Here is a 55,954-nt window from a genome sequence, read left to right on the forward strand (position 1 = left end):
CGCCGGGTCACCGAGTACTGCAACCAGCTGCCTGTCCACCCGCGCCACCCCTGGGGCGGAGAGCTGGTCTACACCGCCTTCTCCGGCTCCCACCAGGACGCCATCAAGAAGGGCCTGGAGCACATGGAGCGCGACGCCGCCGCGGGCGTGCCGGTGGACGACTTCACCTGGGCGGTGCCGTACCTGCCGATCGATCCCAAGGACATCGGCCGGACCTACGAGGCGGTCATCCGGGTCAACAGCCAGTCGGGCAAGGGCGGGGTCGCCTACATCATGAAGGCCGACCACCATCTGGACCTGCCGCGCCGCCTGCAGATCGAGTTCTCCCGCGTCGTGCAGGGCCGTACCGACGAGATGGGGGGAGAGGTGAGCCCGGTCCAGATGTGGGAGGTCTTCACCGACGAGTACCTCCCCAACCCGGCCAGCCCGTGGGGGCGCCTGGGCCTGCTGGCCCACCGTACGGTCTCCAGGGGGGACGACAAGGACGCCATCGGTGCCGACCTGCGCGTCGACGGTGAGATCCGTGAGGTCGAGGGCGTCGGCAACGGCCCCATCTCGGCCTTCTGCGACGCCCTGAGCGGGATCGGGGTCCAGGTCCGTGTCCTGGACTACGCCGAGCACGCGATGAGTGCGGGAACCGACGCCAAGGCGGCCTCCTACATCGAGTGCGAGGTCGAAGGGCAGGCCCTGTGGGGCGTCGGCATCGACGCCAACACCACGACCGCGTCCCTGAAGGCCATCATCTCCGCGGTCAACCGCGCCGGTCGTTAAGACCTGACCCGGGGGCCCGCCACAGCGAGGGTCCCGGGGTCTCCCGTTCGAAGAAGGACGTCCGCCCGGCGTGATCCGCCGGGCGGCGCACCCGGGAGGCCGCCGATCAGGCGGTCGCGCCCCCGTTGTTCCCGGTGTCCTCAACCTGGCCGCGTCCACGGCGAGATCCGCCCGTGGCGCGGCCGAGTCATGTCCGGTCCGTCTCCTCCCCGGCTCCGGGTTCCGGCCTCCGTTCGCAGCCCCTGTCGCCGGGCAGCCGTTCGATCTCCTGCTCCGCCCACAGGGCCCAGTCCCGCTGCATGGCGCTGAAGCGCATCCCCCATTCGAGCGCGAGCCTGCCGTACACCGACAGGCCGTCGTCCATCGCGCTGATCGTCTCCCGCAGGGAGGCCAGCTTGCCGATCCGCTCCTCGCCGAGTTCCGCCTGCCGTCGCAGGTAGGCGCCGGCCTGCCCGTAGGAGACCTCGCCGAGGAAGAAGACACGCAGAAGCATCTCGCTGCGCCTGGCCAGCGGGCCCGGGTCGGTCTCCGTCAGCCAGCGCCGCAACTCGGCGCGCCCCGCCTCGGTGACGGCGTACTCCTTGCGGCCCCGCGGGCCTTCCGAGGTCACCTCGACCAGGCCTGTGCTCGCGAGACGGCCGAGCTCGGCGTAGACCTGGCTCTGCGTGGCGGGCCACACGTTGGCGAGGGAGATGTCGAAGGTCTTCAGCAGGTCGTAGCCGCTCGCGGGTCCCTGACTCAGCAGGCCGAGCAGTGCGTGTCGGAGGCTCATGCCCCGATCCTACATTCCTGTGTTGACATGTCATTACAGGAAGTTCTACCTTTGACCTGTCTGCACAGGAACGTCGAGCGTGAAGAGAGCAAGTCATGGTCCGCAGTTTTCTTGGGTTCCTCCCGTGGATCGTCTACGCCGTGATCGCCACCGGTGACGAGTGGCGTTGGGGTGCCCTGGCCGGGCTGGTGATCGCGCTCGGACTCATCGTCGTGGACCGCCGTTCCGGCAAGGACTGGGACCAGATGGTGATCGAGACCAGCGCCGCGATCTTCTTCGTCCTGAGCGCGGCCATCTCCTTCGCCGCTCCCTCCTCTTCGCTCATCCCGTACGGCCCGGCCCTCGTCAACGCCTGGCTGGCGCTCACCGCCTGGGGGTCGCTGGCCGTCCGCAGGCCCTTCACCCTCGGCATCGCCAGGAGCATGGCTCCTGAGGAGATCTGGCGGACTCCCCAGTTCTACCGGGTCAACGCGGTCATCACCGCGGTGTGGGGTGTCGCCTTCGTCGTCGCCGCGGTGCTGCTGGCCGTACTGCTGAGCGTCGCTCCGCACGCCACCACCGCCGTCATCACCGTCAAGATCGTCACCTTCGTGGTGCCCATGGTCTTCACCGCCCGGTATCCCAAGATCGCCGCGGCCCGGTTCCGGGGCCAGGCGGCCTGACCGTCCTCGCGATTCCCACCGAGTCATCTGGAGCAGAACGTGACCACCACTCCCGGGATCTCCGGAACCCCCGCCTACCTCAGCGGTGACCTCGCCCCGGTCCCCGACGAGATCGGCGCCTTCGACCTGCCGGTCACCGGCACCCTGCCTCCCGAGCTGACGGGCCGTTACTTCCGCAACGGGCCCAACCCGCTGCCCGGCCAGGACTTGGGGCACTGGTTCGCCGGGCCGGGCATGATCCACGGCGTCAGGCTGCGCGACGGCCGCGCGGAGTGGTACCGCAACCGCTGGGTCCGCACCCGCTCCTTCACCGAGGGCGCCAGGCTCCTCGGCCCGGACGGCCTCGACAGGACCGCCGTCAGCGCCAACACCTCGATCATCCGGCACGCGGACAGGATCCTCGCGCTGGTCGAGAGCGGCTTCCCGTACGAGATGACGCCCGAGCTCGACACGGTCGGGCCGTGTGACTTCGGCGGGCGGCTGACCACGGGGATGACGGCTCACCCCAAGCTGGACCCGGTGACCGGCGAGCTGCACTTCTTCGGGTACGGCTTCATGCCGCCCTACCTGACCTACCACCGCCTGTCGGCGGCCGGGGAGCTGGTGGAGAGCCGTGAGGTGGAGGTGCCCGGGCCGACGATGATCCACGATTTCGCGATCACCGAGAACCACGTGATCTGGCTCGACCTGCCGGTCGTCTTCGACATGGAACTGGTCGGAAAGAGCCTGCCGTTCCAGTGGAGCGACTCCTACGGGGCCAGGATCGGCGTGATGGACCGCGCGGGGAAGGTGACCTGGTTCGACGTCGACCCGTGCTACGTCTTCCACGTGGGAAACGCCCGTGAGGACGCCTCGGGGCGGGTGGTGCTCGACGCGATCCGTTACACGCGTGAGTCCTTCACCTCCATCTGGGGCAGGATCGGCGGCGCCGGCAACCCCGCGGCCGAGACCGGGGGATCGGTGCTGTACCGCTGGGTGCTCGACCCGGCGACCGGCGGGGTGACCGAGGAGCAGCGCGACGACCGCGCGGTGGAGTTCCCCACGTTCAACGAGGACCTGCTGGGCCGTGACAGCCGCCTGCTGTACACCGTCTCCGACGGCGCGGTCGTGAAGTACGACACCGAGAGCGGCGCGACCCTGGTCAGGGACACCGAGGGGCGTCCCGACGAGGCGATCTTCGTGCCCGCGGCGGACGCGGCGGCCGAGGACGGCGGCTGGCTGATGTCGATCGTCACCGACCACTCGGGGGAGGGCTCCCGGCTGCTCGTCCTGGACGCGGCGGATCTGGAGTTCGTCGCCTCGGTCGGGCTTCCCCGCCGCGTCCCGGCGGGTTTCCACGGCTCCTGGCTGCCGGACCTGTAAGCCGGGACGGCGTTTCCAGGTTGATCCGGGAAGGGGCCTGCGGGGGCGGGTCCCTTCCCGCTTTGTAGGTGAAGCTCTGTTTACCGCCGGGGGTTATGAGGACCTCGCAGAAGCGGGAATTTGGCGGGTCCCCTGGTATTGCGTAGGAAACTTTCCTATCTAATACTTCGTCTAGATGCTCTGTCGTCGTCGCGAGTCCCGCTATCGGTGGCGGACTGTTGAGGTCGAATGGTCCTGCGGGAATCTCGGCACAGCCGGGAACGAAAAAGCCGAAGGCCTTTTCCCTATGGAGACAGTCATGCCTGGACGTGTCCTCACGTTGCTTTCCGGTGCCGTGCTGGCCGCCTCGGCGGCGCTCACGGTCGCCGCTCCTGCACAGGCCGCCGTCGTGGAACGCGGCGAGAGCCCGATCAGCACGGGTGAGTACTGCATCGCCAGAGTCGACTCCCGTTCCGTCATCGGTCTCTACGAGCGCGGCTCCCTCAACTGCTACGGCTACGTCGGAGGGCGGTTCGTCCACCTGGGGACGGGAAACGCCTACGACGCCTGCCGGTCGAGCAACCCGGGCCGTGTGATCGTCGGTGTCAAGGAGGGCCTGCCCGACCACTACCTGATCTGCCTGGTCGAGGTCTGAAGCCCTTTCCGTGGTCCTTCGGGATCAGCGGAGAACAGGAAACACCAGCCATTTCCTTCTTGATTGGAGACAGCTATGTCCCGACGTGTCGCCACTTTGCTCTCCGGTGCCGTGCTGGCCGCCTCGGCGGTGTTGTCGGTGGCCGCCCCCGCGCAGGCCGCCGTCGTCGAGCAGGGTCAGGGGCCGATGAACACCGGTGAGTACTGCGCCGCACAGGTCAGCTACGGCTCCGAACTGGGTTTCTACGAGTACGGCTCCATCAGGTGTTACTCCACCGACAGGACCGGGCGGCTCATCTACAAGGGGTCGGGTGACCCGGTCGCCGCCTGCCGGTACAGCCACCCCACCAGGGTGGTCGTCGGAGCCAAGGAGGGTCTGCCCGGCCACTACCTGATCTGCCTGATCCAGGAGTGACCTCGTAGTGAGGGCCGCCCGGACAGGTGTCCGGGCGGCCCTCACGGGCGGGGGTGCGCGCCCCCGCCCGTCGTGACCGCTAGCAGCTCAGCTTGTCACCCGGGTCGACCCCGAGGATCGCGGAGAAGCGCTTGTAGGCGTCGATGCGGCTCTGCACCTGCCTGGGGTTGCCGCCGTTGCACTCCAGGAAGCCGTTGATGCTGCGGATCGTCTCACCGAACCCGGCGCCGTTGACCATCGCGTTGTGCGGGGTCATCGTGCCGGGGCCGTTCTGGGTCATCCAGTACCAGATGCCGGTCATCCAGGCGACGGAGGCCTCGGTCTGCACCAGGTTGGGGTTGTTGAGCAGGTCGATGCCCAGGGCGTCGCCCGCCGCCTTGTAGTTGAAGTTCCAGCTCAGCTGGATCGGGCCCCGGCCGTAGTAGGAGGAGATGCCCGCGGGGCAGCCGAAGGGCTGGTCGGTGTCGCAGTAGTGGGGGTAGTTGGCGGTGTTCACCTCGACGATGTGGAACAGGCCGCCGGTCTCGTGGTTGATGTTGGCCAGGAAGGCCGCGGCCTCCTGCTTCTTGACCGTGTCACTGCCGGTGCCCGCGAAGGCGGGGTAGGCGCTCAGTGCCGTGACCAGGCCGTTGTAGGTATAGAAGGGGTTGCGCTTGGGGAACATCTCGTTGAACTGCGCCTCGGTGACGACGAAGTTGCCCTCGCTCGCCTCACAGGCGCCCTGGTCGGTCCAGATGCCAGACGGGCCGCCGGGGGTGTTGCCGCGCGTCCACCACTTCGCCCGCCAGTTGTGGCCCTGGTAGGAGGCGGTCAGGCCACCGGCGTAGGCCTTGGCGGAATCCCAATCACTCGCGCAGATGGGCGCGGCGGAGGCGGTGGAGGCCGAGGCGGGGGAGGCCAGGGGGACGGCGGCCAGCACGCCGGCGACCGCCATTGAGAAAAGGGATGACATGAGGCGGTTTCTCGGCATTCTTTCACTTCCTTGCATGACGGAAAAAACGAGCACGAAACGACAAGAGACCGGCCCCGGGGTGGACGGTGACACCGCGGACGGGCTCCACAGGAGGTCGCCGTCGCGGGATTGACGACAATTAACAGGAATTCGAATTCTTGCGTCAATAGGTAGGACGCAAAGTTCCGCATAGTGCGCACCCGCCGCCCTCCCCGGGGGTCGCGCGGGCCGTACCGCGGGGTCGGGAGGAGGGGCGTGCCCCCCTCTACGCCGAGTTGACCGGGGCGGTTGGTGGCCGATTCGGGATTCGGGGTAGCTGACCATAAGAGGGGCCGGAGGAGCCGGGGGAGGAGTGAGCCGTGGAGTACGAGGAGTTCATCGGCACCCTGAGGCGGTACGCCGGTCTGGGCGAGGACGAGGCCGAACGCGCGGTGCGCGCGACACTCGGGACGCTGGGTGAGCGGCTCTCGGTCGGCGAGGGGTTGCTCGGGCGGTTGCCGGAGCGGGTGCGGGCGTGGATGCGCACCGGCAGGGCTCCCGAGCCCTTCGACGTGGACGAGTTCCTGCGCCGGGTCGCCGAACGGGAGGGAGTCGACGTCGAGGTGGCGGCATGGCACGCGCGGGAGGTCTTCTGGCTGCTCGGCGAGGTGACCGCGCCCGGGGCGATCGACGGTGTTGCCGCCTGCCTGCCGGAGGACTTCGACTCCCTGGTGGCCGAGGCCCGGCGGCGCGGCGTCCGGGTGATGCCCGCGGAGGAGTTCCTCGCCAGGGTCGCGAGCCGCGCCGGGCTCGAGGCCGCGGACGCCCACCGCGCGACCGAGGCGGTGCTGGAGACGCTCGCCGAGTGCGTCGCCGAGGGCAGGGCGGAGAACCTGATCGGCGAACTGGCCGTGCCGCTGCACGAGCCGCTCAAGCGGGGGGCGGCGGAGGGGCGCGCGGAGAGCGTGCGGATGCCGCTTGAGGACTTCGTGCTGAGGGTGGCCGAGCGGCAGCGGGCGGACGGTCAGGACGTGCGGGGGCACGCCAGGGCCGTCTTCACCACGCTGCGCGAGGCCACCACGGAGCGGGGATTCCTCGACGTCATGGCGGGCCTGCCGGACGAGTACCGGACGTTGCTCACCGGCCGGTGACTCAGACGGGCAGTCCGAGCACGGCCGCGTGGCAGCGCATGGTGTGCTCGAAGGCCGTCGCGGGGTCCAGGACCGCGTTGTTGAACTGGCCGAAGATCTCGAAGCTGACCCAGCCGAACAGCCCGGTCCAGGCGAGCAGGGCGCGGGAGACGACGTCGTCGGGAACCTCGGGGATGACGGCCCGCACCCTGGCCGCGTCGTCGCCGAAGGACGCGGGAGGGGCGGGAAGGCCGCCCGGCGGGTTCAGGACCCCGGCGCCGTGGGCGTCGGAGACGATCCGCCCATAGACCACGGTGTCGCGGACCGCCGCGGCGACGGTGTCGACCGGCGCCTTGTAGCCGGGCACCGGCGAGCCGTACAGCAGCGCGTACTCGTGCGGATGGGCCAGCGCCCAGTCCCGTACGGCGTGGCAGACCGCCAGCCACCGGCCGGTGTGGTCCTCGCGTGGGACGGCGGCGTCCGCCTGCTCGACGGCCTCTCCGAGGGCGTTGTAGCCGTCGATGATCAAGGCCGTGAGCAGGTCGTCCCGAGACGGGAAGTAGCGGTAGATCGCGGAGGAGACCATCCCCATCTCCCGGGCGACGGCGCGCAGTGACAGGCCCGTCGCCCCCTCCGTGGCCAGCTGGCCTCGTGCGATGTCGGTGATCTCCCTGGTCAGTTCGGCGCGGACGCGTTCGCGCGCCGTACGGCTTGAGCTCATGTCCGGACCATATCAGAGCGATGCAAGAAAAAGAGAGCACTGCTCTTGACTGATGTCGCCGGTTTGGGAGAGCATTGCTCTCGAAACGGAATGGCAATCTGCAAGGAGCCCTCTGATGCTGTCCCTGGCCAAGAACGTCAACCTCCTCGTCATGTTCCTGCTGGAGCTGGGCGTTCTCGGTTCGACCGCCTACTGGGGCTTCACCGTGGGGCCGAACTGGCCGCTGCGGCTGCTGCTCGGACTCGGTGCGCCCGCCCTGTTCATCGTGGTCTGGGCGGTCTTCGGCGCCGCCAACGGCGCGATGATCCCGCTCACCGGGTTCGCCAGGGTGGCCCTTGAGGTCCTGTGGTTCGGTGGCGGCGCCGCGGCGCTGGTCATGGCGGGCCGCGTGGCCCCCGGCGTCGTCTTCGCCGCCGTCTACGTCGTCAACGCCGTGCTGCGGCTGGTGTGGAACCAGTGACCGCGCACAACGAGGGAAAGGGAACGGACATGGGCAAGCACGTCGTCGCGGGAGCCGGACAGGTCGGCTCACAGGTCGCCGCACTCCTGGCCGGGCAGGGACACGAGGTCGTCCTCGTCAGCCGCTCGGGATCGGGCCCCGACCTGCCGGGAGTCACCCGGGTCGCCGCCGACGCGGCCGACGGGAAGCGGATGGCAGGCCTGGCCAGGGGCGCCGACGCCCTCTACAACTGCGTCAACCCGCCTTACCACCGCTGGGCGCAGGACTGGCCGCCGCTGGCGGAGTCACTGCTCTCCGCGGCACGGGAGAGCGGAGCGGGATACGTCATCCTCGGCAACCTCTACGTCTACGCCGCCCCCGGACGGCCCATGCGGGAGGACGACCCGCTCACCCCGCCCAGCACCAAGGGGGAGATCAGGGCGCGGATGTGGCGGCAGGCGCTGGAGGCCCACCGGGCGGGCCAGGTCCGGGTGACCGAGGTGCGGGGGTCGGACTACTTCGGACCGGGCTGCCTCGACCAGTCACACCTGGGGGAGCGGCTGGTGCCCCGGCTGCTCGGCGGGAAGACGGTACGCATGATCGGCGACCCCGACCAGCCGCACAGCTGGACCTACGTGCCCGACGTGGCCGCCGCCCTGGTGGCGGCCGCCACCGACGACCGCTCCTGGGGTCGCGCCTGGCACGTCCCGACGACGGAGCCGATCACGGCGCGCCAGGTCGCCGAGCGGATGTGCGAGCTCGCGGGCGTCAGGAACCCCGGCGTCAAGTCCATGCCCCACTGGGTGATCCGCGCGGGAGGGCTCGTGTCCCCCATGCTCGCCGAGCTTGAGGAACTGCGCTACCAGTTCGTCCGGCCCTTCGTCATGGACTCGGCCGACTTCCAGACGACCTTCGGCGTGACGCCGACCCCGATGGACGAGGCGCTGGCCGCGACGATCGCCTGGTGGGGGGACCGGCTGGCCAGGGCGGCGTGAGCCGTACGCTCTGAGCATGAAGATCGCCATGATCGGGCTCGGGGACATCGCGCGCAAGGCGTACCTGCCGGTGCTGACCGCGCTCCCCGGCCTCGACCTGCACCTGTGCACCCGTGACCGCGCCACCCTCGACCGCCTCGGCGACGCCCACCGGATCGGAGGCCGACTCACCTCGGTCGGCGAGGTGATCGACGCCGGGGTCGAGGCGGCCTTCGTGCACGCGGCGACCGAGGCCCACGTGGAGATCGCGGAACCGCTGCTCGACGCCGGGGTGCACGTCTACCTGGACAAGCCGATCGCCTACACGCTGGCCGAGTCCGAGCGCCTGGTACGGCTCGCCCGCGACCGGGGGGTTTCGCTCTTCGTGGGGTTCAACCGCCGCTGGGCGCCGCCGTACACGGACCTGCTCGACCTGCCCCGCCATCTGGTCGTGATGCAGAAGAACCGGGCCGACCTCGCCGAGGACCCCCGGGTGGTCGTCCTCGACGACTTCATCCACGTCGTGGACACCCTCAGGTTCCTGGTGCCCGGACGGGTCGACCACACCGGGATCAGGACCAGGGTCAGGGACGGCCTGCTCGAACATGTGACGCTCGAACTGTCCGGGGACGGCTTCACGGCCTTCGGGATCATGAGCAGGGTGAGCGGCGCCGCGGAGGAGACGGTCGAGGTGATGGGCGGGGGAGTCAAACGGCGGGTGGTCAACCTCGCCGACGTGATCGACCACGCCGGCGCGGAGACCCTGACCCGCCGCGGCGACTGGACGCCCGTCTCCCGCCAGCGCGGCATCGAACGCTCCTGCCTGGAGTTCCTCGGCGCGGTCCGCGCCGGTACCCCGGTGGACGCGCGGGACGCCCTGGCCACCCACGCCCTGTGCGAGGAGATCGTGGCCGCCTGCGTGGGGTGAGTCGTCCCCCTGGGTGTGTCGATGCCGGTTTTCTGGCCGAAGGTGGGAGACGATGCCATGGGCGGTGAAAAGCCGTCTCATCCTGTCTGTGGCGGTTGCCGGGCATCCATGATCCCCCCGTGCGGAAACCGGACGTGACGTCACGGATTTCCAGCGAGGGGGAGAAGTGACTGAGCGGAGTGCTCGATCGGGCGCCGCGCTGACCGCGGTGTTCCTGGCGGTGATGTTGCTCGGCGGCTGCGGCACCGGAGCGCCCTCGGCCATGGCGCCTCTGGCGAGTACGGCTCCGGCGGCCGGGGCACCGGCGGCGGGCGGACAGGCCGGCGGGCCGGTCGGCGCGCAGGGGGCGGGGATCGCGCCGTCGCCGACGGTCTCCGGCGACAACTCGGCCTGCCCGACGACGGGCAACACCAAGCGGTTCGCCAAGACGCGCTTCGCCCTGCACGCCGGGCTCGCGCTGGGCGCCTTCCACCGCTACATCTACAAGCCGCTGCGGGCGGGCGGGTTCAAGGAGGGCGCGGACAAGCGCAAGCGCACCTTCGTGAAGGCCGCCGTAGCCGGACTGTTCGCCCTCCACGAGCTCAAGGTGGCCAAGAAGTTCGCCGAGGCCAACCCGGCGCTGTGCCACGCGGTGCAGAGCGTGACCAACAGCTTCGCCGCCCTGACCAGCAAGCTGAAGGGCGGGACGGCGACCGAGAAGGACCTCGACGCCAGCAAGAACGTCTTCGGTGAACTGCAGCGGCAGGCCACCGGCAGCGGCTTCGGCTTCAAGGAGAAGAACGTCGCGGTCCCCGGCGCGGGCTGAGCCGGGGCGGAACGACGACGGGGCCGGTCCTCTCGGAAATCCGAGAGGACCGGCCCCGTCGTCGTTCTCCGGCCCTTTTCCGGGAGGCCCCGCGCCCCGTACCCCGGCGGTACGCGGCGCGGGACGTCTCTTCCCCGCGGGCCCGCGCCGTCAGCGCTGGGCGAGGTACTGCCGGCCCAGGTCGCGCAGACGCTCGTGGGCCGACTCGTAGACACCGCTCCCGCCGAGGTAGGCCTTGGGGAGCTTGGCGACCATCGTGTAGTTGCTGTCGCAGACGTTGCCGACCGGAGCCTCGCCGATCTGGCTGACCAGCTGGTAGGCGTCCAGCGTCTCCAGGCCGGTGACCTCCGAGGTCCAGGTGACCAGGTCGTGCTGACTGATCCGGTAGGCGTCCTCAAGCGGACGGGCCGAACCGGTCGACATCAGGCTGTGGTCGTCCTCGAGGCGCGGCCACGGGGTGGTGACGCCCTTGATCAGCTCGACCGCGACCACGGTGTTCATCGCCGACTCGATGGCCGTGCCGCACACCTCGCCGTGACCCTGGCGGGCGTGCCCGTCGCCGACGGCGAACAGGCCACCCGGCACGTTGACGCCGAGGTAGACGGTCACCCCGGCGCGCAGCTCCGGGGTGTCCATGTTGCCGCCGTGGGCGTCCGGGGTGATGGTCATCCGGGCCTCGGACGCGCCGGGCGCGACGCCGACCGTGCCGTGCATCGGGTCGAGCGGCAGTTCCACCGTGAAGTCGCTGTTGCGGGCGTGGTAACGCGCCACACCCGCGGCCACGTCGATGTCGTACCGCCAGACGACCTCGTCGAGCGGCGGGGTCAGCATGGCGGTGGTGTGCGTGCCGGTCAGCGCCCCGAAGTGCGGGAACGTCGCCGACATCGCCCAGTCCCTGGCGGGCTCGATGGAGACGAAGTGCAGCGCCAGCGTGTCTCCGGGCTCGGCGCCCTCGACGTGGAAGGGGCCGGTCACCGGGTTCAGGTAGGGGAACTCGCAGACCTGTGAGGGCAGGTCGTCGACGGAGCGGACCCGGCCGCCGAAGCAGTCCTCGGTGTAGAGCTCGAGGAGCGTGCCGGGCTTGACCGTGCCGACGGCGGGCCTGCCGCCGAAGGTGTAGCTGAGTTCCTCGGGGGAGGGACGGTAGGAGACGACGTTCACCGCACACCCGCCTGGCTGAGGCGCGTCACCGAACCGGGGAGGGCACAGGTGGAACCCTCCTCCACCTCAAGAAAGATCTCGTGCATCTACTGTCCTTGTGTGAATCGGAAGGGGGCGTGACGCGGGGGGTGTGCGGCTACGTCGTCGCGGGGGACCTACTTCAGGGGGGCGTCGTGGGACTCGCCGAGGGCGGCCAGCAGGGGACGGCGGCCGTAGGCGAAGAAGGTGGCGAGCACCAGCAGGCCGATGGCGAGCCAGACGATGCCCACGAACTGTGCGGCGATGCTGGCGTTGATCACCACGTAGACCAGGATGCCGAAGCCGATCAGCGGGGCGAGCAGGTGCCGCCACAGGTCACGACTGCGCTTCTTGAAGAAGTAGTGCACGATCACCGACAGGTGCAGGGCCAGGAAGGCGGTCATCGCGCCGAAGTTGACCAGGCTGCTGATCAGCGCGATGCCGTCCTCACGGTTGGCCAGGAAGAGACCGACGCCCAGGGAGATGAGGGCGACCAGGATGGTGGCGTTGACCGGCACCTTGGTCTTGGGGTGGATCTTGGAGAGGAAGGCGGGCAGCTGGCGGTCACGGGCCATGGCGTACAGCAGACGCGAGGTGGCGGCCTGGGCGACCAGGGAGTTGGCGAAGCCCCAGGCGATGGCGGTGGAGACCGCGGTCAGGATGCTCAGCCAGTGGCCACCGGCGAACTCGGCCATGTCGTAGAAGGCGGTGCCGTTGGGGTCGCCACCGCTCAGCAGCTGGCTGCGGTTGGGGGTGAGCAGCGCGCCGATCCAGGTCTGCACGATGAACAGGGCGCCGGCCAGGCCCAGGGCGGCGATCATCGAGCGGCCGATCTTGGCGCTGTCGACCTTGCTCTCCTCGGCCAGCATGGAGATGCCGTCGAAGCCGAGGAAGGAGAGCACCGCGACGGAGACCGCACCGAAGGCCAGCGGCCAGGAGAAGGTGTCGGGGTTGAACAAGGGAGTCAACGCGCCGGTCTGCGCCTTGCCCTGAAGGAGCGCGAACAGACCGATGATGATGAAGATCGCGAGCACGACGAGCTCGGCGATCAGCATGTACCTCGTGATCCGCGCGGTCATCTGGATGCCGGTGTAGTTGACGACCGTGTTGAGGACGATGAACACCAGCAGCCAGGCCCATACCGGCAGCGGTATGAACGACGCCATCGCCAGGCTGGCGATGAGGTACAGCAGCGCGGGCACCAGCACGTAGTCGAGCAGCATCGCCCAGCCGGCGAGGAAGCCGACGGGACCGACGATTCCCCGGCCCGCGTAGGTGTAGACCGATCCGGCCATCGGGAAGGCCTTGGCCATCTGCGCGTAGGAGAACGCGGTGAAGGCCATGGCGACCATACCGATGATGTACGCGAGTGCGACCATGCCACCGGACGCCTGGAAGACGCTTCCGAAGATCCCGAAGGGCGCGATCGGGACCATGAAGATCAGTCCGTAGATCAGCAGGTCATTGAAGCTCAGCGTCCTTCGGAGCTCCTGCCGGTAACCGAACTGTTCCAGGGAGGGGTCAGTAGTCATGGAACTACTCCTAAAAGAGATGTTGCAAGCGTCACTTTAGGACGAATCCTTGAAAAGGAAAAGTTTGCAGAGGCAACTTTTTAACGAACGATGTCGAAATCGAGACCGTCCGCTCTGCCGATGTGGGCGCCACGCTGTACCCCGTGGTCCTGGAGGGTCAGGCGTCCCCGCGCGGTGACGATGGAGGTGCCGTCGGCGACCTCGTCAAGCGCGGGCACGTGGAGGGTTCCCGCGCGTCTCGCGAGTGCCGCGAGCATCAGCACCGCCTCATAGCAGCCCTGGCCGTGCCCGTTGAGCAACGGCGCATTTGATCCGAAACGGCGAGTGTAACGCTCTCCCAGACTCAAGCTGTCATCGGTGACGAGACTGGAGAAATACCCCATAGCGCCGTATAGCTCGCCGGTGTCGTCGCCGCCGATGCCGAGCAGGCCGTGCTCCTCCAGCGCCCCGCAGAGACGGGGGAAGCCCAGGCCCGCCGCGGTGAAGGCGCGGTTGAAGTCGACCAGGTCACTGCCGATCAGACTGAGAAGTACGGCATCCGGCCTGCTGGCCACCAGGTGGTCCAGAATCCTGCTCAGGTCGGGCTTGCCGTACGGGACGTAGCGTTCGCCGACCACCGACGCCCCGCGCGAGGCGAGGTAGCGCCGAGTGGCCCCGTGAACCAGGCGCGGCCAGATGTAGTCGTTGCCCAGCAGGAACCACCGCTTGGCCCGCCGCAGCTCGATCAGCCAGTCGAGCCCCGGCTTGAGCTGCCGTTCCGGTGTCTCCCCGAGGAAGTAGACGCCGGGGGAGTGGCCGCCTCCCTCGTAGGGCGGGGCGTACACGAACGGCAGGCGCCCGGCGAGCGCCCGCACGATCGAGATCCGGACATCACTGCCACAGGTGCCGACGACCGCGTCGATCACCTTGCCGCGCGCCAGTTCCCCGACCTCGGCGGCCACCTCCTCCGCGGGTCTCCCTCCGTCGATGAGGACCAGCTCGACCGGTCTGCCGAGAATGCCGCCTGTGAGGTTCACCTCGTCGGAGGCGAGGACGGCGCAGTTGATCGCGCATGGGCCTACAAGCCCGAGGACCCCGGAGATGGGGACCACGAGCCCGACACGTAGGGCGACCCCTTGGAGGAGCTGAGCTTCCAGGGGTTCGATCACGGGTGTGATGGCTTCTGCCACATTGCAGAGTATCCTCCTGAAAGGACGGGTATGGGAGGCCCGTTACTCACCCGGGATACAGACGGGAGCTTCACATGGTGACGACCGGGCTGGGATCCTCGCTGGCCTACCTGCTCAGCCGAGCCGAGCGTAGTGTCAACCGAGGTCTCGCCGCCGCGCTCACCGCTGAGGACGTCAGCGTCGAGCAGTGGCGCATACTTCGTGCCCTCGCCGACGATTGCGGCCACTCGATGGGGGATCTGGCCGAGACGGTTCTGATGCCGCATCCGACGCTCACCAAGGCGATCGACCGGCTCATCGACCGCGCGTTCGTCTATCGCGGCCACGACCCCGCCGACCGCCGCAGGGTCGCGGTGTTCCTCGCCGACCGTGGTGCCGAGCTGCTCAACCGCGTCGAGGGATCGATCGCGGAGCACCACAGGGAGATCGAGGCCGCCTACGGCACCGAACGCACCGAACAGCTCATGAGCGAGCTCGAACGGCTGGTCAGGGCGCTGAACGAGGCCCCTGCCGAGCGGCCGTCGGACCGGCTCACCGAGCGGCCTCCGGGCAGGCTCGCCGAGCGGGACGGCACCGCCGTTCCCGCGCTGCGTTCCTGAGCGTTCCCCCGCCGCCCCCAGGGCGGCGGGAGGTCTCACGGCCCGGCCCCCGAGGGGGGACCGGGCCTTCGTCCTGCCCCGGGGCAGGACGCGGAAGGCTTACGACAGGGGGCTTCGGAGCCGTGCCCCGTGTGCCCGGGCGACCCGTCCGACGGCGACGGCCCAGGCGGCCTGACGCAGCGTGATCCCGCGTTCGGCGGCCGTCGCCGCGACCGTGTCGAAGCACCGCCGGGCCAGGTCGGGACGGGTGGCGAGTACTCCGCCCGCACCCGTCAGGACGTCGGGGACCACGACGGTCCCCGCCTCGGCGAGGACCGCGTCGGCCTCGGGGGACAGCAGGCCGTCGGCCGCCTCGACCACGAGAGGGGCCCTGACGTCGCGGGCCAGCTCCGCGGTGACCGGGGCGGCCAGGACGAGCGCGTCCACCCCGAGTCCGAGAGGCTCACCGCCGGAGGGCGCGACCACCCGGAAACCCTCCCCGGCCAGGCGCAGCGCGGCCAGCCGGGCTGTCTCGCCGGGGCCGTGCACCGCGACCGTACGGACGCCCTCTCCCAGGACCCCCAGCACGGCCGCCGCCACGCCGGAGGCCGTCGCCGCGGTCTCGCCGGCCATCGTGCCGGCCACTGTGCCGGTCCTCGTGCCGGGCGCCGAACGGCCGTCGGCCATCCAGGCGGCGATCCGCTCGTCGGCGTCCGGGTCGGGCGTGGGGACCTCCCCGTCGGAACCGGCGATCGTCATGATCTCGTTGACGTATCGCCTGGTCACCCGCTCCAGCTCCCGGGCGTCCAGCCCCGCGGGGTCGACGCGGACACCTCCCCTGGCCCCGCCGTACGGCACGCCCGCGAGCGCGTGCTTCCAGGTCGTGACCATGGCCAGCGCGGTGACCTCCTGGAGGCCGGCCGAGGGGGCGAAGCGCGTGCCGCCCCTGGCCGGGCCGAGGACGGTGCTGTGCTGCACCCGGAAGCCCTGGACGACGTCCATCCGGCCGTCCTCACGGCGGACCGGCACCGATACGGTCAGCGAGCGGCGTGGGGAGGCGAGCATCGCGCGCAGGCCGTCGTCCAGCCCGAGCAGGAGGGTCGTCTCGTCGAGACGGTGGAGGGCGGCTTCGAGGGGATCGTGATCGGTGAGGGCGGTCGCCGGCGTCTTTGACGGCACCATGAGGGTCATGAGGGTCAGGCCTCCATGCGGTGAGCGGAGCGCCATTGCTCCACTCTTGATGGTTTGTGATGATCAGACTATTTATGGGTCCTTTGCCATGTCATGATGGATATGTTGCGGACTGATAGCCGTTTTTTGTGCGTTTCCCCAATGGGATGGGACAGTCGTTATCCGGACGGTCCGCCGGGCAGAGGCACACCTCGAAACGGCGGGAACCAACCGTTCCGCGATGGCCTGAGGGGATAGAACGTGCCGGAACTTGTGGTCGGTCCGCTGCTGCGTCACGTGGACGCGACGAGCGCCTCGATCTGGGTCGAGACCAGCGTGCCGTGCGAGGTGACCGTCGAGGCGGACGGGGCCGGGGCGAGCTCACCGACCTTCTCCGTCCACGGCCACCATTACGCCGTCGTGGACGTCGAGGGCGAGGGCGACTACCGGGTCCGCCTCGACGGGGAGGTCGTGTGGCCGCCGCCCGGCCGCCCGGCCGGTCACATCCGGTTCCTGGATCCGGGCGGCCCGAAAAAGGTGATGTTCGGCTCGTGCCGGACCAGCGTGCCGCACGACGCCCCGCACACCCTCTCCCACGGCGTGGACGTGCTGCGCGCCTACGCCCGCGTCCTGGCCGGCAGGCCCCCCGAGGAGTGGCCCGACCTGCTCCTGCTGCTCGGTGACCAGGTCTACGCCGACGAGCCGTCCGCCGAGATGCTCGAGTTCATCGCCGCGCGCAGGGACAGCGAGCCCAAGACCGAGATCGCCGACTTCGAGGAGTACGCCGAGCTGTACCGGATCGCCTGGACCGATCCGGAGATCCGCTGGATCCTCTCGTCCGTGCCCACCGCGATGATCTTCGACGACCACGACCTGCGGGACGACTTCAACACCTCCGCCGACTGGCGGGAGAAGATGGCCGGGGTCCCCTGGTGGCACAGGCGGGTGGTCTCCGGCCTCGGCGCCTACTGGATCTACCAGCACCTGGGCAACATGTCACCGGCCGAGCGCGCCGCCGACGGGTTGTTCCGTGAGCTGCGCGCGGCCGAGGGCGACGGGGGAAAGCTGCTCGACGCCTTCGCCGAGCACGCCTACGAGGTCCCGGTGGACAGCAGGTGGAGCTACTGCCGCGACCTCGGCGACACCCGTCTGATCATGCTCGACTCCCGCTGCGCCAGACAGCTCACCCCCGGCGACCGGCGCATGATCGACCCGGTCGAGTGGGAGTGGCTCGTCGAGCAGCTCGACCGGGACGGCGCGGAGCGCTTCGTGATCGGCACCTCGGTGCCGTTCCTGCTGCCCGCGGGCATCCACCACGTCCAGAACTGGAACGAGGCCCTCGCCCAGGGGGCCTGGGGCAGACTGGTCGCCCGCTGGTCGGAGGCCCTGCGCCAGGCCTTCGACCTCGAACACTGGGCGGCCTTCCGCCGTTCCTTCGAGGATCTGTCCCGGCTACTGGCGAAGGTCGGCAAACCGGTCATCCTGCTCTCCGGTGACGTGCACTACTCCTACGTGGCCAAGGCGGACGGGCTGCCCATTCACCAGCTCGTCTGCTCGCCGATCCGCAACCCGCTGAGCCGTACGCTCAGACTGGCCAACATCGTCGCGCAGTTCGGCCTGGCCACCCTGGTCGGCGGCTGGCTCGCGCGCCTGGCGCGCATTCCCCGGCCGCCGTTCGGCTGGCGGGTGACCAACGGTCCGTGGTTCTCCAACGCGCTGGCCACCCTGTCCCTGGACACCACGCCGCCCTCGGCCCGCTGGGACACCGCGACCATCTCCGGGGACGACGTCTCCGAGATCACCACCGTGCGCCTCACCTGATCGCTCACCTGACGGACACCGGCTCCCGTTCCGGTACGGCGGCCCGCCGTACCCCGGGCAGGGCGCGCACGCCCAGGGCACCGGCCAGGGCGAGCACGACGACGTACAGGATGACGGCGTCCGAGACCAGCGGGGCGATCCACGGCCGGTAGACCTCGGCGATCCACCGGGTCAGCGGCGTCGGCTGCAACCGCAGCAGGGCGGTCGCGCCCGGCAGGTAGATCAGCCCGGTGACGACGCCCCTGACGAGCAGCGGCCCGTCGAGCCGGGAGGCGGGCATCAGGGCGAGCAGCGGGAACAGCATCGCGTCGTACCAGGGATGCTGAACCGGCGAGGTGAGCAGCCAGCCCAGGCACCACGCCAGCGCGGGCCGTACGGCGGGCAGGCCGGACGGCCCCTGCGGCAGCCGCCAGCACAGCAGGAGCGCGGCGAGCAACGCCGCGCCCAGGGCGAGCCGCCCTTCGAGCTCCACGGCCTCGGGCCCCAGGTCCCTGACGAGCACCTGCCACGGGTCGGCCAGCGAACGGTCGCCGACCTTGCCCGCCACGTTCGCCAGCGCCTCGGGACCCTGCGTCGCGTACAGCGTGACCAGTGCGGTGAACGCGCCCATCCCCAGGGTCAGGAACGGTCCCGCCCGGTGGCGGGCGGCCCAGGCGAGCCCGGCCCCGGCCAGCACGAACGGCGCCTTGACGGCCGCCGCGGCGCCCAGCAGCGCCCCGGAGACCAGGCCGGAGCCCATCCCCGGCCTGCGCAGCGCGAACAGGGCGGCCACCAGCAGGAACGCGCCCAGACCGTCCATGTGGCCGCCGAGCACCACGTGCCACAGCATCAGCGGGTTGAGGCTCCACAGCAGGTGCGCCCTGACCCGCCGGTCGCGTTCCGGTCCGGCGAGCCGGTCGAGCATGACCGCCGACAGCAGGAACGCCAGGGCGAGGATGACCTTGAAGGCGAACACGGTCGCCGCCATGGAGTCGCCGCCGAGCCGTGAGGCCGCGAACTGCGCCCAGGTGGCCAGCGGGCCGTAAACCGAGGGGGTGTTCCGCCAGGCGAGCGGGGTCAGGTCGCCGACCGGGTCGCCGATCCCGTGCAGCCAGGCCGGGGGAGTCACGTACGGGTCGTGTCCCAGGGCGGCGATCCGCCCGTAGACCGCGTAGTTGAGCACGTCCGTCGACCCGGCGGGCGGCACGAGCGTCAGGAGGGCGACGACGAGCGGCGTGCCGACCGCGAACAGGCCCCGCACGGGGAGCCACCCGCGGCGCAGCGCGTACAGCGCGGCGCACGTCCCCAGCCCCCCGGCGAGCAGGGCCACCCAGCCGAGCTGGATCACCGGCGTCTGTGGCGGGTCCAGGCGCAGGGACCAGGGCGGCGCACCCGCGCCCAGCTCGGGAACCGCCGCGGACGGCCCGAGCAGGGAGACGGCGAGCATCGCCGCGACGGAGAGCGCGACCATGAGGAGCCCCGCGGGGCCGGTGAGCCGCGCGCGCAGGGGTGGTCTGGCGCCGGGACCCGGCCCGGTCAGGAAAGAACGCCGACCAAGCCCACCCGACGCCGCCACCTGCCGAACCCCCCCCGGAGCCACCGCCCGCGCCACGTCCGCCGGGGCGGCCAGGACGGCGGCTTCCACGGCGACGACGCGATGTCCACTCCAGCCTAGATCGCCTGGAACGTAACCGAGGCCGGTGATCTCCTACTTCGCGAACTCCGTCAGGGCCTCGGCGAGCCGGTCGACGGCCCACAGGAGGTCCTCCTCGGAGACGACGATGGGCGGGGCGAGACGGATCGTCGAACCGTGGGTGTCCTTGGCCAGTACCCCCAGGCGCATCAGCGCCTCGGAGACCTGCCTGCCGGTGGCCAGGGAGGGGTCGATGTCGACGCCCGCCCACAGGCCACGGCCGCGTACGGTGACCACGCCCCGGCCGACGAGGGCGCGCAGCCTCTCGTGCAGCACCGTGCCGAGTTCCCTGGCCCGCGCCTGGTACTCGCCGGTGCGGAGCATCTCGACGACCGCGTTCGCGACCGCGCAGGCCAGCGGGTTGCCGCCGAAGGTCGAGCCGTGCTGGCCGGGCTTGATGACGCCGAGCACGTCCTGGTCGGCGGTGATCGCCGAGACCGGGACGACACCGCCGCCCAGGGCCTTGCCCAGCACGTAGACGTCGGGCACGACGCCCTCGTGCTCACAGGCGAAGGTCTCACCGGTACGGCCGAGCCCCGACTGGATCTCGTCGGCGATCATCAGGATGTTCTCCGCCGAGCAGAGCTCGCGGACCTGGGTGAGGTAGCCGTCCGGCGGGACGAGCACGCCCGCCTCCCCCTGGATGGGTTCGAGCAGCACCGCGACCGTGTTGGGACCCACGGCCTCGCGGATCGCCTCGATCGAGCCGTACTTCACGATCCTGAAGCCGGGGGTGTACGGGCCGAAGCCGTCGTGGGCGTCGGGGTCGGTGGAGAAGCTGACGATCGTGGTGGTACGGCCGTGGAAGTTGTCCTCCATCACGATGATCTCGGCCTGGCCGTCCGGCACGCCCTTGACCTCGTAGCCCCACTTGCGGGCCACCTTGATCGCGGTCTCCACGGCCTCCGCGCCGGTGTTCATCGGCAGGACCATGTCCTTGCCGGTGAGGTCGCCGAGGCCGGCGGCGAAGGCGGCGAACTGGTCGTGGAAGAAGGCGCGGCTGGTCAGGGTGAGTCTGGCCAGTTGCTCCTGGGCCGCTTCGATGATCTTCGGGTTGCCGTGGCCGAAGTTCAGTGAGGAGTAGCCGGACAGGCAGTCCAGATAGCGCCTGCCCTCGACGTCGGTGACCCAGGCGCCCTGAGCCTCGTGGATCACGACGGGGAGAGGGTGGTAGTTGTGCGCGCTGCGGCGCTCGCTGAGCTCGATGAACTCTTCTGTGCTCGTCATCGGTCCGTTCGCCGTTCCTTGCCTTTTGTTGCGTTCTGTCTGCTTTATCCCCGGATTTCCAGGGTGCAGCACTTGGGTCCGCCCCCCGCCTTGCGCAGTTCGGCCAGCTCGACCGGCACGACCTCGAAGCCGCGCCGCTTGAGCTCCAGTTGCAGGCCGGTCGCCTCGGCGTTGATCACCACGTGGGTGCCGTCGCTGACCGCGTTGAGGCCGAGCACCACGGCGTCGTCCTCGGTGGCGACGACGGCGTCGGGGAACAGGTTCCTGAGCGCCTCCTGGCTCCCCGGGGAGAAGGCCTCGGGGAAGTACGCCACGTTGTGCCCGTTCAGCGGGAAGAGCGCGGTGTCGAGGTGGTAGAAGCGGGGATCGACCAGCCGCAGCGAGACCACCGGGCGGCCGAGGAACTCCTGCGCCTCCCCGTGCGCCGCCACGTCCGTGCGGAACCCGGTCCCCGCGAGCACCAGGTGGTCGAGGGTGAGGAAGTCGCCCTCGCCCTCGTTGGTGAACTCGGCCTCACGCGCGGCGGTGTAGCCGTTGGAGGTGAACCACTCCAGGTAGGCGGGGCCCTCCGCGGCCCGCTCGGGATGCGTGAAGCGCGCGCCGTACACCCTGCCGCCCACGACCAGGGCGCCGTTGGCGGCGAAGACCATGTCGGGCAGGCCCTCCACCGGGTCGATCAGGCTGACCCGGTGGCCGAGCTCCTCGTAGACGCCTTTGAGCCCCTCCCACTGACGGATCGCGACCTCACGGTCCGCGCCCGCCTCCGGGTCCATCCACGGGTTGATCGCGTACTCGACGGCGAAGTGGTCGGGCCGACACATGAGGTAGTGCCTCGTCATTGAGAACCCCGTAAAGGATGTTGTGGTGGGAGACGGCACCAGCCTAGAAACGGGGCATATTCGGGGCCAATAGCCTGATCTTGCGCGTTGCCGCAGGTCTCTTGCGTGATTCAGGCGAGGAACGGCGATTCGTTGCGTGATGTCAGCAGCGGGGCGTCGATCAGCCGGGAGAGCACGATGGAACTCTTCGTACGGACCACGAAGGGCTCGGCGGCGATGCGCTCGATCACCTGCTCCACATGGCGCACGTCGGTGGCCCTGATGTGCAGCAGCGCGTCCGCCTCACCGGTGATGGTGCACGCCGAGACGACCTCGGGATGCCGGGTGACGGCGACCCCGATCTCCGACGGCGAGGTCTTGCCCGCGCAGAACAGCTCGACGTAGGCCTCGGTGGTCCAGCCGAGCGCCGCTGGCTCGACCCTGGCGGTGAACCCGGTGATCGCCCCCACCTCGCGCAACCGGTCGACCCGGCGCTTCACCGCCGAGGCGGACAGGCCCACCCGCTGCCCGATCTCGGCATAGGTTGCGCGGGCGTCCTCGACGAGCGCCCCGATGATGTCACGATCCAACCGGTCCAGTTCCACGCTGCTTTCTAACACAGCACGAGGGCCGCGACGCGCGTCGCGGCCCTCGCTGGAGAAGCGGGATCAGGCGGGCTCGGCCTCGCCCGTCGTCTGCTCAAGGGCCTCCTCGGGGGAGGCCTCAAGGTCGTCGGAGGCCTGGGCCAGCGCGGAGGCCTTGTCCAGGCGCACCCAGCTCGTCACGCTCTCCACGGCGAACAGCACGCCGAGGTACAGCGTGAGCGCGGCGACGACCCAGGTGGCGGCGCCGAACGCGGCCCCCGCGCCGATCGCCAGCAGCCGCAGCTCCCAGCCGAGACCGGCCTTGAACACCCAGTCGGGCGGCCAGATGCTCTGCCGCGTCCGGTAGACCGTGTCGTAGGTGTGGTAGCCGACCACGTAGAGCAGCACGAACAGCAGCCACTTGGGTACGCCGGCGGCCAGACCGACGAGGATGATCGTCAGGAACTCGGCCGCCCTGATCAGCGGGGGAACCAGCCAGTCGAGCTTGCCCAGGTGGTCACGGGCGGCCGTCGGCAGCACCAGGACCAGCATGACCAGGGCGGGCAGGAGCAGGATCGGCCCCTGGGTCAGCACCCCGGCGACCGCGACCGCGACGATCACCACGAGCGCGGCGAGCGCCCCGGGCACCGGGGGCAGCCCGGGCCCGACCCGGCCGCGCAGCGCGGCGACGAGCGGGCCGTCGTCGCGGTAGGCGAGCAGCCGGGCGGTCTGGATGCGCAGCCGCTCCAGATAGGGGTCGGGAACGGGGGTTGTCTGCGGCTGGGTGATCATGCGAGCGACCTCATCAGGCGTCCGGTGAGCGTGTAGGCGGTGGCGACGCCGCCCCAGATGATCAGGGTGATGAAGGTGATCCTGGCGTCGAAGAAGGCGCTGACGAGCGCGATGGCGGCGAAGCGCTCGCCGATCGGGAAGACGACCATCTTGCGGGCCCAGTAGACGGCCCTGTTCCTGCCGGCCTTGCTCCACATCTTCAGCAGGCCGCGGATGCCGCCGCTACGGGCGATCTTGCGCTGCTCCAGCGCCGCGCGCAGCTCGGTGTCGGGGCTGACGGACAACGGCATCGAGGGCAGCGGGGCCGGAGGCCTGCGCCGGTTGGCCGCGCCGAAGGAGAAGTCGAGCAGGTGCTTGACGGACTGCAGGGCGATCGCGGTCAGCGCCAGCGTCCACACGTCGCCGACCCCGGAGACGGCCGCGCCGACCGCGAGCCCGGCGAAGACCACATACTCCTTGAACCGGTCGAAGGTGGCGTCGAGCCAGGCGCCGAGCACGCCGAACTTGCGGGCGTAACGCGCGACCTGACCGTCCACGCAGTCGAAGACGAACGCGAAGTAGATCAGGATGGCACCCGCGATCATGCCGGGCCGCGCGCCGGTCGCGAAGCACGCAGCGGACGCGACGCCGAGCGCGATCGAGATCAGTGTGACCTGGTTCGGGGTGAGCCCGCGCCTGGCCGCCCAACGGGCGATGAAGCGCGAGTAGGTGCTGACGAAGTAGGTGGTGAAGAAGCCGTCGGCGCCCTTGACCGCGTTGTTCAGGCGGGCCCTGTCCTCGTTGAACCCCGCCATCTCGGCGACCGCCTGCACGGCCTCCTCCGGGGTGTTCAACCGGCGGAAGAACAGGTCGCGCCTGCCCCGGATGCCGACCGAGACGCCCCGCCGTACCAGGCCGAGGACGAGGAGCTGGATCAGGTCGTCCTCGGGGCCGAACAGGTGGGCCATGTCGGCCAGCTCACGGGCCGCCTCGGCCAGCGTGGCCGCGTGCTTGTGGTGCAGGTGCAACGGGCCGAGCAGGACGGAGTTCGGACGGGTCACCGCGTGGAAGGCGGAGCCGACCGAGATCACCCGGGACTTGCTCGCCCGCACCCTGACCGGCAGGCCCTCCAGGCTCCGGTCGCCGATCTCCGGCAGCGCCTCGTCGATCGGGACGTCGGGGACGATGAAGTCGCCGTTCTCGTCCTCCTCACGGGGCTCCTTGGTGATCAGAGCGAGCGCGCCGCGTTTCGACTTGGTGATCTGGTAGATCAGCTCGTCGTGGATCAGCGAGTTCGCGGGGAGGATGAGCAGGTTCTCCGTCGCGTCCTCGACCGCGTCGGCGACGGCGCGCAGGTCGTCCGCGAGATTCGCGGTCTCGACGAGGCGGCCGGGAAGACCCCGGTGAACCGCGGCCTCGCCGGAACGGACGATCGTCACCGGCGCGGGATCAAGGGAGGCGATCTGTCCGTGCAGCTTGCCGATCACCGTGGGGGAGCCGGGGAGCGCGGGCAGGGTCAGCGCGGCGGGCGGCGTCGGCTGGCCGAAAGCGGTTGAGGTGCCGGGTGAAGAACCCAGCAGGACCACGCGGGGCATGGCACCCTTTCGTACAGGGATGGGGTGAAACATGGCATGGGGAACTCGCCAGGGGCCAAAGTTTAATGAGTTTTAGGTGAACAACACGCACTCGTGATCCTTCCGTTCCCGTTGATCATGGTTGGACCGGCATGCCGCCGTGCCATCTAGACTGATCCGGTGAGCCTGTACCGTGACGAGGGCATCGTGCTGCGCACGCACAAGCTGGGCGAGGCAGATCGCATCGTCACCGTCCTGACCAGGCGAACCGGAAAGATCCGGGGCGTCGCCAAGGGTGTGCGGCGGACCATGTCGCGCTTCGGCGCCCGCCTTGAGCCCTTCACCCACGTGGACCTCCAACTCCACACCGGCCGCACGCTCGACGTGATCACCCAGGCCGAGACCATCCGCCCGTACGGCGAGGCCTTCGTGGCCGACTATCCGCGCTACACGGCGGGCAGCGCGATGCTGGAGACCGCCGACCGGCTGATCATGGCGGAGAAGGAACCGGCCCTGCGGCACTTCCTGCTGCTGGTCGGAGGCCTGCGCACGCTGGGCTCCGGGGAGCACGAGGCCAGGCTCGTGCTCGACGCCTACTTCCTGCGCTCACTGGCCGTCGCGGGCTACGCTCCGGCCCTGGAGGAGTGCGCCCGGTGCAGGACGACCTCGGTCAGGGCCTTCGCCATCGTGGCCGGGGGAGTGGTGTGCGGGGCCTGCCGCCCGGCGGGCGCCGCCGTACCGGCCGGGGAGACCATCGCGCTGATGGTCGCCCTGCTCAAGGGCGACTGGCGGAGCGCGGACGCCTCGGAGAGCAGGCACCGCACCGAGTGCAGCGGCCTGGTCGCCGCCTACCTTCAATGGCACCTCGAACACGGCATACGCTCGCTCCGGCATGTGGAGCGGGAGCGCGCAGAAAGGGAACCCGCCACGTGAACGTCCGTCCCCCGGTGCCTCATCCGTCCGGAGCGACCCCGCCGCCCATCCCCCGCGACCTCGTGCCCCGGCACGTGGCGATCGTGATGGACGGCAACGGCAGGTGGGCCAAGCAGCGCGGCCTGCCGCGCACCGAGGGGCACAAGGCCGGCGAGTCGTCGCTGTTCGACGTGATCGAGGGCGCGATCGAGCTGGGCATCCCCTACCTGTCCGCCTACGCCTTCTCCACGGAGAACTGGAAGCGCTCGCCGGACGAGATCCGGTTCCTGATGGGCTTCAACCGCGACGTGATCCGCCGCCGCAGGGACGAGCTCAACGCGATGGGGGTGCGGGTGCGCTGGGCGGGCCGTCCGGGACGGCTCTGGAAGAGCGTCATCAAGGAGCTGCAGGACGCCGAGCGGATGACCGAGGGCAACTCGACACTGACCCTGCAGTTCTGCGTCAACTACGGCGGCCGGGCCGAGATCGTGGACGCGGCGCTGCGCCTGGCGGAGGACATCGCCGCGGGCAGGGTCAAGCCGGGCAAGGTCAAAGAAGAGACCTTCGCCAGATATCTCGACGAGCCGGACATCCCCGACGTCGACCTGTTCGTGCGTTCCTCCGGCGAACAGCGCACCTCCAACTACCTGATCTGGCAGATGGCCTACGCGGAGATGGTCTTCCTGAACCGCCTGTGGCCCGACTTCGACCGCCGCGACCTCTGGGAGGCCTGCGAGCTGTTCGCCAAGCGCGACAGAAGGTACGGCGGAGCCGTGCCGAACCCCGTGGCGCGGGTCCCACTCCCCTGAGACCGGCGTTCCGGGGCCGCCCCCTCCGGGTCAGGGGCGGGCGGGCGTACCCGGTCCTGTCAGGCCTTGACCTCGCGCAGCCGTCCCGTCTCGACCTCGTAGACGAAGCCGCGGACCGAGTCGGTGTGCGGGATGAACGGGTCGTTCTTGATCCGGTTGACGGACTGCAGGACGTCCTCCTCCAGGTCGGGGAAGGCCTCCGGCGCCCAGTCGGGTTTCGTTCCGACCTCGGCCTGGATCTGCCGCTTGAACTCGTCGTCGGTGAAGGTGAGCATGCCGCAGTCGGTGTGGTGGATGAGGATGATCTCCCGCGTGCCGAGCAGGCGCTGGCTGATGGCCAGGCTGCGCCGCTCGTCGGCGGTCACCACACCGCCCGCGTTGCGGATGACGTGCGCGTCGCCCTCGGTGAGACCCAGCAGGCCGTAGGGGTTCAGCCTGGCGTCCATACAGGCCAGCACGGCGACACGGCGCGCCGGAGGCAACGGCAGGTCTCCCTTGTCGAACGCCGCGGCATAACGCTCCGCGTTGGCGAGAAGCTCGTCGGTGACACTCATGAACTCTCCTGTCGGTTTTCACGGCAACGCCACACCCAAACTACCCCCATTGCCTACCTGGTCAATAGGTAATTACAGAGAGTGCCCCCCAAGAATTCCGCTCAGGTTCTCCTGATGCCGACCGTGAAGGGTTCGGGCTTGTGCCTTACCGGTGCCGTGTGTGAGGAGTGTCCGGCTTGGGCGCGTCGGTGCTTGGACTGAGGAGCGAAGGAGCGAAGCGGATGAGCGACGAGGGAAAGCGCCGACTCGAAAGCGCCCAAGCCCGCGACGCCGTAGGCGGAGCAAAGAGACACAGCGACGAGGGAAAGCGCCCAAGCCCGCGACGCCGAAGGCGTCGCAAAGAACTACGCCCGCCGGCGCGCCCGGTAAGCCGCCACATGCATCCGGTTCCCGCAGGTGCGGCTGTCGCAGTACACGCGGGAGCGGTTGCGCGACTCGTCCACGAAGACGTTGTCGCAGTCGGGCGCGGAGCAGGTGCGCAGCCGTTCCCACTCGCCTTCGACGAGCAGGTGGGCCAGCGCGACCCCCAGGTCGGCCGACAGGTGTTCGCCGACGGAGGCGCCGGGGGCGAAGTAGTGGACGTGCAGGGGGTGCCCGTCGTGCTCGGTCAGCCGCGGGGTGATGCGGGTACCGCTCAGCAGTGTGTTCAGCCGGATGACCGCCGTCGCCTGGTCCGGGGCGGTGAAGACCTTGTGGAAGGCCTCGCGTGCCGCGCGCACCTGGTTCAGGTCGGCGGAGCAGAGCTCACCGACACCGCTGACCTGGTGGCGCTCCACGAACTCACCGAGCTCCCGCAGATCGGTCAGCCTGTCGGGGCCTCCGGTCGCGGGGGAGGTGTTGATGAGGTCGACCACGGTCGCGAGTGAGTGCACCATGTCATGTCCGAATGGCATGTTGACTCCTGAAGAGGGCGGTTTCGGCGTGGGAGGGCGCGTCCGGCGACTCGCCGTCTCGGACGATTATCCCCCGTAACGCGGGCGTGAGGGGCTTTTCACGGTACGTCAGCCACGCCGTGGCCGGGGCGGTCGTCAGGAGTGACTCACCGCCGCGTGCGTCCTGGCGGCGGTCGAGCAGGAGGCGCAGGTGCCGAAGACCTCGACCGTGTGCGTGACGTCGGTGAAGCCGTGCTCGGCCCCGACCGTCTCGGCCCAGCGTTCGACCGCGGGCCCGGCGACCTCGACGGTCCTGCCGCAGCGGCGGCAGACGAGGTGGTGGTGATGGTCGCCGCTGGCGCAGGCGCGGTAGACGGACTCACCGTCGTCGGTCCTGAGCATGTCGACGTGGCCGCTGTCGGCCAGGGCCTGCAACGCCCGGTAGACGGTCGTCAGGCCTATCTTGGCGCCCTCGGCGCGCATCTCGGCGTAGACGTCCTGCGCGCTTCGGAAGCCCTCGCTGTGGCGGAGGACGTCATGGACGGCATCGCGTCTGCTGCTCATGGATTGGACTCCTGTGGTCGGCTTCGGCGTACGAATCTACCGAGCGCGAGGGCCAGGACGAACCCTCCGAGCGCTATGACAACAATGATGGCGCCCGATGGCACCTTGACATAAAAGGAGGAAGTCAGCCCGCTGACCGTGGAAACCATCCCGAAGACCATGGACAGCAGCATCGTGCTCCTGAAGCCCCGGGTGAGTTGCTGGCTGGTGGCGACCGGGACCACCATCAGCGCGCTGACCAGGAGCAGGCCGACCACGCGCATCGCGATGACCACGGTCAGCGCCGCGGTGACGGCGATCAGCAGGCTCAGGAAACGCACCGGCAGCCCCGACGTCCTGGCGACCTCCTCGTCCTGGCAGAGCACGTACAGCTCGCGGCCGAAGAAGACGACGACGCACAGGACGGCGACCGCGAGCAGGGCGATCACCCAGACGTCCTCGACGCTGACGCTGCTGATCGAGCCGAACAGGTAGTACAGCAGGCTGGAGTTGCTGCCTCCGGGGGCGAGCGAGATGAGCAGCACGCCTCCGGCGATGCCGCCGTAGAACAGCAGGGCGAGCGCCACGTCGCCGCCTGTCCTGCCGCGCTCGCGGACCAGTTCGATGGCCACCGCACCGAGCACCGACACCACGACGGCGGTCAGCACGGGGGCGGTGCCGGTCAGGAAGCCGAACGCGACACCGGTGAGCGCGACGTGCCCGATGCCGTCGCCGAGCAGGGCCAGCCTGCGCTGCACGATGAAGGTGCCGATGGCCGGGGCGGCGAGACCGACCAGCAGCGCGGCGATCAGTGCCCGCTGCATGAACTCGTACTGCAGAAGGTCCATCACGACGTCGGTCTCCAGTCGAGCGAGCTCAGCGGTTTGCCCGCCTCATGCGGGTGGACGTGGTCGTGGCCGGGCAGCGCGTGCGCGCCGACCGCGTGGGGCGGCGCGCCGTCGTGGCACACGAATCCGTTCCTGAGCACGACGGCCCGGGTGATGAGCGGTTCGAGCGGGCCGAGCTCGTGGGCGACCAGCAGGACCGTCTTGCCCTGGGCGACCAGGGAGGTCAGGGTGTCGGCCAGCAGCTGCTGGCTCTGGGCGTCGACGCCCGCCGTCGGCTCGTCCATGACGAAGGTGTCGGGTTCGCCCGCCAGGGCGCGGGCGATGAGCACCCGCTGCTGCTGTCCGCCGGACAGGGCCTGGACCGGGTCGCCCGCCCTGTCGGCCATGCCGACGGCCCGCAGAGCCATGGAGGTCGCCTCTTTGTCGGCGGCGCCGGTCAGGCGCAGGCGCCGCTGCCTGGCGATCCTGCCGGAGGCGACGACCTCGCGGATGGTGGTGGGCACGCCGCCGCCGACCGAGAGCCGCTGGGGCACGTACCCGATCCGCCACCACTGCCTGAACCGGGCGGGCGGCGTGCCGTACAGCAGGGTGGTGCCGCCGGACAGGGGGACGAGGCCGAGCAGGGCGCGGATGAGGGTGGACTTGCCCGAGCCGTTCGCGCCCAGCACGGCCACCACCTCACCGGCTCCGATGGTCAGGTCGACGCCCCGGAGCACCGGGCGGCGGTCCAGGCTGACCTGGCCGCCGCTCATGCTGAAAACCGTTTCGATGGATGTCACGTGTCGCCTTTACGAGCAGCCGAGCGCCGTCTGGAGCGCACTGAGGTTCTGGCGCATGGCGGACAGGTAGTCGCCGTTCGCCGGCTGGCTTTCGACCGGGTCCAGAACGGCGGTCCTGGCGCCGATCTCGGTGGAGAGGACCTCGGCGACCTTCGGGCTGACGAGGGCCTCACTGAAAATCGTAGTCACTTTCTCCTGCTTGGCCACTTTCGCCACCTCGGCGAGCCGGGCGGGGGAGGGCTCGGTCTCCGGGTCGATGCCGTTGATCCCGATCTGGCGGAGCTTGTAGCGGTCGGCGAGGTAGCCGAACGCGGCGTGACTGGTGACGATCGCCGTCGAGGAGCACCCGCTCAGGCCCCGTGACATCTCACCGTCCAGGGTGGTGAGGTCGGCGACGGTCGCGGCGGCCCGGTCCCGGTAGCCCTTGGCGTGGGCCGGGTCGGCCTCGGCGAGCCTGTCGCCGAGCTTGGTGGCGATCGTGGCCATCCGGGAGGGGTCGAGCCAGACGTGCGGGTCGTGGGCGGCGTCGCCCGTCTCGCCCCCGTCCTGTTCCCCGGCCGACGAGGGGGACGAGGGAGACGAGGGGATGGTCTTGACCAGGGAGGCGACGTCGAGGCCCCGGCCGGCCGCGTGCTGTTCGACGGCCTCGTCCACCGCGGGCTGCACGTCCTTGACGTAGACGACGAGACCGGTCTCCTCGATGCCGGCGACCTGGACGGGGGACAGTTCGAGGTCGTGCGGCTCGACTCCGGGTTTGGTCAGGGCGGTGACGGTGGCGTCGGGGCCGCCGATCCGCTCCGCCAGCCACTGCAGGGGGTACATGGCCGCGGTGATGTCGGTCTTACCTCCCTGTGCTCCGGCCGGTCCTGCCTGGCCGGAGCCGCAGGCGGTGGTGACGGTGAGGACGGCGGTGAGAGCGGCGAGCAGACTTGCTGTGCGCATGTGCATACGTCGGGAGGAGCCGGACATCATGCTCACCAGTATGCGCGTAAATGAAAATGGTTGTCAAAATCGTCTAGAACGCCCCGAATCTGTCGGCGACCAGCAGGAGCAGGAAGGTCAGCAGGGCGACGCGCAGGATGCGCCCCCTGACGCCGAGGGAGGGCCACGACATGTAGGCCAGCCAGCCGACGAACCCGATCACCGGCAGTACCGCGATCCCGCCGAGGAAGGACGGCACGGCGAACCCGGCCAGCAGCAACGCCACCAGGACCACCGGCAGGATCCAGCGGGGAAGCTGGAAGAGGAAGACGAGCGGGGCCGCGCTGCGCCGTTCGACCTCGCGCCGCAGCCCCGTGGCTCCGGGCGTGAAGAACTGCTCGCCGGGCGGCAGCGGACGGGGGCCTTTCGCCGCGCCCCGGGCGGGGCGGGGCCTGGCCATCGGGTGTGCGGGGCGCTCACGGCGTTTTTCGGCCACGGCCCGAGCCTAACGCCGTGACCCCTCCCGGCGGCAGCTCCCGCACCGATGCGCGGGGGCGGGAGGGGCTCTGGCATTCTGGGCGGATGCTCGCTCTCATCCGTTACTCGGTGCCCGCAGGCCGTACCGGGGAGTTCCTCGCCCAGGCGCACGACATCGTCGACACCCTGGCGGGGCAGCCGGGATACGTGCGCGGGCGCGTGGTCAGGTCGGTGGACGAGCCCGAGTTGTGGGCGCTGGTCAGCGAGTGGGAGGGGGCCGGGTTCTACCGGCGCGCGCTCGGCGCGGCCAGGATGGCGATGTACCCGCTGATGCCCCTGATGCTCAACGAGCCCAGCGCCTTCGAGGACGCCGAACGTCCGTAGGACCCGCCGCACGGGCGGCGTGAGGGGTAATGCGCGTCTGGCGCCGGTGCGGCTCCCCTAAGCTGGGGTCTCGACCAATTCCTCGCCGACCTCCAGCCGGATGGAGATTTTCCCTTATGGCACGCCGTACGGACATCATGGACACCATCGTCAGCCTCGCCAAGCGACGTGGGCTCGTCTACCCCTCCAGCGAGATCTACGGTGGCCTCCGGGCCTCCTGGGACTACGGACCACTGGGGGTGGAGCTCAAGAACAACGTGAAGCGGCAGTGGTGGAAGACCATGGTGCAGGGCCGCGACGACGTCGTCGGTCTTGACTCCTGCGTGATCCTCGCCCGCGAGGTGTGGCAGGCCAGCGGCCACGTGGAGACCTTCACCGACCCGCTGACCGAGTGCCAGTCGTGTCACAAGCGCTACCGGGCCGACCACCTTGAGGAGGCCTACGCCGAGAAGCACGGCAAGCAGCCCGCCGAGGGCCTGGCCGACATCACCTGCCCCAACTGCGGCAACAAGGGCGCCTTCACCCAGCCCAAGCAGTTCAGCGGCCTGCTGAAGACCTACCTCGGCGCCGTCGAGGACGAGTCCGGCCTGGCCTACCTGCGCCCGGAGACCGCGCAGGGCATCTTCATCAACTACCTCAACGTGCAGCAGTCGGCGCGCAGGAAGATCCCGTTCGGCATCGGCCAGGTCGGCAAGTCGTTCCGCAACGAGATCACCCCCGGCAACTTCATCTTCCGCACCCGCGAGTTCGAGCAGATGGAGATGGAGTTCTTCGTCAAGCCGGGCAGCGACGAGGAGTGGCACCAGTACTGGATCGACGAGCGTTTCCGCTGGTACACCGACCTGGGCATCACCCCGGAGAACCTGCGTCTGTACGAGCACCCCAAGGAGAAGCTCTCCCACTACTCCAAGCGGACCGTCGACATCGAGTACCGCTTCAACTTCACCGGTGGCGAGTGGGGTGAGCTGGAGGGCATCGCCAACCGCACCGACTTCGACCTGACGGCCCACGGCAAGGCCTCCGGCACCGACCTGAGCTTCTTCGAGCAGGAGACCGGCGAGCGCTACGTCCCCTACGTGATCGAGCCCGCCGCCGGTGTCGACCGCGCCACGCTCACCTTCCTGATCGACGCCTACACCGAGGACGAGGCGCCCAACGCCAAGGGCGTCATGGAGAAGCGCACGGTCATGCGGCTCGACCACCGCCTCGCGCCGGTCAAGGTCGCGGTGCTGCCGCTGTCGCGCAACGCCGACCTGTCGCCGAAGGCGAAGGACCTGGCCGCCCAGCTGCGCCGCCGGTGGAACGTCGAGTTCGACGACGCGGGCGCCATCGGCCGCCGCTACCGCCGTCAGGACGAGATCGGCACGCCGTTCTGCGTCACCGTCGACTTCGACACCCTTGAGGACCACGCGGTGACCATCCGCGAGCGCGACTCGATGACCCAGGAGCGCGTGGCCCTCGACAAGGTCGACGCCTACCTCCGGCAGCACCTCAACGACTGACCCATCCGGCCCCCGCCCCGGCGACCACGGGAGCGGGGGCCGTCTGTGTCCGCGGGGGGTCGGCGTCCTGAGGTCCGGAGCCGCCCGGGACGACCGGCCCGACCAGGGGCGCGACCCCCTGATGTACGGCGACGCAGACCACGAGCCGGTCTTCCGGCCACTCCTCCCGTAGCGGGACGAAGGCCAGCGTGGCCAGCCGGTCCCCGGCGGGACTGTTCTCGAAGAGCGGCTCAAGCCGTTCCCGGCATCCCCGCGCGGCCGTCTCCCGCACCTTCGCGTCGCCCGGCCAGATCCCGGGGGGTAACAGGAACCTGGCCAGCACCTCGCCATCGTGCGGGGCCGAACAGCTCACCAGGGGCAGGATTCCGCTGTTCTTGTCGGAGGTCGTGCTGTCGGAGACCTCGTTGACGCAGGTGCCGAGCCGTACGTCGTCGATGTAGGTGACGGCGCCGGGCTCCTGTGACCGTTCGGCGGAGGCCGGGCCTGAGGAGGCCAGGGCGCCCGGCCCGGGGCGTGACAGCAGACGAGGCACGAGGACGGCCAGACCGGCGAGCAGGGCGGCCAGGGCGAGCGTCCCCGTCAGAACCCAGGCGACGACCCTTCTCGTACGGCGCCCCGCCCGCGCGGCCCGCCTCGGGTCGGCCTGCTCCCCGGCAGGGGCCGCCCAGCCGGGCCGCCCCGCCTCCCACGGCGGCCTGGCCGTCTGTCGTTCCTCCTCGCGGCTGTCCGGCCTGGCCCAGGGATGGTCGTTCCTCGCTTCGCCACTACTCATCACAAAGGTGACAATCCCATGCGAAGCCGGGGTGAGCCAGGAGATCTTCGACAATCGGGACCCGGTCGTTTCCCGTGTGGCCTCGGGAACGTGTGTGACGCGCGTTACATCGGATGCGCGGGAAGGCCGTTCCGTACCCCATACCCCATGGGTTGAACCCTCCGTGAACGCGTTTGAATGCTGAGACAATTGGTTTATACCAATTGGTTTATACCAATTCTTGGGGTGGCCCATATCACTGCGGCTTTGCTGCTCATTTAAATTGGATTAGACCGCTACGTAGCCTTCTACCTGGGCAAACGCTCTTTCGTGGGGTGGGTGGCGTTTCGTCTTCTTCTGCGTCGGTAGAGTCCAACCAAGGCGGGACCACACGTCATTTGAAGTCGCAGAAGGAGCAACCGTGCCCAAGTACGTTTACGACTTCACCGAGGGCAACAAAGATCTCAAGGATCTGCTCGGCGGTAAGGGGGCCAACCTGGCCGAGATGACCAATCTCGGGTTGCCGGTGCCCCCCGGCTTCACCATCACCACCGACGCGTGCCGCCGTTTCCTTGAGGACGGCGGGCTCCCCGAGGGGCTGGACGAGGAGATCTCCCGGCACCTGACGGCGCTGGAGGGCCGGATGGGCAGGCGTCTCGGCCAGGCCGACGACCCCCTGCTGGTCAGCGTGCGCTCCGGGGCCAAGTTCTCCATGCCGGGCATGATGGAGACCGTCCTGAACATCGGGCTCAACGACCAGTCCGTGCACGGCCTGGTCAAGCAGGCCGGGGGCAACGAGCGCTTCGCCTGGGACTCCTACCGGCGCCTCATCCAGATGTTCGGCAAGACCGTCCAGGGCATCGACGGTGAGCTGTTCGACGAGGCCCTGGAGGAGCTCAAGAACGGCCGTGACGACCTGGAGCTCGAGGCCGCCGACTTCCAGCGCCTGGTCGAGATCTACAAGGGCATCGTCCGCGAGCGGACCGGCCAGGACTTCCCCGCGGACCCGCACGAGCAGATGCGCATGGCCGTGATGGCGGTCTTCGAGTCGTGGAACGCCCCGCGCGCCATCCTCTACCGCCGTCAGGAGCGCATCCCCGCCGACCTGGGCACGGCCGTCAACGTGTGCTCGATGGTGTTCGGCAACTGCGGCATGGACTCGGGCACCGGCGTCGCCTTCACCCGCGACCCCGGGAGCGGCCACCAGGGTGTCTACGGCGACTACCTGCAGAACGCCCAGGGTGAGGACGTGGTCGCGGGCATCCGCAACACCATGCCGCTGCAGGATCTGGAGCGCCTCGACAAGGCCGTCTACGACGAGCTCATGAAGATCATGGAGACGCTGGAGAACCACTACCGCGACCTGTGCGACATCGAGTTCACTGTCGAGCGCGGCAAGCTGTGGATGCTCCAGACCCGGGTGGGCAAGCGGACCGCGGGGGCGGCCTTCCGCATCGCCGTACAGCTGGTCGACCAGGGCCTGATCGACCTCGACGAAGCCGTGACCCGGGTGAACGGCGCCCAGCTGGCCCAGCTGATGTTCCCGCGCTTCGACGGCGACGCGAAGAGCGCCAGGATCACCACCGGGATGAACGCCTCGCCCGGCGCCGCCGTCGGCAAGGCCGTCTTCTCCTCCGCACGGGCCGTCGAGCTGGCCGCGGCGGGCGAGGCCGTCATCCTGGTCCGCCGCGAGACCAACCCCGACGACCTGGCGGGCATGATCGCCGCCCAGGGCGTGCTCACCAGCCGGGGCGGCAAGACCTCCCACGCCGCGGTCGTCGCCCGGGGCATGGGCAAGACCTGCGTGTGCGGCGCGGAGGAGCTTGAGGTCTCCACCAAGGAGCGCAGGTTCACCGCCCCCGGCGGCGTCGTGGTCTCCGAGGGGGACGTCATCTCCATCGACGGATCGAGCGGCGCGGTCTACCTCGGCGAGGTGCCCGTCGTCCCCTCCCCGGTCGTCGAGTACTTCGAGGGCGCGACCGACCAGGACGACGAGCTGGTCGCGGCCGTGCACCGCATCATGACCCACGCCGACGCCGCCAGGCGGCTGAAGGTGCGGGCCAACGCCGACAACGCCGAGGACGCCTCCCGCGCCCGCAGGTTCGGCGCCGAGGGCATCGGGCTGTGCCGTACCGAGCACATGTTCCTCGGGGACCGCAGGCAGCTGGTGGAGGACCTCGTCCTGGCCTCCTCCGAGGAGGAGCGCGACCGGGCGCTGGCCGCCCTCGAACCGCTGCAGAAGGCGGACTTCGTGGAGATCTTCCAGGCGATGGCGGGCCTGCCCGTCACGATCCGGCTGATCGACCCGCCGCTGCACGAGTTCCTGCCCGACTACACCGAGCTGTCGGTCAAGGTGGCCCTCGCCGGGGACCAGGCCGAGGAGAAGGACCGCAGGGTGCTGGCCGCGGTCAAGCGCCTGCACGAGCAGAACCCCATGCTCGGCCTGCGCGGTGTACGGCTCGGCCTGGTCATCCCCGGCCTGTTCGCCATGCAGGTCAGGGCGATCGCCGAGGCCGCCAAGGCCGTGGAGGGCGCCCGCGCCGAGATCATGATCCCGCTGGTCGGCGCGGTCCAGGAGCTGGAGCACGTCAGGGACGAGGCGCGGCGGATCCTGGCCGAGGTCGGCGTCGAGGCGCTGGTCGGCACGATGATCGAGGTGCCCAGGGCGGCGCTGACCGCGGCGCAGATCGCCGAGGCCGCGGAGTTCTTCTCCTTCGGCACCAACGACCTGACCCAGATGACCTGGGCCTTCTCCCGGGACGACGTGGAGGCGGCGTTCTTCTCCAAGTACCTGGAGCTCGGCGTCTTCGGTGTCTCGCCGTTCGAGTCGCTGGACCGCGACGGAGTCGGCAGGCTCGTGCGGATCGCCGCCGAGGAGGGACGCGCGACCAGGCCCGACCTCAAGCTCGGCATCTGCGGCGAGCACGGCGGCGACCCGGACTCCATCCACTTCTGCCACCAGGCCGGGCTCGACTACGTGTCCTGCTCGCCGTTCCGCATCCCCGTCGCCCGTCTTGAGGCGGGCCGTGCGGCCCTGGTGAGCACGGGTTCGGACACCCGCTGACGGATCGTGCGCCCCGGCCTCTTCCCTGGAGGGAGAGGCCGGGGTTTCCAGGAGTCACCAGGTGTTTCCACGACGTTTCGCATAGGTGGCACCTTTCCTGGATAAAATCACTGCACTTATGCACGCTTATGACGAGCATGACCAGGCCAGATGGGTGCCGGAACCGCCCGGCAACCCCGAACGAAGCCCGTTCGAACGCGATCGGGCGCGGGTGCTGCACAGCGCGGGGCTGCGCAGGCTCGCCGCCAAGACCCAGGTGGTCGGACCGGCGGAGACGCTCGGCAGCGGGCAGCACATTCCGCGCACCCGGCTGACCCACTCCCTGGAGTGCGCGCAGATCGGCAGGGAGATGGGCCAGGCCCTGCGCAGGGACCCCGACCTGGTCGAGACCGCGTGCCTGGCCCACGACCTGGGGCATCCGCCGTTCGGGCACAACGGGGAGACCGCGCTCAACGAACTGGCCGCCGGGTGCGGCGGGTTCGAGGGGAACGCGCAGAGCCTGCGCCTGCTGACCCGTCTTGAGGCCAAGGTCCTCACCGAGGACGGCCGCAGCGCCGGACTCAACCTCACCCGGGCCTGCCTGGACGCCGCGACCAAGTATCCCTGGACCAGGGAGCGAAGCCCCAAGTACTGCGCCTACCCGGAGGACATGGCGGTCTTCGAGTGGATCAGGCGGGGCGCCCCCGAGGGCAGCGTCAGCTTCGAGGCCCAGATCATGGACTGGGCCGACGACGTCGCCTACTCGGTGCACGACCTGGAGGACGCCCTGCACTCCGGCGCCGTCATGCCGCAGGTGCTGCGCGACCCGGCGGAGCGCGGGGGCGTCTGCGCGACGACCCGTGCCTGGTACGCCCCCGACGCCGCGCCCGCGGAGCTCGACGACGTCCTCGGCGGGCTGTTCGCCCTGCCGCTGTGGCCCCGCCACTTCGACGGCACGCTCGCCGACCTCGTCGCGACCAAGGCGCTCACCAGCTCCCTCATCGGTCACCTGTGCCGCTCCGCGCAGGAGGCGACCCGCGAGGCGTACGGCGAGGCCGCGGGACGCCACGGCGCCAACCTGGTCGTCCCCCGGCGCACCCGTCTCGAATGCGCCCTGCTGAAGGGGCTGACCGCGCACTACGTGATGACCAGCGACGCGCACAGCGCCAACCAGGCCAGGCAGCGTGAGATCGTCCGCGACCTCGCCCACCTGATCATGCTCGGCGCGCCGCTCACCCTGGAACCCGCGCTGCGTCCCGCCTTCACCAGGGCGGAGACCGACGCCGGGCGGCTGCGGGTGGTCGTCGACCAGATCGCCTCGCTCACCGACACCTCCGCGCTCACCTGGCACCGGCGCCTGTCGGGCGGCTGAGCCACGGCTCGTGGTTCAGTGGTGGAATCCTGGCCTGTGCTCCGCCCCGCCGCCCCGGTGGAGCCGGTCCAGGCAGCGCCGGATGTCCTCGGCGAGCAGGGAGACCTCGTCACGGCCGATGCCGTGCCTGATCAGCACCCGCTGGACGACCGTCTCCTGCCGGTCGGGCGGCAGCGGGTAGGAGGGAACCTGCCAGCCCCTGGTGCGCAGCTGTTCTGACAGGTCGTAGAGGGAGAAGCCGGGGTCGGGACCGGCCAGGGTGTAGGAGACCGCGGGCAGGGCGCCCCGGCCGTCGTAGAGCAGTTCGAACGGCCCCATCTTGGCGATCCGGTCCGCCAGGAACCGCGCGGTGTCCAGGCACGCCCGCTGGACCCTGCGGTAGCCCTCCCGGCCCAGCCGCAGCATCGTGTAGTACTGGGCGACGATCTCGCCGCCGGGACGGGAGAAGTTGAGGGCGAACGTCGGCATCTCACCGCCCAGGTAGCCGACGTCGAAGATCAGGTCCTTCGGCAGCAGGTCGGCCGAGCGCCACACGATCCACCCGACGCCGAGCGGCGCCAGGCCGTACTTGTGGCCGGAGGCGTTGATGGAGGCGACCCGTTCGAGCCGGAAGTCCCACGGCAGGTCGGGCTGGACGAACGGGGCGACGAACCCGCCGCTGGCGGCGTCCACGTGGATCGGCACGTCCAGGCCCGTCTCGGTGTGGATCGCGTCGAGTTCCCCGGCGATGCCGGCGACCGGTTCGAAGTCACAGGTGTAGGTGACGCCCAGGATCGCCACGACGCCGATCGTGTTCTCGTCGACGTAGTCGCGTAGCTGGTGCGGGCGGAGACCGGTCGCGTCGCGTTCGAGCGGCACCTGCCGCAGCTCGACGTCGAAGTAGCGGGCGAACTTCTCCCAGCAGACCTGCACCGGGCCGCAGACCAGGTTGGGGCGGTCGGTCGGCTTGCCGTCCTCCCGGCGGCGACGGCGCCATCTCCACTTGAGCGCCAGCCCCCCGAGCATCGCCGCCTCACTCGACCCGGTCGTCGAGCAGCCCATCGTGCCCACGCCGTCGGGGGAGTTCCACAGGTCGGCCAGGATGTGCACGCACCGGGACTCGATCTCGGCCGTCTGCGGGTACTCGTCCTTGTCGATCATGTTCTTGCCGAGGCAGAGATCCATCAGACGATGGGTCTCCTCGTCGCTCCAGGTGGTGCAGAACGTCGCCAGGTTCTGCGCGGAGTTCCCGTCGAGCAGGAGTTCCGAGCTGACGAGGTCGTAGACCGCGCGCGGTTCGGCGGGGGAGTCGGGAAGGCGGCGTTTCGGCAGCGGCCGTTCGCTCAGCGGCGAGGTGTACACGTCGTCCCAGGAGGTGACCTTGTGCAGGGGCATGTGGATCTCCTGTTCGCCGGGCCAGGCCCGGTCGGCGGTACGGTGCCGGGGTCCATCGGCTACCTACCCGACCGGCAAACGCCACAAAGTCCGACGAAATTCACGAATGGCCCAAGAGGATTGTGCGGTGCTTGTTCGCGGTCGGCGTTCCGGTATGTCGGGAAACCTGTGGTTTATGGCTGGATCAAGGATTGTCGGAGTTTCCCGGTCATGGTTACGTGAACCCATCGGGGACGGGCGCGCGTTCCGGTGACGCGCACGGGACGCGACGCCCTTCGACCAGTGAGGGGAACGCATGCGAGTCTTCAACGGGCTGCTCGTCGGTGTGCTCGTCGCCGCCGCCCTGGCCCTGTTACCCACCTCCGCCGCGCAGGCCCAGGTGTGTCAGCACCGTACGGGCGTCAGTCACGGCGGCGGGATCTTCCCGAACACGTTCACCGAGGACTCCGTCTGCGGCAACCAGACGGGAGCCCCGGTCCACGCGACTCCGGACGGCTCGTCGCCGCAGGTGGGGGTCATGGACACCGCCCAGAGCTGGTTCCTGTGCTGGACGCGCGGCCAGCAGCACGGCGGTGGCAACAACGTGTGGTACTACACCCAGGGCGACCGTGTGGTGAGCAACCCGGAGCGGCACGGCTACGGCTTCGTGCCCGCGCTCTACCTGAACACCTCACTGGACCCGGACGACGCCAGGCTCGCCCAGTGCCCGCCGCTGCCCGCCGAGCGCTCGACCGCCTACATGGTCTACGACCGTGTCACCGGCACGTCCGTGCGCAGCGAGGAGCACAAGAGGTTCCGCTCCGCCTCGCTGGTGAAGCTGCTCATCGCCCTCGACTACCTCGAAACCCTCGGCCCGGGTACGGCGGTGCCCACCGCCGACGCCCAGCTGCTGCAGAGCATGCTGCGTTCGAGTAAGGACAGCGCCGCGAGCACCCTGTGGGTGCGTGGCGGCTGGGAGACGATCGTGAGCCGGATGGTGACCAAGATCGGCCTGACCGACACGGCGCCGCCGGCCGACCGGGGGATGTGGGGCTACACCGAGATCAGCGCCGCCGACGTGGTGAAGATCTACCGCTACATCCTGGAGAGAGCCGACCCGTCCTTCAGGAACCTCATCATGGGGCACCTGCGCCAGGCCACCCGGTGCGCGGACGACGGCTGGGACCAGTACTTCGGCATCCCGCGCGCCGTCTCCGCCCCCTGGGCCGTCAAGCAGGGCTGGTCCGCCTTCGACGAGGACCCGCGGTGCCCGGTGGCGGCCGGTACGCGGAGCCCGTCCGCCCGTACGGCGAGTGTCGACCTGGCCAGCCCCGCGATGCACACCTCCGGGACCCTCTGTGCGAACGACCGGAAGATCATGGTGGTGCTGACCCTCAACCCCCTGGGCACCACCTGGGCCGACGCCGCCTCCCGCATCACCACCCAGGCGGGGACCCTCTACGCGGCGGCACCCTGCTGACAGGGCGAACGCGGAAACCCGGTCTGTAACCCGGTCTGTGGGCCGGAAACGGACCCACAGACCGGGAAGGCGCGTGCCCGGACCTCCACCGTCCGCCCCGAAGAGCACCGGACCCATCCGGACGAGATCGGTGGAGCGGACCTGGGAGCGGCGCTCGTCAGCCGGGGACGGGCTTCGAGGCGGGAGCCCTCCCCGGGACGGGTTGACCATACTTTGTAAAGGCGATTTCCGATGACCGCAGCCTGAACGGCGTGCCTGAGGCCGTCCCGCACGGGCCACCTGACCGCGTACGGGCTACCAGCCCACGGGGAAGGCACGGGTGCCGAAGACCACCCCGTCGTAGTTGAAGGGCAGGTCGGCGTCGTCCCCGATGACGTGGAGAGCGGGCAGGCGGTCGAAGAGGGCGCGGTAGGCGATCTCCAGTTCGGCGCGGGCGAGGTTCTGGCCGAGGCACTGGTGGACGCCGTAGCCGAAGGCCAGGTGGTTGCGGGCGCCCCGGCGGATGTCGAAGTCGTCGGGCCGGTCGAAGACGCGGGGGTCGCGGTTGGCCGAGGCGCCGAGCACGAACATGCCCTCCCCGGCTCGTACGGCCTGGCCTCCGATCTCCATGTCCCGGGTGGCGACCCGGTCGAAGCCCACCCAGTCGACGATCGAGTGGTAGCGCAGCAACTCCTCGACGGCGAAGGGCCAGCCGGTGGGGTCGGCGCGCAGGGCGGCGAGCTGGTCCGGGTGACGCAGCAGGGTGTGCACGCCCAGCGGGATCATGTTCGCGGTCGTCTCGTGCCCGGCGATGAGCAGCAGGAAGACCATGCCGACCAGGGCGTCGTGGGTCAGCTCGCCGGTCTCCCGCCGCGCGGTGACCAGGCGTCCGATGAGGTCGTCGCCCGGCTCGCCCTCCGCCTCGGTGATCAGCCCGTCGAGGTAGTGCCAGACCTCGATGGCGGCGGCGATCCCGTCGGCGGAGGAGCCGACGCCGGTGTCCATCATCTTGCGGGTCCTGGCCCGGAAGAAGTCGCGGTCGGCGTAGGGGACGCCGAGGAGGGTGCAGGTCACCATGGACGGCAGGGCGAAGCCGAAGGCGTCGACGAGGTCGGTCGGAGAGCCCGCCTTCAGCATGTCGTCGATGAGCAGGTCGGTGGCCTCCTGGATGGCCGGGCGCATCTCCTTGACCCGTCGCACGGTGAACTCGGGGATCAGCATCCGCCGGTAGAGGCTGTGCTCCGGCGGGTCCATGTCGATGAACTGGCCGGCCTGGAACCTCCTGCGGATCTTCAGCTCCTCCTCGGAGGGGTCGTCAGGCCGCATCGCGGGCATCGGATGGCCGGGGGACGCCGGATCGGTGCTGACCGTGGGATCGCTGAGCACCTGCTGTGCCTCGGCGTGCCGGGTCACCAGCCAGACCTCGCCCCTGGCGATCCTGGCTCTGACGAGTGGGGCCTGTTCGCGGAGCCGTTCGTACTCGTCCGGGGGAGAAAAAGGACAAGTGCGAGAAATTGGGAAATCTGTCGTCATTTGATCTTGCTCCCAAAGGGCCGCCACATTTGTTCTTTTCGGGAAAACGTAGCAAAAGTTACCTGTCTGTCAAGGTGTCGCTTTTGGGTGGCCGAAAAGGTGATATTTATTTATTGGGGTGATTTCTCGGATTTGGGGATGAGGAATAGTGATCAATCGGCTGGCGGCGCGGTGAAGGAGCCGGTCGCGGTGCGGCCGCGCGCCGGTCACGGGGGTCATGCCGCCCGCGTAAGGGCGTTCCCGCCGCCCGAGGGCCCCGGCGGGTCGCCGTACTCATGGAAACCGTGATATCCCGGCGCGGCTCTTGTGGTCCGTGCCGGCTGTGTGAACGGTGAAAGACGCCGGAAACCCCGTCTCCGGCGGAGAGGACCCGCGGGAACGGGTCAGTTGCCCAGGGGGATCTTCTCCTCGGGCGTCGGGGACGGCTTCTCCGGCTTGTCCGTCGAACCGGGCTTGGAGGCGCACAGGGTCGAGCACTTGGGGGAGGCGCCGACCCGGTTCATCACGGTCCGCGACTCCTCGGCGGGCGAGAGCGTGCGGTTGCCGTCCAGCCAGGCGTCCAGGTAGTTCCACGGCGGGACCATGCCGCGCCGTACCCACCAGAGGGAGTGGTCGGTCTTCCAGGAGATCGCGAAGTAGAGGTTGCTCGCGGTCGAGCGGGCGTTGCCCGAGTTGCCGACCTGACCGAGGACCTGACCCGCGGAGACCCTGACGCCGGGCTTGATCCCCGGAGTGATCCTGTCCAGGTGGCCGCCGAGGTAGCGCACGCCGTCGTCACCGATGACCGTGACGAAACGGCCCTCCCGGTCGGGGCCCCGGTCGGTCGAGGGCTTCCACCGGTTCTTGGCGTTGACCTCGTCGACCACCCCGTTCACCGGGGAGACGAACGAGCAGCCCTTCCCGGTCCAGATCGTGGTCTTCGGCAGCACGAGAAGCCTGCTCTCGTAGCTCACCCTGCAGTCCTTGACCGGGAAGACGTAGCTGAAGTTCGACAGTTTCGGCGGTGGGACCCGCACCGGGTCGTCGCCCGCCGGTCGGGTCACACTCGCCTGCGCGGCGGGCGCCGGGGACGGGGTGGGAATCGTCGCCGTGACCTTTCCCGGCCCTGTGGCCGCGACCTCCGCCGCGGGGGGAAGGGTGCTGACACCCGCGACCCCTCCCGGGGACGCGCAGGCCCCGGTGGCGAGCAGAACGCCCATCGCCACACTCAGTCGAGCTATGTGCCCCGATCGCATGATCTCCACCAGGCTAACGTTATCGATAACCAGCCTTTACCTTTGTAGCCGACCTTCCGATTGGTCACGACCTGTTCGGGAAAGTCGGCGTCCCAGCCGGGGCCGCTCCGGGACGCCCGGGATGTCGGAGGACCGCACTAGACTCACGGCGTGGCAGGCCGGATCAGTGACGAGGACATCGCGCTCGTGCGGGAGCGCTCGCCGATCGCGGACATCGTGGGTGAGCACATCCAGCTCCGCAACGCGGGCGGCGGCAACATGAAGGGACTGTGTCCCTTCCACGACGAGAAGAGTCCCTCCTTCAACGTCACCCCCGCCCGCGGCTACTGGTACTGCTTCGGCTGCGCCGAGGGCGGCGACGTCATCACCTTCGTCCGCCGTCTTGAGCACCTGTCGTTCGGTGAGGCCGTCGAACGGCTGGCCAACCGGGCCGGCATCCAGCTGCGCTACGAGCAGGGCGGCTACGTCCCCGGGCGCGAGCAGGGGGAGCGCAGCCGTCTCATCGAGGCGCACCGGGCGGCGGCGGAGTTCTACACCGAGCGGCTCTCCTCCCCGGAGGCCGCGGCCGGGCGCAGGTTCCTGTCCGAGCGCGGGTTCGAGCGGGCCGACGCCGAGCACTTCGGGGTCGGTTACGCGCCCGCCGAGTGGGAGGCCCTCTCCCGGCACCTGATGGCCAGGGGCTTCACCGCCGCGGAGCTGATCAAGGGCGGCCTGGCGAAGGAGGGACGGCGAGGGCCGATGGACCGCTTCCGCGGCAGGCTCGTCTGGCCGATCCGCGACATCACCGGCGACGTCATCGGATTCGGCGCCCGCAAGCTGAACGACGCCGAGGACGGCCCGAAGTACCTCAACACCCCCGAGAGCCCGCTCTACAAGAAGAGCGAGGTCCTCTACGGCGTAGACCTGGCCAAACGGGAGATCTCCAAGCGGTCCCAGGCGGTGATCGTCGAGGGATACACCGACGTGATGGCCTGCCACCTGTCGGGGGTGCCGACGGCGGTCGCCACCTGCGGAACCGCCTTCGGCCAGGAGCACATCAAGGTGCTGCGGCGGCTGCTGCTCGACCAGTCGGGCTCGCAGGGCGAGGTGATCTTCACCTTCGACGGCGACGCCGCGGGGCAGAAGGCGGCGCTGCGGGCCTTCGCCGACGAGCAGAAGTTCGTCACGCAGACCTTCGTCGCGGTCCAGGGTGACGGGCTCGACCCGTGCGACCTGCGCATCACCCGTGGCGAGGCCGCGGTCCGCGACCTGATCGCCAGCCGGGAGCCGCTGTTCGCCTTCGCCATCCGCAGCGTGATCCTCCGCCACGACGTGAGCACGAACGAGGGCAGACTGTCCGCGCTGGACGCCGCGGCCCCGATCGTGGCCGGCATCAAGGACAGGGCGCTGCGCCAGCTGTACGCCGTCGACCTCGACCGCTGGCTGGGCTTCAACAACGAGCAGTTCGTCGTGGACCGCATCGCCGAGGTCTCCGTCGCCGCCCAGGGGGCGCCGCAGCGTCCGCAGCGGCCCGCCGGGCCGCGCAAGGTCGCCGAGCTGACCGACCCTGCGGTGCGGACCGAGGCGGAGGTGCTGAAGCTGGCCGTGCAGCGGCCCGCGCTGCTGGGGCCCGGTTACGACACGATCGGCGCCGAGGCGTTCACGTTGCCCGAGCACGTCGCCCTGCACAAGCTGATCCTGGAGGCGGGCGGTACGGCCACGGCGGGCCCCGGCGGACGGGAGTGGGTCGACCGGCTGCTCGGCGTGTCGACCGAGGCGCTGCGCCCGCTGGTCACCCGGCTCGCGGTCGAGGGGCTGCGCGTCGACCTGGACGACGAGGAGAGATACGCCTCGGGGATGCTCACCGCGCTCGAACTGATCTCGGTAGAGCGGGCCGTCGAGCAGCTCAAGTCGCAGATGCAGCGGACCAATCCCGTTGAGGAGCAGGAGGGGTTCAACCGGCTGTTCGCCGAGCTCGTCGCGCTCGAACAGCAGCGCCGGGTGCTGAAGGACCGTGCCTCGGGCGGCTGATCACGTAATGTGCTTTGATTTCCATACGGCGATTCGACCAAACCCCAATAAGGTCTCGGTTCGATAATGATCGCCGCCTTACCTTCGGTGACAAAAATAGGTCTGCCATTTAGGGGACCGAATACAGCAGACTGTCTCCCGTGGGTGCATCGGTGCTGCCAAGTGGGCCGCCATCGGTAGACCAGGTGGCCGACCTCGTCGCGAAGGGAAGAGAGCGCGGAAGCGTCACGGTCGATGACGTCGCCGCCGCCCTCGACAAATCCGAGCTGCCGTCGGACGCGCTTGAACGCGTCGTGCGCATGCTCGCCGAACACGGAGTGGAGGTCCTCGAACCACAGGGCGACGAGGACACCGTCCGGTCCGATGAGGAGGATGTCGGTAAGAGAGCCCCGACCAGCGATCTGGTCCGCATCTACCTGCGGGAGATCGGCCGGGTGCCCCTGCTCACGGCGGAGGAGGAGGTGGAGCTCGCCAAGTCCATCGAGGCGGGACTGTTCGCCGAGGACAAGCTGACCAATGTCGTCTCGAGAATGTCCTTCCCCGAGTTCAAGGAGCTCGTGTGGGAGGGCACGCGGGCCAAGCAACGGTTGATCGAGGCCAATCTGCGGCTCGTCGTCTCGATCGCCAAAAGGTACGTCGGGCGCGGGATGTTGTTCCTGGACCTCATCCAGGAGGGCAACCTCGGGCTCATCAGAGCGGTCGAGAAATTCGACTACACCAAGGGATACAAGTTCTCCACGTACGCCACGTGGTGGATTCGCCAGGCGATCACGCGGGCCATCGCCGACCAGGCGCGCACCATTCGCATTCCGGTGCACATGGTCGAGACCATCAACAAACTGGTCCGTGTTCAGCGCCAGCTCCACCAGGACCTCGGCCGTGAGCCGGCGCCCGAGGAGATCGCGCTGGAGATGGACCTGCCGATCGAGCGTGTGATCGAGATCCAGCGCATCGCGCAGGAACCGGTCTCACTGCAGTCGCCCATCGGCGAGGAGGACTCCGACCTCGGCGACTTCATCGAGGACGCCGACGCCGTCGTGCCGATGGAGGCCGCGGCCTTCATCATGCTCCAGGACCAGCTCGACGACATTCTCGCGACGCTGTCCGAACGGGAGCAGCGCATCATCCAGCTGCGCTTCGGCCTGGCGGACGGGCACCCCAGGACGCTTGAGGAGGTCGGCAGGGAGTTCGGCGTGACGCGGGAGCGCATCCGGCAGATCGAGTCGAAGACGCTGGCGAAGCTGCGCCACCCGACCCGCGCCCAGATGCTGCGCGACTACCTGGACTGAGTGTCCCGTACGGCGGAGGCCCCCGGAGAACCCGTTCCGGGGGCCTCCGCCGTACCTCGGAGGCGTTGGTCTTTTGCCGGGAAGCGGGCGGGTTCGAGGAGTTCCTCCCCGCCGTTCCTGCTGAGGATCTCCGGGTGCTTCGGCACGTCGCCGAGGCTGTGACGTGCGGTTACAGGATTATGGATGCTTCGGGAAAGATCTTCGGGGAGCCGTCCATGTCCGTTGTCCTTCGTCCGGCCGCGGCCTGCGGCCTGCTCGCCCTCGTTCTGGCCGCGTGCGGTACGGCCGGCACCGGCCGCGGCGGCGCCCCGGTCGTCCCGGCCGTGCCCGCCGTCGCGCCGCCGGGCGAGTACACCGCCCAGGAGGTGCTGGAGGCCGCGCGCGTGGTCGGGGAGTACCGGACCTACGCGGAGAAGCGGATCTACGACGCCATCGCCAAGACCGCCAAGTTCGTCAACGCGGTCAAGAAGGGCGACGTGGAGAAGGCGAAGGCCCTCTACGCGCCGAGCAGGGTCGGCTGGGAGAGCGTCGAGCCGGTCGTGGGGGCCTTTCCCGAGATCGACACCAGGGTGGACTCGCGGGAGGCCGACCTCGGCCAGGGCGAGGAGTGGATGGGCTGGCACCGGCTGGAGAAGGCGCTGTGGCGGGCACCGCAGACCCTCAGCCGGGAGGCCGTGTACGGCGACACCCTGCTGGCCGACCTCAGCAGGCTCAGGGTCCTGCTGCCGCACGCGGAGATCACCGTGGCCTCCATGGCGGCCGGGGCGAAGGAACTGCTCGACGAGGTGGCGATCGGCAAGGTGACCGGCGAGGAGGAGACCTTCTCGCACACCGACCTGTGGGACTTCAAGGCCAACGTGGACGGCGCCTTCGAGGTCTACCGGCTGCTGCGGCCGATGGTTTTCCGGCGTGACCCCAAGCTCTCGGCCACCCTGGACACCGAGTTCGCCGACATGCGGGCCCTGCTCGCCAAGCACGCCAGGGGCGACGGGTTCGCCGCCTACAACGACCTGTCGAAGGAGCAGATCAAGGAACTCTCCGACGGGCTCAACGCCCTGGCCGAACCGTTGTCCGATCTGGCCGCGGTGATCTCGGGCTGAGCCGGACAGGTCTCAACAAGCCTCTCAAGGGTCTCTCAGCGGGCCGCCGTCCCCGCCGTCTCCCCCCATCCCGTCCCCGCCGTCCCCGCCGGTTCCCCCCTCGTCGCCCTGGCCCCCTGAGTCTCCAGCGCCCCCTGAGCCGCCTGAGCCGCCGTCTCCGCCTCCGCCGTCACCGCCCCGGCCCCCTCCCCGGTCCTGGCCGTCCCGGCCGTTCTGGCCGCTGTGTGGCGCCTCGCCGGGAGGGGCGGCCGTGCGTCCGGTGCCGGACGTCCCCGATGTCCCGGGTGCTTCCGGTACTGCCGGCGCTTCCGGTGTTCCCGGCGTTCCGGGAGGGGCGGCGTCGGCGAGGGCGGACGACGGCTGGAGGAACACCGTCGGGAACACCGGGGAGAACGCGTTCACGGTGCCGGTGACCGCCAAAGACAATCCACCGATCATGATTTTCCGCTTTATATCCATAAAGCCCCATTTTTGGGGTTCTGCCCGATAGGTGTCTGTCGTACGCCGAATGGCCGATAGGGCGGGCCGCCGGGAAACGGCCCTCGGGGACGCGTGGACGGCCGGGTAGAGACGTGCCAGAAGCATGCAGAAGGGGCGAAGGGCTGTTCTCCCGGCGAATACTGGCCCAGACTGGGCGAATGGAGGGGCGGACAGCGGTGGACGATGTCGCACTCGGACGCGAGGCGTGGTCCGTACTCGACGCCAATCGCGCGGGCGCCGTGACCGTGCCCGCGCCCGGCCTGTATCCGCACCAGTGGAACTGGGACTCGACCTTCGTCGCGATCGGTGTCTCCCGCTGCGACACCCGCAGGGCGGGCACGGAACTGCTCAGCCTTCTGGCCGGGCAGTGGCACACCGGGATGGTGCCTCACATCGTCTTCAGCCGGGGTCTCGCCGACGCCTACTTCCCCGGCCCCTCCGTCTGGAGGTCCGGGGAACACCCCGCCGCCCCCAACGGGGTGCCGACCTCCGGGCTGACCCAGCCGCCCCTGCACGCCCTGGCCACCTGGTGGATGTGGCGGCATGCGAGGAACCGCGAGGAGGCGCTCGGCCTGGTCCGCAGGCTGTACCCCATGCTTGTGGCCCAGCACGACTACCTCACCACGGCCAGGGACCTGGGCGGGGGAGGACTGGCCGCGATCGTCCACCCCTGGGAGTCGGGGATGGACGACAGCCCGGTGTGGGACGCCCCGCTGGACGCCGTGACCCGGGCCTCCGGCGCCCACGGGGAGGAGCCGTTCCCCGACCGCTACGTCTGGCTGGCCCAGCGCTACCGCGACTCCGGCTACGACCCGGCCTACCTGCGCGCGGAGCATCCCTTCGCGGTCGAGGACCCGCTGTTCAACGGGATCTGGCTGGCCTCCTGCCAGGCGCTCGCCGAGCTGGCCCCGCTGGCCGGGGCCGACCCCGCGCCGCACCGGGAGGCGGCCGAGCGGATCCGCGCCGGGCTGCTGGAACGCCTCTGGGGAGGCGAGGCCTTCCACGCCCTCGACCTGCGCTCGGGACGGCTCAACCCGATGTGCACCGTGGGCGCCTTCGGGCCGATGCTCGACCCCGGCCTGCCCGCCGACCGGGTGACCAAGCTGGTCGGGGTGCTCGAATCGGCCCGGTTCATGGGGGCCGCCGGGTACCCCGTGCCCAGCTGCGAGATCCGTGCCACCCAGTTCGACCGGTCGCGCTACTGGCGGGGGCCGTCCTGGGTGAACACCAACTGGCTGCTGCGGCGGGCGGCGGCCGTACACGGGCTGGACGGCCTGGCGCGGCTGCTCGGCGTCTGCACCCTGCGCCTGGTACGGCAGGCGGGCTTCAGGGAGTGCTTCGACCCCTTCGACGGCAGCGGCAGGGGCAGCAGGGACTTCTCCTGGTCCGCCGCGCTCACCCTCGACCTGCTCGCCGATAACGTGGAGGGATGAAGCTCTTCAATCGGACGCCCGCGGGGGTCCGCGCGGTCGTGGCGCCGACCGACCGGGTGCTCACCTACGCCGAGGGGCCCGAAGGCCACGTGGTCGCGACCGACAAGGCGCTCTATCTGGGCGAGACCAGGCTGCCGTGGTTCCGGATCGACCGGGGGGTGTGGGACGAGGAGGGGCTGACGGTCGTCACCACGGAGGGGCGGACGCTCCGGGCGCCGCTGCCCGAGCCGGGGCGGGTGCCGGAGGCCGTGCGGGAGCGGGTCATGGCCTCGATCGTGGTCAGTCAGTACGCCCCGCTGGACGCCAGAGGGGGAGTGCGGCTGGTGGCGAGGAAGACCGACGACGACCAGATGATCTGGGAGTTCGTCTTCGACGCCGGGATGGACCCGCAGGACCCCGGCCTGCGCGCTCTCGCCGAGCAGGCCCTGGAGGAGACGCGCCGCAGTTTCGGCGTCTGAGGGCGTCCCACGACCGGCTTTTCCCGGTGTGGAACGCGAAAGGGCCCGTGCGGGCCCGGCGGGCGCCGTGACCCGCGCGGGCCCGACGGGGTCAGTGGGGGGTGACGGCCTTCTCCCCCCGTGGCCATCCGGTACCCGTTTCGTCGTGCTCGTCCAGCCCCCTGCCGTCGCGCGGCTGCAGGAACGGCAGTTTGTCCCTGGCCACGTCACTCACCTTCGTCCTGGCCACGTCGGTGGCCTTGGAAACCTGGGCGCCGACCAGCCCCGCGGCCTCCTGGACGGCGGGGTTGTCCGAGACCCGGCGCGCCATCCGCTTGAGCTGCTCGTAGCGCTCCCGGCCTGCGCGGCTCCCAAGGATGTAGCCGACCGCGAGGCCTACACCGAACATCAGTCGGTAACGCATCTCCACCTCCACAAGCGTCCTGGGCGGGACCCTACCCGCGGACCGTGAGTTGTCTCGGCTCTACCCCGGAGCATCGATGCGACACACACTCCCGGAGTGCGCTAATCTATTCCTGCGCCGCAAGGAGCGGGGGAAAACCCCAGGTCCGAACAGCGCGAAGCACGATCCCGTGTAGCTCAATCGGCAGAGCAGCCGGCTGTTAACCGGCAGGTTATAGGTTCGAGTCCTATCGCGGGAGCCATCAGGAAGGCCCCGGGAGCACAGCTCCCGGGGCCTTCGCCGTTTCGTGTCCTATTTCGCGGACAAATCCCGGTGAATCACAGAAAATAGGGGGCGCATCGCCTCGTGTCCTTCCGCTCGCGCTCGGTGACCGGGTCGTGGGCGCCGTACCGTGGTGACTTCGCCGCGGGATCCCGGAGACCGCTGTGGGATCGCCGCCGGGCCGGAGGCATCACGCGGGACATCACGCCGAGGGAACCGTGCCGCCCGGAACGGCATGCCGTACCCGTTAGACGTATACAGGTGGTTTTTCTGTGCCGACTTGGCCGAAACCCCGGCGCCAGACGCCGGCGAGGGAACAGGGAGCACGCGGGCAGGGTTACGCGGGAGCCCACCGGGACGACGGGAGGGCGGCGTGGCAGGTGCCCTCCCATCCGGTGGCCCCGCCGGTGGACGTGACGGCCGCCGAGGAGTTCCTGACGCTGTTCCACGAGGAGAACCCGGAGGCGGGCCCCGTGAAGCCCAGGCTGCGCGAGGTGCGCGCCGAGATCACCGCGACGGGGACCTACACCCACACGCCGAAGGAACTCGTCTTCGGCGCCAGGGTGGCCTGGCGCAACAGCGACAGGTGCATCGGGCGGTTGTACTGGAAGTCGCTGCGGGTGCGCGACCGGCGCCGGGTGAACACGGCCGAGGGGGTCGCCGTCGAGTGCGTCGACCACCTCCGTGAGGCCGTCTCCGACGGCCGGATCCGGCCGATGATCACGATCTTCGCCCAGGACCGCCCAGGGGCGCCGGGGCCGAGGATCTGGAACGAGCAGCTCATCCGTTACGCGGGGTACGCGATGGACGACGGTTCGGTCGTCGGAGACCCGCGCAACGCCGGGTTCACCACGATGGCCCGCAAGCTTGGCTGGCCGGGCGGCCGGGGCACGCCCTTCGACGTGCTTCCCCTGGCGGTCTCGATGGGCGACGGGCCGCCGCTGCTGTCCACGATCCCCGGGGACGCGGTGCTCGAGGTGCCGCTGTCCCACCCGGCCTATCCGTGGTTCGAGCGGCTGGGGCTGCGCTGGCACGCCGTACCGGTGATATCGAACATGTGCCTGGAGATCGGCGGGGTCTGCTACCGGGCCGCGCCGTTCAACGGCTGGTACATGGGTACCGAGATCGGGGCGCGCAACCTCGCGGACCCCGACCGCTACAACCTGGTGCCCCTGGTCGCCGCGCGGCTCGGCCTGGACACCCGTAACGAGCGTTCGCTGTGGCGCGACCACGCGCTGGTCGAGCTGAACGTGGCGGTCCTGTACTCCTTCGACAGGGCGGGGGTCACCATAACCGACCACCACGCCGAGTCCAGGCGCTTCCTGACGCACGTGGCACGGGAGGAGAGCGCGGGCAGGACCTGCCCGGCCGACTGGAGCTGGATCGTCCCGCCCATCTCGGGGGCCGCGACCCCGGTCTTCCACCGGTACTACGACCAGGAGCGGCTCTCGCCGAACTTCGTCACCCACCCCGACTCCAAGGAGCGGTCGGCGGGCCGGTGGAGCCCGGGGCGGTGACGCCCTTCTCAGCGGTTCCCGGGGCCCTCGGGGTTTCCGGCGACCAGGGAGAGCCAGTGCGGAGGTGAGGCGAAGGGGACCGTCCTGGCGGTGACGGCCTCCATCAGCGCGGCGGCCGAGGCGCGGGCGCCCTCCACGATCTCCCTGGGGTAGGCGTAGCGGACCTGGTGCTCCTCGAACTCGTCCTCGTCGTCCAGGAGCACCCGGCCGTCCTTGCGCATGCGGATCACGTCGAGGTCGAGGTCGACCATGGTCACCTCGTCGCCGTCCCAGCGCGGCACGGTCGAGACGTCACAGTAGATCTCGGCCTTGTACGGCGCCGCGTTGAAGGTGGCCGTCCACCAGGCGTCACGGGGGAAGAGGATCACGAACGGCTCGTCCCAGACGACGGGCGGCTCCTGCCCCCGCCTGCCGCTGCTGCCGGGCGGGCAGCCGACCCACACGCCGTGTTCGTCCTCGCCGAGGAGCAGGGCCGGGTGGTTCCAGTGCAGCGAGCCGTCGTACTTGCGGTAGACCACGCGCACGATCTCATGAGACATCCCCCGACTTTAAGGGTTGACAGAGATCTATGTATTTCCTACCGTATAACTAGGTTAAGAGTGTCAGTGCAAAGCCCCGGCTTGCTGACCGGCAACCCTCGCACCGCGGCGGGGTGCCCCCGGGGAAGACCGGGTGGCACGGTCGGCGTGCCGCAAGCGCGGACCCGCACGGGTCACCGAGGGACGCCCTGGGAGTGTCACATGTCCGAGATCACACTCAACTACGCGAGCCCCGTGGACCTGGACGCCCACGGCCGCTACCGGCCCGGTGGCAGGCCCGGCCCCCGCTACCCCTTCCAGGGACGGATCACCGACGACGGCACCGGGGAGTTCCCCGCCGAGGCCGGGCGCTACCACCTCTACGTCGCGGCGGTCTGTCCCTACGCGCAGCGTACGGCGATCGTGCGCTCCCTCAAAGGGCTGCAGGACGTCGTCTCGCTGTCCTACGTGGACGACGAGCGGGACGGCAGGGGGTGGGCGTTCCGCGAGCGGCGCGGCGCCGACCCGGTCAACGGCTTCGCGACCCTCAGGCAGGCCTACGAGGCGACCGAACCCGGATTCGACGGACACGTCTCCGTGCCGGTGCTGTGGGACCGGCACGGAGGGCGCATCGTCAGCAACAACTTCCCGGACATCACCATCGACCTGGGCACGCGCTTCGGCGGCGACCCCGAGGCCGACCTCTACCCCGAGGAGCTGCGACCCGAGATCGACGCGCTCAACGCGCGCGTCTACGAGTACGCCAACACCGCCGCGGGCCGGGTCTCCGCCGCCACGACCGAAGCGGAGTACCACCGGGCGAGGAAGGCCGTGATCGGCTTCCTCGACGAACTCGACGCCAGGCTGGCCGGTCGCAGGTTCCTGTTCGGCTCCGCGATCACCGAGTCCGACGTACGGCTCTGGCCCACCCTGGTCAGGTTCGACGTGAGCGACAACCCGTCGGCCAGGATCAGCGAGCGCCCGTTGACCGCCTTCCCCAACCTGTGGGACTACGCCAGGGACCTCTACCAGCACCCCGCCTTCCGCGAGAACACCGACCTCACCGTGCTCGCCTCCCCCGCGAGGGAGACCGACCCGTGGCGGGTGCCGGTCGAGCCCGCCACCCCCGACTGGGACCTGCCCCATCGAAGAGCAGCGCTGTGACGGGCCGTACGAGAGGGGAGTGGTCGGCGTGAGCGCCTCCATCGCGATCATCGGCGCCGGGCCGACCGGCACCTGCCTGGTCGAGCGGATCTGCGCCAACGCCGCCGAACTGCTCAGCTGGCCGTCGCTCGACGTCCACGTGATCGACCCCTACCCGCCGGGCGGCGGCAGGGTCTGGCGCGAGCGGCAGCCCGACCTGCTCTGGATGAACTCCGCCGCCGCCGACGTGACGCTCTTCACCGACGAGTCCGTCCGGTGCGTCGGCCCGATACGCCCCGGCCCCTCACTGGCCGAGTGGCTCGGCTGCGACCCCGCACGCTTCGTCCCCCGGCCCGTGCAGAACGCCTACCTCACCCACGTCTTCCGGCGCGCCGTGGACACCGCCCCCCGCGGTGTCCGGGTACACGTGCACCGGACCCGGGCACTCGACCTGACCGACGTCCCGGGAGGCCAGGCCGTACGGCTTGAGGACGGGACGACACTCGAGGTGGGCGCCGTGATCCTCGCGCAGGGACACGGCGACGTCACCCCGTCGGCGGAGGAACGCGGGCTGACGGCCCTGGCGCGGGAGAGCGGCCTGCGCTACCTGCCGACCGGCTACACCGCAGACCTCGACCTCGGCCTGGACCGGCTGCCCGCCGGTGAACCGGTGATCGTACGCGGCCTGGGACTGGCCTTCGTCGACCTGATGGTGCTGCTCACCTCGGGAAGGGGCGGCCGGTTCGTCAGGGAACACGACGGGGAGCTCGTCTACCTGCCCAGCGGGCGGGAACCGCTGCTGCACGTGGGGTCCCGGCGCGGTGTGCCGTACCACGCCAAGACCGCCTACCCCTTCCAGGGGCTCCGGCCGCCCGCGCCGCGCTTCCTGACGGCGGGGGCGCTGGGGGAGGGGCCGTGGAACTTCCGGCGGGACGTGTGGCCCCTGGTCGCCAAGGAACTCGCCTTCGCCTACTACCACGAACTCCTCAACAACCATCCGAAACGGGTCAGGGCCGGTTGGCCGGAGTTCGCCGAACGGTTCGCCGCCGAGGAATGGCGCAGCCCCGGGATGCGGCTGCTGATCCGCAAGGCCGTACCCCGGCACGCCGACCGGCTCGACCTGGACCGGCTCGACCGGCCGCTGGAGCGGATCCGCTTCGGCGACCAGGCGGGACTGCGGCGGTGGATGGACGGCTACATGGCCGCCGACCTGCAACGACGCTCCGACCCCGCGCACAGCGCCGACCACGCCCTGATCCTCGGGCTGCTGTCCGTCAACGGCGTCCTCGCCGAACGGGGAATCTCCGACCGGTGGTTCGAGGGCTTCTTCAGCTACATCGCCAGCGGACCGCCCGGC

Annotated in this window: 53 protein-coding genes, 1 tRNA gene and 1 riboswitch (2 of these 55 only partly in view); of the genes, 28 read left to right on the forward strand and 26 right to left on the reverse strand. The window is 69.8% G+C overall.

All coding sequences use genetic code 11. The features are described from left to right. A protein-coding gene (gene leuA, locus ACFYY8_RS21765) for a 2-isopropylmalate synthase (protein WP_390043546.1) crosses the window boundary here: on the forward strand, positions 1-771 show its 3' portion. 939 nt of this gene lie to the left of the window's left edge; only the last 771 of its 1,710 coding nucleotides appear in the window; its start codon lies off the left edge, out of view; its stop codon occupies positions 769-771. A 187-nt stretch (positions 772-958) separates the two neighbouring features. Here the strand turns inward: leuA and ACFYY8_RS21770 are convergent, their stop codons facing one another. Continuing rightward, a complete protein-coding gene (locus tag ACFYY8_RS21770) occupies positions 959-1,543 on the reverse strand; it encodes a PadR family transcriptional regulator (protein ID WP_390043548.1) in 585 nt (194 codons plus the stop codon). A 95-nt stretch (positions 1,544-1,638) separates the two neighbouring features. On the opposite strand from ACFYY8_RS21770, the gene ACFYY8_RS21775 reads away from it, so the two are divergent. The 4 genes from ACFYY8_RS21775 to ACFYY8_RS21790 all read left to right on the forward strand — a co-directional run bounded on the left by ACFYY8_RS21775 (position 1,639) and on the right by ACFYY8_RS21790 (position 4,615). Then, complete coding sequence (locus tag ACFYY8_RS21775) at positions 1,639-2,205, forward strand: hypothetical protein (protein ID WP_390043550.1); 567 nt, start codon at positions 1,639-1,641, stop codon at positions 2,203-2,205. A 39-nt stretch (positions 2,206-2,244) separates the two neighbouring features. Then, positions 2,245-3,567, forward strand: coding sequence for a carotenoid oxygenase family protein (locus tag ACFYY8_RS21780; RefSeq protein WP_390043552.1), 1,323 nt, complete (start codon positions 2,245-2,247; stop codon positions 3,565-3,567). A gap of 298 nt (positions 3,568-3,865) precedes the next feature. After that, positions 3,866-4,201 carry a hypothetical protein gene (locus ACFYY8_RS21785; RefSeq protein ID WP_390043554.1) on the forward strand — a complete coding sequence of 112 codons (336 nt, stop codon included), beginning with the start codon at positions 3,866-3,868 and terminating at the stop codon, positions 4,199-4,201. A gap of 75 nt (positions 4,202-4,276) precedes the next feature. After that, the gene (locus ACFYY8_RS21790; RefSeq protein WP_390043556.1) at positions 4,277-4,615 is read left to right on the forward strand and encodes a hypothetical protein; all 339 of its coding nucleotides are present in this window, start codon (positions 4,277-4,279) and stop codon (positions 4,613-4,615) included. 79 nt (positions 4,616-4,694) lie between these two features. Here the strand turns inward: ACFYY8_RS21790 and ACFYY8_RS21795 are convergent, their stop codons facing one another. Beyond that, complete coding sequence (locus ACFYY8_RS21795) at positions 4,695-5,549, reverse strand: glycoside hydrolase family 19 protein (RefSeq protein ID WP_390043558.1); 855 nt, start codon at positions 5,547-5,549, stop codon at positions 4,695-4,697. Positions 5,550-5,926: 377 nt separating this feature from the next. Here ACFYY8_RS21795 and ACFYY8_RS21800 point away from each other — a divergent pair, with 377 nt between their 5' ends. Further along, positions 5,927-6,697, forward strand: a complete 771-nt coding sequence (locus tag ACFYY8_RS21800; RefSeq protein ID WP_390043560.1) for a DUF2267 domain-containing protein — start codon at positions 5,927-5,929, stop codon at positions 6,695-6,697. Position 6,698: 1 nt separating this feature from the next. Here the strand turns inward: ACFYY8_RS21800 and ACFYY8_RS21805 are convergent, their stop codons facing one another. Continuing rightward, a complete protein-coding gene (locus ACFYY8_RS21805; RefSeq protein ID WP_390043562.1) occupies positions 6,699-7,397 on the reverse strand; it encodes a TetR/AcrR family transcriptional regulator in 699 nt (232 codons plus the stop codon). Between the two features lie 115 nt (positions 7,398-7,512). Here ACFYY8_RS21805 and ACFYY8_RS21810 point away from each other — a divergent pair, with 115 nt between their 5' ends. The 4 genes from ACFYY8_RS21810 (at position 7,513) to ACFYY8_RS21825 (ending at position 10,543) form a co-directional block, all read left to right on the forward strand. Next, positions 7,513-7,857 carry a YrdB family protein gene (locus ACFYY8_RS21810; protein ID WP_390043564.1) on the forward strand — a complete coding sequence of 115 codons (345 nt, stop codon included), beginning with the start codon at positions 7,513-7,515 and terminating at the stop codon, positions 7,855-7,857. A 29-nt stretch (positions 7,858-7,886) separates the two neighbouring features. Further along, entirely contained in the window at positions 7,887-8,831 is a 945-nt protein-coding gene (locus tag ACFYY8_RS21815) for an NAD-dependent epimerase/dehydratase family protein (RefSeq protein ID WP_390043566.1), read from the forward strand. A gap of 16 nt (positions 8,832-8,847) precedes the next feature. Next, on the forward strand, positions 8,848-9,738 hold the full coding sequence (locus tag ACFYY8_RS21820) for a Gfo/Idh/MocA family protein (protein WP_390043568.1): 891 nt from the start codon (positions 8,848-8,850) through the stop codon (positions 9,736-9,738). A 166-nt stretch (positions 9,739-9,904) separates the two neighbouring features. Then, positions 9,905-10,543 carry a hypothetical protein gene (locus ACFYY8_RS21825; RefSeq protein WP_390043570.1) on the forward strand — a complete coding sequence of 213 codons (639 nt, stop codon included), beginning with the start codon at positions 9,905-9,907 and terminating at the stop codon, positions 10,541-10,543. A gap of 150 nt (positions 10,544-10,693) precedes the next feature. Here the strand turns inward: ACFYY8_RS21825 and ACFYY8_RS21830 are convergent, their stop codons facing one another. The 3 genes from ACFYY8_RS21830 to ACFYY8_RS21840 all read right to left on the reverse strand — a co-directional run bounded on the left by ACFYY8_RS21830 (position 10,694) and on the right by ACFYY8_RS21840 (position 14,423). Next, positions 10,694-11,704: an acetamidase/formamidase family protein gene (locus tag ACFYY8_RS21830; RefSeq protein WP_390043572.1), complete on the reverse strand. Its 1,011-nt coding sequence runs from the start codon at positions 11,702-11,704 to the stop codon at positions 10,694-10,696. A 155-nt stretch (positions 11,705-11,859) separates the two neighbouring features. After that, positions 11,860-13,254, reverse strand: a complete 1,395-nt coding sequence (locus ACFYY8_RS21835) for an APC family permease (RefSeq protein ID WP_390043574.1) — start codon at positions 13,252-13,254, stop codon at positions 11,860-11,862. Between the two features lie 80 nt (positions 13,255-13,334). Beyond that, positions 13,335-14,423, reverse strand: a complete 1,089-nt coding sequence (locus ACFYY8_RS21840; protein WP_390043576.1) for a substrate-binding domain-containing protein — start codon at positions 14,421-14,423, stop codon at positions 13,335-13,337. Between the two features lie 74 nt (positions 14,424-14,497). Here ACFYY8_RS21840 and ACFYY8_RS21845 point away from each other — a divergent pair, with 74 nt between their 5' ends. Beyond that, a complete protein-coding gene (locus ACFYY8_RS21845; protein ID WP_390043578.1) occupies positions 14,498-15,022 on the forward strand; it encodes a MarR family winged helix-turn-helix transcriptional regulator in 525 nt (174 codons plus the stop codon). A gap of 99 nt (positions 15,023-15,121) precedes the next feature. Here ACFYY8_RS21845 and ACFYY8_RS21850 read toward each other — a convergent pair whose 3' ends face one another. Then, positions 15,122-16,192, reverse strand: a complete 1,071-nt coding sequence (locus ACFYY8_RS21850) for a Glu/Leu/Phe/Val dehydrogenase (RefSeq protein ID WP_390043580.1) — start codon at positions 16,190-16,192, stop codon at positions 15,122-15,124. Between the two features lie 240 nt (positions 16,193-16,432). Here ACFYY8_RS21850 and ACFYY8_RS21855 point away from each other — a divergent pair, with 240 nt between their 5' ends. Beyond that, the gene (locus ACFYY8_RS21855) at positions 16,433-17,992 is read left to right on the forward strand and encodes an alkaline phosphatase D family protein (protein WP_390043582.1); all 1,560 of its coding nucleotides are present in this window, start codon (positions 16,433-16,435) and stop codon (positions 17,990-17,992) included. 4 nt (positions 17,993-17,996) lie between these two features. On the opposite strand, the gene mptB is transcribed toward ACFYY8_RS21855, so the two are convergent. The 6 genes from mptB to ACFYY8_RS21885 form a co-directional block, all read right to left on the reverse strand. Next, positions 17,997-19,616, reverse strand: coding sequence for a polyprenol phosphomannose-dependent alpha 1,6 mannosyltransferase MptB (gene mptB / locus ACFYY8_RS21860; RefSeq protein WP_390043584.1), 1,620 nt, complete (start codon positions 19,614-19,616; stop codon positions 17,997-17,999). A gap of 63 nt (positions 19,617-19,679) precedes the next feature. After that, a complete protein-coding gene (rocD, locus tag ACFYY8_RS21865; RefSeq protein ID WP_390043586.1) occupies positions 19,680-20,891 on the reverse strand; it encodes an ornithine--oxo-acid transaminase in 1,212 nt (403 codons plus the stop codon). Between the two features lie 44 nt (positions 20,892-20,935). Then, a complete protein-coding gene (ddaH, locus tag ACFYY8_RS21870; protein WP_390043588.1) occupies positions 20,936-21,730 on the reverse strand; it encodes a dimethylargininase in 795 nt (264 codons plus the stop codon). Between the two features lie 110 nt (positions 21,731-21,840). Continuing rightward, on the reverse strand, positions 21,841-22,314 hold the full coding sequence (locus ACFYY8_RS21875) for an Lrp/AsnC family transcriptional regulator (RefSeq protein WP_390043590.1): 474 nt from the start codon (positions 22,312-22,314) through the stop codon (positions 21,841-21,843). A 63-nt stretch (positions 22,315-22,377) separates the two neighbouring features. Next, positions 22,378-23,085 (reverse strand): DUF5941 domain-containing protein, encoded by a 708-nt coding sequence (locus ACFYY8_RS21880; RefSeq protein ID WP_390043592.1) that lies wholly within the window; start codon positions 23,083-23,085, stop codon positions 22,378-22,380. After that, positions 23,082-24,659, reverse strand: coding sequence for a CDP-alcohol phosphatidyltransferase family protein (locus ACFYY8_RS21885; RefSeq protein ID WP_390043594.1), 1,578 nt, complete (start codon positions 24,657-24,659; stop codon positions 23,082-23,084). The genes ACFYY8_RS21880 and ACFYY8_RS21885 overlap by 4 nt, the downstream gene beginning before the upstream one ends. A 159-nt stretch (positions 24,660-24,818) precedes the next feature. Between ACFYY8_RS21885 and recO the strand changes: the two genes are divergently transcribed. Together recO and ACFYY8_RS21895 are read left to right on the forward strand one after the other, a co-directional pair. Next, complete coding sequence (recO, locus tag ACFYY8_RS21890) at positions 24,819-25,571, forward strand: DNA repair protein RecO (protein ID WP_390043596.1); 753 nt, start codon at positions 24,819-24,821, stop codon at positions 25,569-25,571. Further along, entirely contained in the window at positions 25,568-26,359 is a 792-nt protein-coding gene (locus ACFYY8_RS21895; protein WP_390043598.1) for an isoprenyl transferase, read from the forward strand. Before recO ends, ACFYY8_RS21895 begins: the two co-directional genes overlap by 4 nt. A gap of 59 nt (positions 26,360-26,418) precedes the next feature. On the opposite strand, the gene ACFYY8_RS21900 is transcribed toward ACFYY8_RS21895, so the two are convergent. From ACFYY8_RS21900 to ACFYY8_RS21930, 7 genes are all read right to left on the reverse strand, one after another. Beyond that, positions 26,419-26,913, reverse strand: coding sequence for a beta-class carbonic anhydrase (locus ACFYY8_RS21900; protein WP_390043600.1), 495 nt, complete (start codon positions 26,911-26,913; stop codon positions 26,419-26,421). Positions 26,914-27,257: 344 nt separating this feature from the next. Continuing rightward, positions 27,258-27,806 carry a CGNR zinc finger domain-containing protein gene (locus ACFYY8_RS21905; RefSeq protein ID WP_390043602.1) on the reverse strand — a complete coding sequence of 183 codons (549 nt, stop codon included), beginning with the start codon at positions 27,804-27,806 and terminating at the stop codon, positions 27,258-27,260. 135 nt (positions 27,807-27,941) lie between these two features. Next, positions 27,942-28,349, reverse strand: a complete 408-nt coding sequence (locus ACFYY8_RS21910) for a transcriptional repressor (protein WP_352008643.1) — start codon at positions 28,347-28,349, stop codon at positions 27,942-27,944. Then, complete coding sequence (locus ACFYY8_RS21915; protein ID WP_390043604.1) at positions 28,346-29,179, reverse strand: metal ABC transporter permease; 834 nt, start codon at positions 29,177-29,179, stop codon at positions 28,346-28,348. The genes ACFYY8_RS21910 and ACFYY8_RS21915 overlap by 4 nt, the downstream gene beginning before the upstream one ends. Beyond that, positions 29,176-29,928, reverse strand: a complete 753-nt coding sequence (locus ACFYY8_RS21920) for a metal ABC transporter ATP-binding protein (protein ID WP_390043606.1) — start codon at positions 29,926-29,928, stop codon at positions 29,176-29,178. Before ACFYY8_RS21920 ends, ACFYY8_RS21915 begins: the two co-directional genes overlap by 4 nt. A 36-nt stretch (positions 29,929-29,964) precedes the next feature. Beyond that, the gene (locus ACFYY8_RS21925) at positions 29,965-30,897 is read right to left on the reverse strand and encodes a metal ABC transporter substrate-binding protein (protein WP_390043607.1); all 933 of its coding nucleotides are present in this window, start codon (positions 30,895-30,897) and stop codon (positions 29,965-29,967) included. A 73-nt stretch (positions 30,898-30,970) separates the two neighbouring features. After that, positions 30,971-31,372, reverse strand: coding sequence for a DUF6703 family protein (locus ACFYY8_RS21930; RefSeq protein WP_390043609.1), 402 nt, complete (start codon positions 31,370-31,372; stop codon positions 30,971-30,973). Positions 31,373-31,458: 86 nt separating this feature from the next. Between ACFYY8_RS21930 and ACFYY8_RS21935 the strand changes: the two genes are divergently transcribed. Continuing rightward, the gene (locus tag ACFYY8_RS21935; RefSeq protein WP_352008647.1) at positions 31,459-31,737 is read left to right on the forward strand and encodes an antibiotic biosynthesis monooxygenase family protein; all 279 of its coding nucleotides are present in this window, start codon (positions 31,459-31,461) and stop codon (positions 31,735-31,737) included. A 116-nt stretch (positions 31,738-31,853) separates the two neighbouring features. Further along, positions 31,854-33,239, forward strand: coding sequence for a glycine--tRNA ligase (locus ACFYY8_RS21940; protein WP_390043611.1), 1,386 nt, complete (start codon positions 31,854-31,856; stop codon positions 33,237-33,239). On the opposite strand, the gene ACFYY8_RS21945 is transcribed toward ACFYY8_RS21940, so the two are convergent. Then, entirely contained in the window at positions 33,229-34,011 is a 783-nt protein-coding gene (locus ACFYY8_RS21945; protein WP_390043613.1) for a hypothetical protein, read from the reverse strand. The two genes, ACFYY8_RS21940 and ACFYY8_RS21945, sit on opposite strands and share 11 nt — an antisense overlap. Positions 34,012-34,411: 400 nt before the next feature. Between ACFYY8_RS21945 and ppdK the strand changes: the two genes are divergently transcribed. Together ppdK and ACFYY8_RS21955 are read left to right on the forward strand one after the other, a co-directional pair. Further along, positions 34,412-37,054: a pyruvate, phosphate dikinase gene (gene ppdK / locus ACFYY8_RS21950; protein ID WP_390043615.1), complete on the forward strand. Its 2,643-nt coding sequence runs from the start codon at positions 34,412-34,414 to the stop codon at positions 37,052-37,054. A gap of 118 nt (positions 37,055-37,172) precedes the next feature. Continuing rightward, entirely contained in the window at positions 37,173-38,405 is a 1,233-nt protein-coding gene (locus ACFYY8_RS21955) for a deoxyguanosinetriphosphate triphosphohydrolase (RefSeq protein ID WP_390043617.1), read from the forward strand. 15 nt (positions 38,406-38,420) lie between these two features. Here ACFYY8_RS21955 and ACFYY8_RS21960 read toward each other — a convergent pair whose 3' ends face one another. Next, positions 38,421-39,779: a glutamate decarboxylase gene (locus tag ACFYY8_RS21960; RefSeq protein WP_390043619.1), complete on the reverse strand. Its 1,359-nt coding sequence runs from the start codon at positions 39,777-39,779 to the stop codon at positions 38,421-38,423. 295 nt (positions 39,780-40,074) lie between these two features. On the opposite strand from ACFYY8_RS21960, the gene ACFYY8_RS21965 reads away from it, so the two are divergent. Then, on the forward strand, positions 40,075-41,238 hold the full coding sequence (locus tag ACFYY8_RS21965) for a hypothetical protein (RefSeq protein WP_390043621.1): 1,164 nt from the start codon (positions 40,075-40,077) through the stop codon (positions 41,236-41,238). Between the two features lie 294 nt (positions 41,239-41,532). Here the strand turns inward: ACFYY8_RS21965 and ACFYY8_RS21970 are convergent, their stop codons facing one another. Next, a complete protein-coding gene (locus ACFYY8_RS21970; RefSeq protein WP_390043623.1) occupies positions 41,533-42,750 on the reverse strand; it encodes a cytochrome P450 in 1,218 nt (405 codons plus the stop codon). 383 nt (positions 42,751-43,133) lie between these two features. After that, positions 43,134-43,985, reverse strand: a complete 852-nt coding sequence (locus ACFYY8_RS21975; protein WP_390043694.1) for a peptidoglycan DD-metalloendopeptidase family protein — start codon at positions 43,983-43,985, stop codon at positions 43,134-43,136. A 150-nt stretch (positions 43,986-44,135) separates the two neighbouring features. On the opposite strand from ACFYY8_RS21975, the gene dnaG reads away from it, so the two are divergent. The 5 genes from dnaG to ACFYY8_RS22000 all read left to right on the forward strand — a co-directional run bounded on the left by dnaG (position 44,136) and on the right by ACFYY8_RS22000 (position 50,755). Continuing rightward, on the forward strand, positions 44,136-45,995 hold the full coding sequence (dnaG, locus tag ACFYY8_RS21980) for a DNA primase (RefSeq protein WP_390043625.1): 1,860 nt from the start codon (positions 44,136-44,138) through the stop codon (positions 45,993-45,995). A 185-nt stretch (positions 45,996-46,180) separates the two neighbouring features. Continuing rightward, positions 46,181-47,284: an RNA polymerase sigma factor RpoD gene (gene rpoD, locus ACFYY8_RS21985; RefSeq protein ID WP_390043627.1), complete on the forward strand. Its 1,104-nt coding sequence runs from the start codon at positions 46,181-46,183 to the stop codon at positions 47,282-47,284. A 215-nt stretch (positions 47,285-47,499) separates the two neighbouring features. After that, on the forward strand, positions 47,500-48,384 hold the full coding sequence (gene efeO / locus ACFYY8_RS21990) for an iron uptake system protein EfeO (RefSeq protein WP_390043629.1): 885 nt from the start codon (positions 47,500-47,502) through the stop codon (positions 48,382-48,384). A 638-nt stretch (positions 48,385-49,022) separates the two neighbouring features. Then, the gene (locus ACFYY8_RS21995; RefSeq protein ID WP_390043631.1) at positions 49,023-50,297 is read left to right on the forward strand and encodes a hypothetical protein; all 1,275 of its coding nucleotides are present in this window, start codon (positions 49,023-49,025) and stop codon (positions 50,295-50,297) included. After that, positions 50,294-50,755 carry a hypothetical protein gene (locus ACFYY8_RS22000; protein WP_390043633.1) on the forward strand — a complete coding sequence of 154 codons (462 nt, stop codon included), beginning with the start codon at positions 50,294-50,296 and terminating at the stop codon, positions 50,753-50,755. Before ACFYY8_RS21995 ends, ACFYY8_RS22000 begins: the two co-directional genes overlap by 4 nt. Positions 50,756-50,846: 91 nt before the next feature. Here the strand turns inward: ACFYY8_RS22000 and ACFYY8_RS22005 are convergent, their stop codons facing one another. Beyond that, a complete protein-coding gene (locus ACFYY8_RS22005; protein WP_390043635.1) occupies positions 50,847-51,158 on the reverse strand; it encodes a YtxH domain-containing protein in 312 nt (103 codons plus the stop codon). Positions 51,159-51,323: 165 nt separating this feature from the next. Between ACFYY8_RS22005 and ACFYY8_RS22010 the strand changes: the two genes are divergently transcribed. Together ACFYY8_RS22010 and ACFYY8_RS22015 are read left to right on the forward strand one after the other, a co-directional pair. After that, positions 51,324-51,399, forward strand: a tRNA-Asn gene (locus tag ACFYY8_RS22010). Between the two features lie 292 nt (positions 51,400-51,691). Further along, positions 51,692-52,936 carry a nitric oxide synthase oxygenase gene (locus ACFYY8_RS22015; RefSeq protein ID WP_390043637.1) on the forward strand — a complete coding sequence of 415 codons (1,245 nt, stop codon included), beginning with the start codon at positions 51,692-51,694 and terminating at the stop codon, positions 52,934-52,936. Between the two features lie 8 nt (positions 52,937-52,944). Here ACFYY8_RS22015 and ACFYY8_RS22020 read toward each other — a convergent pair whose 3' ends face one another. Continuing rightward, positions 52,945-53,475, reverse strand: coding sequence for a DUF402 domain-containing protein (locus ACFYY8_RS22020; RefSeq protein ID WP_390043639.1), 531 nt, complete (start codon positions 53,473-53,475; stop codon positions 52,945-52,947). Between the two features lie 52 nt (positions 53,476-53,527). After that, positions 53,528-53,640, forward strand: a riboswitch (SAM riboswitch). A 36-nt stretch (positions 53,641-53,676) separates the two neighbouring features. Between ACFYY8_RS22020 and ACFYY8_RS22025 the strand changes: the two genes are divergently transcribed. Further along, complete coding sequence (locus ACFYY8_RS22025; RefSeq protein ID WP_390043641.1) at positions 53,677-54,618, forward strand: glutathione S-transferase C-terminal domain-containing protein; 942 nt, start codon at positions 53,677-53,679, stop codon at positions 54,616-54,618. A 28-nt stretch (positions 54,619-54,646) separates the two neighbouring features. Next, positions 54,647-55,954: the 5' portion of an FAD/NAD(P)-binding protein gene (locus ACFYY8_RS22030; protein ID WP_390043643.1), read on the forward strand. The gene runs 453 nt beyond the window's last position; the window shows 1,308 of its 1,761 coding nt (coding positions 1-1,308); the start codon lies at positions 54,647-54,649; the stop codon falls past the right edge of the window.

Source organism: Streptosporangium sp. NPDC001559, assembly GCF_042893955.1.
Taxonomy (GTDB): Bacteria; Actinomycetota; Actinomycetes; order Streptosporangiales; family Streptosporangiaceae; genus Streptosporangium.

What these genes read in the sequence shown, in the direction of transcription:
- ACFYY8_RS21770 (WP_390043548.1), bottom strand. Translation starts at nt 1,543, where the DNA reads ATGAGCCTCCGACACGCACTGCTCGGCCTGCTGAGTCAGGGACCCGCG.
- ACFYY8_RS21775 (WP_390043550.1), top strand. Translation starts at nt 1,639, where the DNA reads ATGGTCCGCAGTTTTCTTGGGTTCCTCCCGTGGATCGTCTACGCCGTG.
- ACFYY8_RS21785 (WP_390043554.1), top strand. Translation starts at nt 3,866, where the DNA reads ATGCCTGGACGTGTCCTCACGTTGCTTTCCGGTGCCGTGCTGGCCGCC.
- ACFYY8_RS21790 (WP_390043556.1), top strand. Translation starts at nt 4,277, where the DNA reads ATGTCCCGACGTGTCGCCACTTTGCTCTCCGGTGCCGTGCTGGCCGCC.
- ACFYY8_RS21795 (WP_390043558.1), bottom strand. Translation starts at nt 5,549, where the DNA reads ATGGCGGTCGCCGGCGTGCTGGCCGCCGTCCCCCTGGCCTCCCCCGCC.
- ACFYY8_RS21805 (WP_390043562.1), bottom strand. Translation starts at nt 7,397, where the DNA reads ATGAGCTCAAGCCGTACGGCGCGCGAACGCGTCCGCGCCGAACTGACC.
- ACFYY8_RS21810 (WP_390043564.1), top strand. Translation starts at nt 7,513, where the DNA reads ATGCTGTCCCTGGCCAAGAACGTCAACCTCCTCGTCATGTTCCTGCTG.
- ACFYY8_RS21815 (WP_390043566.1), top strand. Translation starts at nt 7,887, where the DNA reads ATGGGCAAGCACGTCGTCGCGGGAGCCGGACAGGTCGGCTCACAGGTC.
- ACFYY8_RS21820 (WP_390043568.1), top strand. Translation starts at nt 8,848, where the DNA reads ATGAAGATCGCCATGATCGGGCTCGGGGACATCGCGCGCAAGGCGTAC.
- ACFYY8_RS21835 (WP_390043574.1), bottom strand. Translation starts at nt 13,254, where the DNA reads ATGACTACTGACCCCTCCCTGGAACAGTTCGGTTACCGGCAGGAGCTC.
- ACFYY8_RS21845 (WP_390043578.1), top strand. Translation starts at nt 14,498, where the DNA reads ATGGTGACGACCGGGCTGGGATCCTCGCTGGCCTACCTGCTCAGCCGA.
- ACFYY8_RS21850 (WP_390043580.1), bottom strand. Translation starts at nt 16,192, where the DNA reads ATGACCCTCATGGTGCCGTCAAAGACGCCGGCGACCGCCCTCACCGAT.
- rocD (WP_390043586.1), bottom strand. Translation starts at nt 20,891, where the DNA reads ATGACGAGCACAGAAGAGTTCATCGAGCTCAGCGAGCGCCGCAGCGCG.
- ddaH (WP_390043588.1), bottom strand. Translation starts at nt 21,730, where the DNA reads ATGACGAGGCACTACCTCATGTGTCGGCCCGACCACTTCGCCGTCGAG.
- ACFYY8_RS21880 (WP_390043592.1), bottom strand. Translation starts at nt 23,085, where the DNA reads ATGATCACCCAGCCGCAGACAACCCCCGTTCCCGACCCCTATCTGGAG.
- ACFYY8_RS21885 (WP_390043594.1), bottom strand. Translation starts at nt 24,659, where the DNA reads ATGCCCCGCGTGGTCCTGCTGGGTTCTTCACCCGGCACCTCAACCGCT.
- ACFYY8_RS21900 (WP_390043600.1), bottom strand. Translation starts at nt 26,913, where the DNA reads ATGAGTGTCACCGACGAGCTTCTCGCCAACGCGGAGCGTTATGCCGCG.
- ACFYY8_RS21905 (WP_390043602.1), bottom strand. Translation starts at nt 27,806, where the DNA reads ATGCCATTCGGACATGACATGGTGCACTCACTCGCGACCGTGGTCGAC.
- ACFYY8_RS21910 (WP_352008643.1), bottom strand. Translation starts at nt 28,349, where the DNA reads ATGAGCAGCAGACGCGATGCCGTCCATGACGTCCTCCGCCACAGCGAG.
- ACFYY8_RS21920 (WP_390043606.1), bottom strand. Translation starts at nt 29,928, where the DNA reads ATGAGCGGCGGCCAGGTCAGCCTGGACCGCCGCCCGGTGCTCCGGGGC.
- ACFYY8_RS21925 (WP_390043607.1), bottom strand. Translation starts at nt 30,897, where the DNA reads ATGCGCACAGCAAGTCTGCTCGCCGCTCTCACCGCCGTCCTCACCGTC.
- ACFYY8_RS21935 (WP_352008647.1), top strand. Translation starts at nt 31,459, where the DNA reads ATGCTCGCTCTCATCCGTTACTCGGTGCCCGCAGGCCGTACCGGGGAG.
- ACFYY8_RS21940 (WP_390043611.1), top strand. Translation starts at nt 31,854, where the DNA reads ATGGCACGCCGTACGGACATCATGGACACCATCGTCAGCCTCGCCAAG.
- ACFYY8_RS21945 (WP_390043613.1), bottom strand. Translation starts at nt 34,011, where the DNA reads ATGAGTAGTGGCGAAGCGAGGAACGACCATCCCTGGGCCAGGCCGGAC.
- ACFYY8_RS21955 (WP_390043617.1), top strand. Translation starts at nt 37,173, where the DNA reads ATGCACGCTTATGACGAGCATGACCAGGCCAGATGGGTGCCGGAACCG.
- ACFYY8_RS21960 (WP_390043619.1), bottom strand. Translation starts at nt 39,779, where the DNA reads ATGCCCCTGCACAAGGTCACCTCCTGGGACGACGTGTACACCTCGCCG.
- ACFYY8_RS21965 (WP_390043621.1), top strand. Translation starts at nt 40,075, where the DNA reads ATGCGAGTCTTCAACGGGCTGCTCGTCGGTGTGCTCGTCGCCGCCGCC.
- ACFYY8_RS21970 (WP_390043623.1), bottom strand. Translation starts at nt 42,750, where the DNA reads ATGACGACAGATTTCCCAATTTCTCGCACTTGTCCTTTTTCTCCCCCG.
- ACFYY8_RS21975 (WP_390043694.1), bottom strand. Translation starts at nt 43,985, where the DNA reads ATGCGATCGGGGCACATAGCTCGACTGAGTGTGGCGATGGGCGTTCTG.
- efeO (WP_390043629.1), top strand. Translation starts at nt 47,500, where the DNA reads ATGTCCGTTGTCCTTCGTCCGGCCGCGGCCTGCGGCCTGCTCGCCCTC.
- ACFYY8_RS21995 (WP_390043631.1), top strand. Translation starts at nt 49,023, where the DNA reads ATGGAGGGGCGGACAGCGGTGGACGATGTCGCACTCGGACGCGAGGCG.
- ACFYY8_RS22000 (WP_390043633.1), top strand. Translation starts at nt 50,294, where the DNA reads ATGAAGCTCTTCAATCGGACGCCCGCGGGGGTCCGCGCGGTCGTGGCG.
- ACFYY8_RS22005 (WP_390043635.1), bottom strand. Translation starts at nt 51,158, where the DNA reads ATGCGTTACCGACTGATGTTCGGTGTAGGCCTCGCGGTCGGCTACATC.
- ACFYY8_RS22020 (WP_390043639.1), bottom strand. Translation starts at nt 53,475, where the DNA reads ATGTCTCATGAGATCGTGCGCGTGGTCTACCGCAAGTACGACGGCTCG.
- ACFYY8_RS22025 (WP_390043641.1), top strand. Translation starts at nt 53,677, where the DNA reads ATGTCCGAGATCACACTCAACTACGCGAGCCCCGTGGACCTGGACGCC.